Source organism: Pantoea sp. GbtcB22 (assembly GCF_019091025.1).
In the GTDB taxonomy this organism is placed as follows: domain Bacteria; phylum Pseudomonadota; class Gammaproteobacteria; order Enterobacterales; family Enterobacteriaceae; genus Pantoea; species Pantoea leporis.
In genome coordinates, this window is record NZ_JAGXKB010000004.1 from 402,715 (window position 1) to 455,918 (window position 53,204).

General features: G+C 47.5%; 42 protein-coding genes and 1 pseudogene (1 of these 43 running past the window's edge). 11 read left to right on the forward strand and 32 right to left on the reverse strand.

The window, feature by feature from the left end:
* The 8 genes from KVT28_RS16155 to KVT28_RS16190 form a co-directional block, all read left to right on the forward strand.
* Positions 1–1,811: the final stretch of an Ig-like domain-containing protein gene (locus KVT28_RS16155; protein WP_217549259.1), read on the forward strand. 6,040 nt of this gene lie to the left of the window's left edge; only the last 1,811 of its 7,851 coding nucleotides appear in the window; the start codon falls outside the window, past its left edge; the stop codon is at positions 1,809–1,811.
* 77 nt (positions 1,812–1,888) lie between these two features.
* On the forward strand, positions 1,889–2,785 hold the full coding sequence (locus KVT28_RS16160; protein ID WP_217549261.1) for an OmpA family protein: 897 nt from the start codon (positions 1,889–1,891) through the stop codon (positions 2,783–2,785).
* 178 nt (positions 2,786–2,963) lie between these two features.
* A complete protein-coding gene (locus KVT28_RS16165) occupies positions 2,964–5,186 on the forward strand; it encodes a type I secretion system permease/ATPase (protein WP_217549263.1) in 2,223 nt (740 codons plus the stop codon).
* A 127-nt stretch (positions 5,187–5,313) separates the two neighbouring features.
* Entirely contained in the window at positions 5,314–6,552 is a 1,239-nt protein-coding gene (locus tag KVT28_RS16170) for an HlyD family type I secretion periplasmic adaptor subunit (protein ID WP_217549265.1), read from the forward strand.
* Between the two features lie 2 nt (positions 6,553–6,554).
* The gene (locus tag KVT28_RS16175; protein WP_217549267.1) at positions 6,555–8,282 is read left to right on the forward strand and encodes a TolC family protein; all 1,728 of its coding nucleotides are present in this window, start codon (positions 6,555–6,557) and stop codon (positions 8,280–8,282) included.
* Positions 8,283–8,320: 38 nt separating this feature from the next.
* Positions 8,321–9,013, forward strand: coding sequence for a response regulator transcription factor (locus tag KVT28_RS16180; RefSeq protein WP_217549269.1), 693 nt, complete (start codon positions 8,321–8,323; stop codon positions 9,011–9,013).
* Between the two features lie 57 nt (positions 9,014–9,070).
* Positions 9,071–12,658, forward strand: coding sequence for a transporter substrate-binding domain-containing protein (locus KVT28_RS16185; protein WP_254633571.1), 3,588 nt, complete (start codon positions 9,071–9,073; stop codon positions 12,656–12,658).
* Between the two features lie 524 nt (positions 12,659–13,182).
* Positions 13,183–15,060, forward strand: a complete 1,878-nt coding sequence (locus KVT28_RS16190) for a hypothetical protein (protein ID WP_217549273.1) — start codon at positions 13,183–13,185, stop codon at positions 15,058–15,060.
* A gap of 164 nt (positions 15,061–15,224) precedes the next feature.
* On the opposite strand, the gene KVT28_RS16195 is transcribed toward KVT28_RS16190, so the two are convergent.
* The 5 genes from KVT28_RS16195 to KVT28_RS16215 form a co-directional block, all read right to left on the reverse strand.
* Positions 15,225–19,277 carry an Ig-like domain-containing protein gene (locus KVT28_RS16195; RefSeq protein ID WP_217549275.1) on the reverse strand — a complete coding sequence of 1,351 codons (4,053 nt, stop codon included), beginning with the start codon at positions 19,275–19,277 and terminating at the stop codon, positions 15,225–15,227.
* Between the two features lie 296 nt (positions 19,278–19,573).
* Complete coding sequence (locus tag KVT28_RS16200) at positions 19,574–20,587, reverse strand: site-specific integrase (RefSeq protein ID WP_217549337.1); 1,014 nt, start codon at positions 20,585–20,587, stop codon at positions 19,574–19,576.
* Positions 20,588–20,663: 76 nt separating this feature from the next.
* A complete protein-coding gene (locus KVT28_RS16205; RefSeq protein ID WP_217549277.1) occupies positions 20,664–22,148 on the reverse strand; it encodes a TraI domain-containing protein in 1,485 nt (494 codons plus the stop codon).
* A 127-nt stretch (positions 22,149–22,275) separates the two neighbouring features.
* The gene (locus KVT28_RS16210) at positions 22,276–23,262 is read right to left on the reverse strand and encodes an ArdC family protein (protein WP_217549279.1); all 987 of its coding nucleotides are present in this window, start codon (positions 23,260–23,262) and stop codon (positions 22,276–22,278) included.
* 78 nt (positions 23,263–23,340) lie between these two features.
* Complete coding sequence (locus KVT28_RS16215) at positions 23,341–23,955, reverse strand: hypothetical protein (RefSeq protein WP_217549281.1); 615 nt, start codon at positions 23,953–23,955, stop codon at positions 23,341–23,343.
* Positions 23,956–24,268: 313 nt separating this feature from the next.
* Here KVT28_RS16215 and KVT28_RS16220 point away from each other — a divergent pair, with 313 nt between their 5' ends.
* Complete coding sequence (locus KVT28_RS16220; protein WP_217549283.1) at positions 24,269–24,841, forward strand: putative phage abortive infection protein; 573 nt, start codon at positions 24,269–24,271, stop codon at positions 24,839–24,841.
* A gap of 12 nt (positions 24,842–24,853) precedes the next feature.
* Here the strand turns inward: KVT28_RS16220 and KVT28_RS16225 are convergent, their stop codons facing one another.
* On the reverse strand, positions 24,854–25,741 hold the full coding sequence (locus tag KVT28_RS16225; protein ID WP_217549285.1) for an integrase domain-containing protein: 888 nt from the start codon (positions 25,739–25,741) through the stop codon (positions 24,854–24,856).
* Between the two features lie 820 nt (positions 25,742–26,561).
* Between KVT28_RS16225 and KVT28_RS16230 the strand changes: the two genes are divergently transcribed.
* Positions 26,562–26,900 carry a hypothetical protein gene (locus KVT28_RS16230; protein ID WP_217549287.1) on the forward strand — a complete coding sequence of 113 codons (339 nt, stop codon included), beginning with the start codon at positions 26,562–26,564 and terminating at the stop codon, positions 26,898–26,900.
* A gap of 18 nt (positions 26,901–26,918) precedes the next feature.
* Here the strand turns inward: KVT28_RS16230 and KVT28_RS16235 are convergent, their stop codons facing one another.
* The 26 genes from KVT28_RS16235 to KVT28_RS16360 form a co-directional block, all read right to left on the reverse strand.
* Positions 26,919–27,662, reverse strand: coding sequence for an HNH endonuclease (locus KVT28_RS16235; protein ID WP_217549289.1), 744 nt, complete (start codon positions 27,660–27,662; stop codon positions 26,919–26,921).
* Positions 27,663–27,740: 78 nt separating this feature from the next.
* Complete coding sequence (locus KVT28_RS16240; RefSeq protein ID WP_217549291.1) at positions 27,741–29,264, reverse strand: conjugal transfer protein TraG N-terminal domain-containing protein; 1,524 nt, start codon at positions 29,262–29,264, stop codon at positions 27,741–27,743.
* Positions 29,264–29,584: a hypothetical protein gene (locus KVT28_RS16245; RefSeq protein ID WP_217549293.1), complete on the reverse strand. Its 321-nt coding sequence runs from the start codon at positions 29,582–29,584 to the stop codon at positions 29,264–29,266. The genes KVT28_RS16240 and KVT28_RS16245 overlap by 1 nt, the downstream gene beginning before the upstream one ends.
* A 1-nt stretch (position 29,585) precedes the next feature.
* Positions 29,586–31,001 (reverse strand): integrating conjugative element protein, encoded by a 1,416-nt coding sequence (locus tag KVT28_RS16250; protein ID WP_217549295.1) that lies wholly within the window; start codon positions 30,999–31,001, stop codon positions 29,586–29,588.
* Positions 30,998–31,960, reverse strand: a complete 963-nt coding sequence (locus KVT28_RS16255) for a TIGR03756 family integrating conjugative element protein (protein ID WP_217549297.1) — start codon at positions 31,958–31,960, stop codon at positions 30,998–31,000. Before KVT28_RS16255 ends, KVT28_RS16250 begins: the two co-directional genes overlap by 4 nt.
* Positions 31,957–32,349 (reverse strand): TIGR03757 family integrating conjugative element protein, encoded by a 393-nt coding sequence (locus KVT28_RS16260; protein ID WP_217549299.1) that lies wholly within the window; start codon positions 32,347–32,349, stop codon positions 31,957–31,959. Before KVT28_RS16260 ends, KVT28_RS16255 begins: the two co-directional genes overlap by 4 nt.
* A gap of 255 nt (positions 32,350–32,604) precedes the next feature.
* A complete protein-coding gene (locus KVT28_RS16265) occupies positions 32,605–32,916 on the reverse strand; it encodes a hypothetical protein (protein ID WP_217549301.1) in 312 nt (103 codons plus the stop codon).
* Positions 32,917–32,986: 70 nt separating this feature from the next.
* Positions 32,987–33,382: a hypothetical protein gene (locus tag KVT28_RS16270; protein WP_217549303.1), complete on the reverse strand. Its 396-nt coding sequence runs from the start codon at positions 33,380–33,382 to the stop codon at positions 32,987–32,989.
* A 12-nt stretch (positions 33,383–33,394) separates the two neighbouring features.
* Positions 33,395–36,109, reverse strand: a complete 2,715-nt coding sequence (locus tag KVT28_RS16275) for a conjugative transfer ATPase (protein WP_254633572.1) — start codon at positions 36,107–36,109, stop codon at positions 33,395–33,397.
* Between the two features lie 89 nt (positions 36,110–36,198).
* Entirely contained in the window at positions 36,199–36,612 is a 414-nt protein-coding gene (locus KVT28_RS16280; RefSeq protein WP_217549307.1) for a TIGR03751 family conjugal transfer lipoprotein, read from the reverse strand.
* Positions 36,613–36,623: 11 nt separating this feature from the next.
* Positions 36,624–38,111 (reverse strand): TIGR03752 family integrating conjugative element protein, encoded by a 1,488-nt coding sequence (locus KVT28_RS16285; RefSeq protein ID WP_217549309.1) that lies wholly within the window; start codon positions 38,109–38,111, stop codon positions 36,624–36,626.
* The gene (locus KVT28_RS16290; RefSeq protein ID WP_217549339.1) at positions 38,101–38,958 is read right to left on the reverse strand and encodes a TIGR03749 family integrating conjugative element protein; all 858 of its coding nucleotides are present in this window, start codon (positions 38,956–38,958) and stop codon (positions 38,101–38,103) included. The genes KVT28_RS16285 and KVT28_RS16290 overlap by 11 nt, the downstream gene beginning before the upstream one ends.
* 2 nt (positions 38,959–38,960) lie before the next feature.
* Complete coding sequence (locus KVT28_RS16295; RefSeq protein ID WP_217549311.1) at positions 38,961–39,620, reverse strand: PFL_4703 family integrating conjugative element protein; 660 nt, start codon at positions 39,618–39,620, stop codon at positions 38,961–38,963.
* The gene (locus KVT28_RS16300; RefSeq protein ID WP_034892368.1) at positions 39,617–39,979 is read right to left on the reverse strand and encodes a TIGR03750 family conjugal transfer protein; all 363 of its coding nucleotides are present in this window, start codon (positions 39,977–39,979) and stop codon (positions 39,617–39,619) included. The genes KVT28_RS16295 and KVT28_RS16300 overlap by 4 nt, the downstream gene beginning before the upstream one ends.
* A gap of 10 nt (positions 39,980–39,989) precedes the next feature.
* The gene (locus KVT28_RS16305; protein ID WP_175501691.1) at positions 39,990–40,367 is read right to left on the reverse strand and encodes a TIGR03745 family integrating conjugative element membrane protein; all 378 of its coding nucleotides are present in this window, start codon (positions 40,365–40,367) and stop codon (positions 39,990–39,992) included.
* 46 nt (positions 40,368–40,413) lie between these two features.
* Positions 40,414–40,656 (reverse strand): TIGR03758 family integrating conjugative element protein, encoded by a 243-nt coding sequence (locus tag KVT28_RS16310; protein ID WP_008107119.1) that lies wholly within the window; start codon positions 40,654–40,656, stop codon positions 40,414–40,416.
* Complete coding sequence (locus KVT28_RS16315) at positions 40,647–40,910, reverse strand: RAQPRD family integrative conjugative element protein (RefSeq protein ID WP_254633560.1); 264 nt, start codon at positions 40,908–40,910, stop codon at positions 40,647–40,649. The genes KVT28_RS16310 and KVT28_RS16315 overlap by 10 nt, the downstream gene beginning before the upstream one ends.
* Before the next feature lie 172 nt (positions 40,911–41,082).
* Positions 41,083–43,299: a hypothetical protein gene (locus tag KVT28_RS16320; protein ID WP_217549315.1), complete on the reverse strand. Its 2,217-nt coding sequence runs from the start codon at positions 43,297–43,299 to the stop codon at positions 41,083–41,085.
* Positions 43,277–44,464 (reverse strand): hypothetical protein, encoded by a 1,188-nt coding sequence (locus tag KVT28_RS16325; RefSeq protein ID WP_217549317.1) that lies wholly within the window; start codon positions 44,462–44,464, stop codon positions 43,277–43,279. The genes KVT28_RS16320 and KVT28_RS16325 overlap by 23 nt, the downstream gene beginning before the upstream one ends.
* A 222-nt stretch (positions 44,465–44,686) precedes the next feature.
* On the reverse strand, positions 44,687–45,448 hold the full coding sequence (locus KVT28_RS16330; protein ID WP_217549341.1) for a TIGR03747 family integrating conjugative element membrane protein: 762 nt from the start codon (positions 45,446–45,448) through the stop codon (positions 44,687–44,689).
* Positions 45,448–47,532: a type IV conjugative transfer system coupling protein TraD gene (gene traD, locus KVT28_RS16335; RefSeq protein ID WP_217549319.1), complete on the reverse strand. Its 2,085-nt coding sequence runs from the start codon at positions 47,530–47,532 to the stop codon at positions 45,448–45,450. Before traD ends, KVT28_RS16330 begins: the two co-directional genes overlap by 1 nt.
* Positions 47,533–47,692: 160 nt before the next feature.
* Positions 47,693–48,199, reverse strand: coding sequence for an integrating conjugative element protein (locus tag KVT28_RS16340; protein ID WP_217549321.1), 507 nt, complete (start codon positions 48,197–48,199; stop codon positions 47,693–47,695).
* Positions 48,196–48,831, reverse strand: coding sequence for a transglycosylase SLT domain-containing protein (locus tag KVT28_RS16345; protein ID WP_217549323.1), 636 nt, complete (start codon positions 48,829–48,831; stop codon positions 48,196–48,198). The genes KVT28_RS16340 and KVT28_RS16345 overlap by 4 nt, the downstream gene beginning before the upstream one ends.
* Positions 48,810–49,520: a TIGR03759 family integrating conjugative element protein gene (locus tag KVT28_RS16350; RefSeq protein ID WP_217549325.1), complete on the reverse strand. Its 711-nt coding sequence runs from the start codon at positions 49,518–49,520 to the stop codon at positions 48,810–48,812. The genes KVT28_RS16345 and KVT28_RS16350 overlap by 22 nt, the downstream gene beginning before the upstream one ends.
* A gap of 129 nt (positions 49,521–49,649) precedes the next feature.
* A complete protein-coding gene (locus KVT28_RS16355; protein ID WP_217549327.1) occupies positions 49,650–52,256 on the reverse strand; it encodes a restriction endonuclease in 2,607 nt (868 codons plus the stop codon).
* A gap of 225 nt (positions 52,257–52,481) precedes the next feature.
* A complete protein-coding gene (locus KVT28_RS16360) occupies positions 52,482–52,973 on the reverse strand; it encodes an STY4534 family ICE replication protein (protein ID WP_217549329.1) in 492 nt (163 codons plus the stop codon).
* Positions 52,974–53,129: 156 nt separating this feature from the next.
* On the opposite strand from KVT28_RS16360, the pseudogene KVT28_RS27825 reads away from it, so the two are divergent.
* Positions 53,130–53,204: pseudogene (locus KVT28_RS27825) on the forward strand (YecA family protein); the annotation flags it as partial.

Sequence of the window (53,204 nt, forward strand, 5' to 3'; positions counted from 1 at the left end):
CAGGTGTAGTGGTAAACATCTATGAAGGCACTACGTTGATGGGGAGCGCTACTGCCAACTCGCAAGGCGTGTGGAGCTTCACCACAAATACGTTGAGCGATGGCAGTCACAGTTTTACCGCAAAAGCCGTGAATGCTGATGGCAGTGAAACCGATGCCACCGCGCCGTTTGTACTGGAAATTGATCAGACCAGTCCGGGTAAACCTGAAATCGTCGATATCAGCGATGATGTCGGCAAAATTCAGGGCACCGTCGCTGATGGCCATAGCACTGATGACAGCACGCCGACTTTGAGTGGCGACAAGCTGAATCCAGGCGACATTGTTACTATTAGCGATAGAAACAATGTGATTGGCTCAGCCATTGTTGGTGACGATGGTCGCTGGAGCTTCACGCCGGTAACTCCATTACTGGACGGCCAGCATGAATTTACGATTATTGCCACTGACCCAGCGGGTAACAGCTCTGTATCCTCTGATCCGTATACAATTATTGTTGATACTGAAGCACCTGTTGCTCCAAAAATTGACTATGCCTACGATAACGCAGGAAGCAGCACTGGCAATGTTTCAAATGGCGGTATAACCGACGACACCACCCCTGAACTGCACGGCACTGCTGAACCGGGTAGCACAGTATTTATTGAATATGGCAGAAGCACAGATCCATGGGCGCCTGGTGGCACTGTAATTGCTGATGAGAATGGCAACTGGTCGTGGACTCCGCCTGCACTTGATAAGAGTACGGTATGGGAATTCCGTGCTTCCTCTGAGGATGAGGCAGGAAACCATAGCAGCAACAGCGGTAAATTCTCACTCACCATTGGTGAAGCGAAAAGCTACTTCTGGGATTTCGCCGGGCATTCAAATCAGGGCTGGACAATTTCATCAACGTATCAGCGTGATTATTTGCACTCTACATATCCAAGTTTATCGACTTTCCGCGATGATGTGCTTGCTTTCGGTACTTACGACGACAGTATTAACTGGGCCGGTACTGTAATGAGCAACAAAATTGAGGTAGTGGCTGGGCAAACCTACAACATTTCATATATGGCCGGGTCTGCTAAGCCGATGCCTGTTGGTGGCGATGGCGCATATCTCGAACTGATTATTGATGGGAAAGTGGTAGCTGAAGGTAAAACTGGTGTTTGGAAATATTTCTACGGTTCCTTCACAGCAACTACTACCGGTGTTGTTGATATTCACTTCAAGAATTTAAGTTCTGTTGGTTTGAATGGAAATGACTTCTTCATCGATGATATTTCTGTGAAGCCGAAAGCTGTCAAATCGATTGCTGATATCGGAAGCGAAGATGTGCAGCATGATACTTCAGATATTACCTCTTACGACGTTAGTGACTTTATCGGGGGTAAACTGGTAGTTGACGATGTGGCGACACTTTATCAACAGCCAGAGCAAATCAAAGGCAGCGACAGCATCGATACTCTGCAACTTCAGGGAGATAATCAAATGCTGGACCTGAGTCGTTTAACTCAACCGATGAAAGGTGTAGAGATTATTGATATTTCCGGTGACGGTAAAAATACGCTAAAACTTTCCATCGAAGATATTTTAAATAACGGTGAGAAAGACCTCTTCATTGAAGATGGTAAAACTCAGATGCTTATTAATGGTGATAGCGACGATACTGTCGAATTAGTTGAATCACTCAGTAATACCGATACCAGCGAGTGGGTGAAACTTGATGGCACGGTAACGTCAGGTGGTAAAACCTATGAAGTTTATCAACATAGCTCGTTAGAGGCTGAATTGTTGGTACAAGAAGGTATTCAAACTAACCAGTCATAATCATCGTTATTTAAACGCAGTTATTATTTAATCAAATTAATAAAACCGGGCTTCCAATGGAAGCCCGTGGAGGAGTTATGAAATTTTATCCATCTAAACTGTTGGCCGTAGTGCTTTCAGGAATGATTATTTTACCGCTATCAACATTTGCTCAGGTAGAAACCAGTGCATTTGGTAACGGCTACACACCAGTAGCTTCTGTATCGGCGCCTCAAGCTCAGATTGTTTATTATCGCAGTGCGGGCTCCAATGAAAAAGCTGCCGCTCATGTTTATGTAGATGGTGAGTACCAGGCGGCTTTATTAAGCGGTGGCTACACTACTTTCTGCGTCGCCGCAGGTAGCCACTCTTTAGGCGCTTGGGTCAATGATGCTCCGGGCTATCAAGGCAAAAATCAGCAGCCTTACCGCGATACGCTGGTCGCTGGAAAAACTTACTTTGTTAAGGTTGATTCCGGTAACAACGGACGACCATTGACTGTTTCGCGCGAGCAAGCTGAGCAGGAATTACAGGGATTAAAGCAGCAAGTACACACCTTGTCGCGAGCATCATCCGTACAGCAATGCCAATACAAGGCCAGCCAGTATAAAGATTACACACTTTCCGGTGATGTATTGTTTGCCTTTGGCAAATCAGCTCGCCGTGATGTCAGCGGGCAAGGTGAAGAAGCTGTTCGCCAACTGGTAAGTCAGATTAAACAAGGTACTGTCAACGTTAATCACATCACTGTTACCGGCCATACCGATGCGATTGGTTCCGCTTCCGCAAATCAGCGTCTTGGCTTGCAACGTGCCCAGACGGTACGCCGTATGATTATTGAAAACGGCATCCCTGCACGCAGCGTTTCGGCTGAGAGTGCGGGCAGCAACGAGCCTGTAAGCCAGCAGTGCAGTGGTAGTCGTGCCGAACGTATTTCATGTATGGCTCCTGACCGCCGAGTAGTGGTTCGTGTGGATGCTAACCGCCTGGAGTAATTCTCTTTTGCTAAATATTACCCACCGCAAACACATTTGTGGTGGGTATTTTCGCTATATCAAGACAAGACACTCCGAGACAAATCTTGTGAATGGTGGCGTCGCGATTACGTCAGAATTTTCCTGCACTGTGAGGAACCCTTTGGTTCCTCTTTTTTAATTCCAAGAGAACCTAATCATGACATCTGAGCCTAATCAGAACTCTTTCACGGATGATGTTGCAGGAGCACAAAGCTATGCCAAAATTGACGACACATTACTGAAAAGCGTGGGATGGATCTGTCAGCATTATGGCGCACAAAAAAGCGAATCAGCACTGCTCGCAGGACTACCTCGAGCCGCTAGACTTTCGCCTTCATTAGCACTCCAGGCGCTTCAAAATGCAGGGATGACTGGAGGATTGGTTAAACGCCATCCTCACGAATTACCCGTTCAGGTTATGCCTATCATTCTTACGCGCCATGAAAGTGGTGGCTGTCTGCTGCTTGATCGCGTCAAAGCCAAGGATGAAAACGGTAAGTTGTTCTGGCAGTACCACGTCTTATTGCCTGAAGTCAGCAATGAAGCTGTATTGATGACACACGAAGAACTTAATCAAATCTATGCGGGCTATGCCATTCTGGTCAAACCAAAGGCTGAATTAAATCCCACCGAAAATGACGAATTGCTTCCTGCTAAAGGGCATTGGTTTTTCAGTACTCTATGGCGCTATCGTAGCTACTATCGCAGTGCTGCAATTGCGGCGGTATTAGTTAACGTTCTAGCTCTGGCCAGCATCTTTTTTACTATGAATGTTTACGACCGGGTAATCCCAAACCAGGCATTTACTACGATGTGGTCACTGGCGATAGGCGTTACAGTTGCGATGATATTTGAAGCTGTATCTCGTTATGTGCGCGCACATTTAATTGATATTGCAGGTAAGAAAGCTGACCTTGTTTTAGGCAGTGTGCTATTTCGTCAGGCGCTCTCGGTACGTATGGAACATAAACCCGCCTCATCAGGTGCATTTGCCAACCAGTTGCGAGAATTCGAGTCATTACGCGAATTTATGGCCTCGGCCACTCTTGCAGCATTAACTGATCTACCGTTTGTATTGCTATTTATCGGCATTATCTTTTTTGTATCTGGGCCGATGGGCTTTATACCATTATTGATGATACCGGTAATTATCACGCTGAGCGTAATTATACAGTGGCCTTTGGCTAGAGCTATGAAAGAGAACCTGAAAGAGTCCTCTCTTAAACAGGGAATTTTGATTGAGTCTATCGAAGGCGTCGAGGTACTGAAAGCAACTCAAGGTGAGGCTTGGATGCAACGCAGATGGCAAAACTTCAGTGCATTGCAGTCGGCAACCTCGATGAAAACGCGCCATTATTCTTCAGTAGCAACTGGTGTTGTTGCGCTATTGCAACAGTTGCAGACCGTAATCCTCATTGTTGCAGGGGTCTACATGATTGATGCTGGAGCACTTACCATGGGTGCACTCATTGCTACCGTGATGCTAAGCAGCAGAGCAACTGCACCGCTCAGCCAGATCATGGGTCTTGCTGTGCGTTTCCAGCAAGCAAAAACCGCGTTGACTTCACTTAACTCGCTAATGGACCAACCTGTGGATCGCGATCAATCTCGTGATTACTTACCATCGCCAAAGCTTAGCGGTACTTTGCATCTAAAAGACGTGACATTTTCTTATCCTGCACCGCCAATGCAACCAAATCCCCAAATTCTTAATGGTATCAATATCAGCATCAAACCTGGCGAGCGAATTGCCATACTTGGTAAAATCGGCAGTGGAAAATCTACCCTCTTGCGCGTGATTTCCCAGTTATATCAACCAACTGGCGGGCAGATTTTTGCGGATGGTTTAGACGTCAACCAGATTGATCCTGCTGATTGGCGTAAAGTTACCGCATACGTTGGGCAGGGAAGCCGACTGTTTAGCGGTACGTTGCGCGATAATATTATGATTGGTTGCCCTGATGCAGCACCTGGGGCCTTATTACGTGTACTTCAGTTAACAGGGCTGGACAACGTGGCCGCCCGTCACCCGGCAGGAATCAACCTACAGGTTGGTGAGGGAGGAGATGCGCTTTCCGGCGGTCAGCGTCAACTGGTAGCTTTAGCTCGAAGCCTTCTGGCCGAACCTCGCATCATTTTGTTAGATGAACCAACAAGTGCGATGGATGTTCAGACCGAGCTGCAGTTCATGCGCCAACTTGATAAATCTATCAATGGCCAGGCGCTCATTATTGTCACCCATCGCCACTCTCTTTTGCAGTTGGTGGACCGCATTGTGGTTATCGATGAAGGGAAAATCATGCTGGATGGCCCAAAAGAGGCTGTATTAGCACGTCTACATCCAACCAAACCTCAGGAAGTTAAAATAAAAGCTAGCTAACCTTCGACCGTGTTTTTTTGTCTACAAGACAAATCTCGGAAGGGTATTTTTTCTGTTGTGTCAGAATTTTCCTGTCTTCGGCGTAATACAACTCTTACGCCAAAATTTAAAACAGGTAAATTATTCAATGAATAGGTTTTGGCAAAAGAAAACATCCTCAGCGATTTCTTCCTCTGACGCCGAATTTATGCAGGACGTACAGGCTTCGTTATTATCTCAGACAACACCTGGTTCAAAACTGGTAATTTATCTGATGTTGGTAGTGCTGGCAGGTGGGCTGTTGTGGGCTAAGTTTGCCAGAGTTGAAGAAATAACTCAGGGCGAATCAAAAATTATATCAAAAAGTCGTGAGCAAGTTATTCAAAGTCTGGAAGGTGGTATTCTTGCAGAAATGAATATTCATGAAGGCGATATTGTAGAACGCGGTCAAGTATTGTTAAAAATCGACCCAACGCGCGCTAAATCTAGTTATCGAGAAGCGCTTTCGAAAGTTATTGGATTAAAGGCTACCATCGCCCGCCTTCGTGCAGAGGCATACGACTTGCCACTGCAATTTGACGATATGGTTAAGCAGGACCCAGCTGTTGTTGAACAAGAAACTCGAGCATACGATTCTCGTAAACGTGCGTTGGTAGAGAGTGTGAGTGCACTAGAAAGAAGCTACTCACTATCTAACCGTGAAATTCAACTTGCTCAGCCACTAGCCGCGAGGGGGCTACTCTCCGAAGTAGAGTTACTGCGTATGCGTCGACAGGCAAATGATATTCTCTCTCAGATAACAGAGCGAAAAAACAAGTATCAGGCAGAAGCTAATGGTGAGCTCATCAAGCTAGAGCTTGAGTTGTCGCAAACATCGGAGAATCTAATTGGCCGTGCTGATATTGTCGAGCGTACAACAATTAATGCTCCAGTCAGAGGCACAGTAAAAAATATCCGAGTCAATACAATAGGTGGAGTTATTCAACCTGGTGAACATATTCTCGAAATAGTGCCGCTTGAAGACCAATTGTTAGTTGAAGGAAAAATAAAGCCTTCTGACGTTGCATTTTTACGCCCAGGTTTACCCGCCACTGTGAAGATCACTGCATATGACTACAGTATCTACGGTGGTTTAACGGGAAGGGTCGAGCTTATTAGTCCAGATACACTAAAGGATGACCAAAAAGCTGCTGCGGGTCGACCGGATGATACTTATTATCGAGTCATGGTGTTAACGGATAAAAGCTATCTTGAGGCAGGCGGAAAACAATTGCCGATTATTCCGGGCATGGTTGCTACGGTTGAAATAAAAACGGGAGAAAAAACCATCCTGGATTATTTATTGAAACCTGTATTCAAGGCCCGTGAAGCATTTCGTGAGCGTTAATAATGAACTGTCATTTTAAAATTAAACAAAGAAATTTTGTTTCTCTAGCTATTTCTGCGGCGCTTGCCACTTTGAGTATTTTTAGTGCTGTTGCTAATGAGGATGACGAACTGCTGAGTTTTGTCGCCCACTCATCATTAGAACCGGCACCTGCAATAGTAACTAAGAATACGACGGCAGCGCTGCCGATCAATGTACCTGCGGCTAAATCAGTTATCGCCCCTGTACCAGTTGCAGCGCCAGTATTGGAGAGTGTACCGGCATCAGTACCTAAACTTGCTACAGCACCAATCATTGAGGCTGCAGCGGTAATGGTAACTAAATCTGAGGTGGCACCAGCTGTAACGTCCGTGCCACATGAAGTGCCGGTAGTATCAGCAGTTACCCCTCCGGTACGCAATTTAGCCGACACGACTAAGCATACGTCGCTTTTATCTGCGGAGGCGCCAGGGACACAGGCAGAATCTTGGCGGCCATCTAAGGCGCAGCCGAGTATCCCGGTTCAAGAAGGTCAGATTACTGCCGAGCGCCAGATTAAGGAGATCATTTACGGAGCAGTATCACTCGCTAACCGGATGAGCCCAACGTTGAATCGTTCTCGAGCGGAATTTCAGGCTGCTCAAGAGAATGTCTCCGAAGCGAAAGGTCAACGATGGCCGCAGGTGGATGTATCCACTAACAGTAAAAGTATTAATTTTGGCGGTGGCGCGCGCACTCATCAAAGTGATATCCCAGCGGTCACAGTTAACATGGTCACTACCGTTTACGATTTTGGGAGATTGTCAAATACCATCGAAAGCCGTGAATCAAGTGCAAAAGCGGCTAACAGTGGCGTAGCGGCAGAATCTGAAAATACAGCGTGGGAAGTCAGCAGCCAGCTTATTGAGTTGAGTAAAGAACGATTAATCATTTCAATAAGTGAGCAGTATGTGGCGCGCATGAATCAACTCACCACTATGCTGAGCGGGATTGTTGCTGCCGATCCAGGACGCAGAAGTGAGCTGACTCAGGCTAGGGGCCAGTTTTTGAAGGCGAAAACTTCATTGGACGCGGCTGTTTCTCGCGCTCGCGAAATAGAGATTAATCTGTATAAATATATTGGTGATGCAGAAATTACTTTACCACGCACGACGCAATGGCAGATTACTGCCCCTAATCTGGACCTGCAGTTGAGGGCGATCAGTGATAATCCCCTCATTGCTAAAGCCCGTGCCGAAACAGAAGCTACGCTTAAGGAGGCTGCGGCAGTAAAAGCGTCAGGATTACCTGCGCTGAACTGGGTGGTCAGCAAGAATACTGGAGAAGATGAGATTGGCCGTCGTGAGCCATTTAAAACCGGTTTACAGCTAAGCTGGGGTATTTTCCGTGGCGGCTCAACCAACGCATCAGAGCGAGCAGCTTTGATGCGGGCAGAAGCCAGCCGCCAGCAGATCGAAGAAACAACACGCGACCTTGAACATAAAATTCGTACAGCTGATCAAGATGCCATTTCGCTTAGAGAGCGTGCCGCAATGTATCAGAATTTATCTCGAGAAACTGACCGTATCCGGGTGGATTTCTTCGACCAATGGTATCACTTAGGCAAGCGAACGTTGTTGGATGTCCTTAGTGCCGAATCAGAATTTTACGGCAACCGTGTCGGAGAAGTTACAAGCCGGTTTGACAGCTATAGTGCCGTTTTCCAGGGATACGCCAGTGCCGGGATCTTAACGAAGTGGCTCAGCCAATAAATTGAATGATGACAACAACATTTTTACCAGGAGACAAGATGATTGAACCTACAGTTGACCCTATCCGCGTAATGGTATTGGATGATCATCCTCTTATACGCAATGCCTATGAATTTACCATGAAGGCATCATCACGTATTGAATTGGTTGCTGTTTGTTCAAGCCGAAAAGAGATGCTTGAGATTCTCAAGAAGCAAAGTATTGACGTATTGATTCTCGACTATATTTTAGGTGATGACGGCGTTGATGGGCTCGTAATGGTGCAACAAGTCAGAAGCCACTACCCCGATCTCAGTATTTTAGTGTCATCTTCAGTTGAAAGCCCTGCAATAGTTCAGCTGATTTTGCAGGCGGGAGTTAAAGGATTTATAGGAAAAAGCAAAGATTTCAATGAAATCATTCGTAGCATTGAATATGTAGCGAGTGGAAAAATCTATCTATCTCAGGATATGCAGTACAAAATTCAATTAGTGGCCGAAGGCGACCGCGAAATGCTGGCTTATATTCCTAAAGAAGGCCCTTCAGATGAATTACGCATCAAATTACGCGCACTGAGCCCGAGAGAAATGGAAGTCTTGCGTTGCTTTCTCGATGGTATGAGCATCAAGCAGATTGCTGAAAAATACTCCCGCCATCGTAAAACAGTAAGCGGACATAAACAGGTTGCATTACGTAAGCTTGGGCTGCGTTCTGATGCCGAATTGTTCAAGTATAAAGACTACTTTAAATAGAAAATTAATCATACATTACAGGTATTTCAGGTCAGATAAGGTAACACTATTTTGAAAATGATTTTTTTGATTCTGTTGTGCTGTCTTTCCTGGAGTGCCTTGGCTGTTGATGGAAAAAATCAGCCCTTAACATTATATACTCGACAGGTTCCCGCAGAATTTTCATTCCAATTAAAAGATGAAGATTGGCGATGGTTGGGTTTGAAAAAAACTCTGAATGTCGCCACATGGAATCCACAAAACCCACCCATTGATATTATTTTAAAGCCTAATATTTATGAGGGGATTTCTGCTGATTATCTATCAATTGTAAGCGCTCAGTTAGGATTAAAAATAAATGTTTATCGTTACTCAAATCGAGATGAGGCTTTCAATGCGTTGGCGGCCGGTGAAGTTGACACAGTTATGGATGACCCCGGTACACCTCCAAGAGATGAACAGTTGTTCACAGAAAGTGACGAGTATATAGAAAACAATCCAGCGCTGGTGATAAAGGATATTCCCAGCAATAGTAGAGTGTCGACAGACAAGGCCTTTACTCTTGGAGTTGCGCAAGATTATTTGACCGATAAACAGATAGAAAACTACTACCCGAGTGCGAAAATAATTCGGTATTCTTCAAATCAGAGCGCCATTTCTGCATTGGTTCTAGATAAAGTGGATGCAATGCTGGGTAATATCACCACGGCGAGCTTTCAGATTGACCGTAATTATAATAACATCCTCTCCCTAAAAGAAGTTTTGCCAGTCACTGGTAGTGGTGCAACTTTCGTTGTACGGAAACAAGATGATGTGCTGTTACATGCGATTAATACCGTATTAAAGGCAGTTCCTCCGCTACAAGATGATGCAATTATTAACTCTTGGTTTCTTGGTCCGGATTTCTCATGGCTTAAAAAACCGATAATATTCACTGAGCAAGAAGAGTCATGGCTCAAAAAGCACCCTGTCATAAATGTACTCGCCAGCCCTTATTTTGCCCCCATAATAATGCAAGGCAGTAACGGAGAATTTCACGGTATAAGCCATGATCTGCTTAATTTAATAGGGCTACGCACTGGATTAAAGTTTCAGTATATTGCTGCTAATGATACTGATGAAATGTTGAAGAAAGTGCAAAGTGATGAAGCGGATATGATTTCTGCGATAAGTTACAGTAAAGAAAGAAGTGAGGATGTTAGCTATACCAGGCCGTTTTTATTTGCACCTTTTGTTTTGGTGGTAAGAAATAATGCAGGTGCGCCTAAGGACCTTATTGGGAAACTAAAAATAGCTACTACGCGTGGCAATACATTGGTCGATAGCTTGACTCGACAGCATCCCGATATAACGTGGGTTTATGCTGCAAATAGTACCTTAGCGATGAGATTAGTCGATGAGGGAAAAGTAGACGGAGCAATTAACAACCAAGTCAGCGCTGACTATATGATTCAACGTTATTTTTCTGGAAAACTCAGAATTGCATCACGCGTAGGAGAGTCTCCTGCTGAAATAAGTTTTGCACTCGGACGTAAAGATCGAGAGCTTGAAAGTATTCTAAATAAAATTCTTGCCGATATTCAGCCTCGCTCCTATGCAAAAATTCTGAACAAATGGCAGGGTATTCCCGATACTCCTCTGCAAACGTGGCGTCTCTATAGTACGCAATATTTTATAATGTTTGCTCTCGCGCTATTGCTGGCTGCTAGTACGCTGATATGGGCATGGTCGTTGCGTAGGACAATGAAAGTGAAGCAACAAGCTCAGGCAGAGTTGCTCGCGCAATTAAACTTCCGGGATACATTGCTAGATGGCTCCCCAACACCAATCTATGTAGTAGATAGCAGCGGTGAAGTCATTAGCCGCAACAAAGCCTGGCTAGCATTTTTTTCTCATGCTAGCCAAGGAGATTTAAATCTTAGCTTGAACGACAGACGGCAACCTCTCTCGGTAATACTTCCATCTTTGCTGTCACTTTTTGAGCATCCGGAACATCCAGAGGGCGAGGTTCATCTCGAAAATATTAACGTCTATAACGGAAAAGAAACACGGCTGATCGCGCACTGGGCCGTCCCGCTGCGTGAGAATAACGACAATGTTCGAGGTGTTATTTGCGGCTGGCAGGATATTACATCCAGAGAACGGCTGTTGGAGGAACTATCAACCGCACGTATTCAAGCAGAACAGGCCAGCAAAGAAAAAAGTCGTTTTTTAGCTACAATGAGCCATGAAATTCGCACTCCAATCAGCGCCATTATTGGCCTTCTTGAATTGGCTCAAAACGTACGAAAATTAGATAATCCAGACGGTGAGGCTATTCGTCTCGCCTATAGTTCATCACAGTCGTTGCTTGAGCTTATAGGTGACGTACTTGATATGGCCAAAATTGAGTCTGGTAATCTTGAATTGACTCCAGAGTGGGTAGATCCTAAAAGATTAATTAATTCGGCTCTAAGGATCTTTGACGGACTTGCAAGGCAAAAAGGTCTCACACTCTTAGCTGAGGCTGAGATTGCGGAAGAGTTAGAAGTGTGGATAGATCCACAGCGACTTAAGCAGATTTTGTTTAATTATTTGAGTAATGCCATAAAGTTCACTCACACTGGCACGGTAGGGATCAGCTTAAAGAGTTCAGTTAAAACTAACGAAAATATTAAACTGCATATATCCGTTTATGATTCCGGTATTGGAATGAGTGAGGAAGATAGACGACAGCTGTTTGTCCCATTCAAGCAACTTGAGGAAGGAAAAAAACAGACAGGCAGTGGACTTGGTTTGGTCATAAGTGCTGAATTGTTACGCCAAATGGACGGAGAATTCAATATTGAGAGCCATCCTGGAGAGGGAACAACTATTACTCTCACTTTTGAGGTGAAATATCGTTCCGTCGAAACCAACAATGTGGGTATAAATGAGCAGTTAACTTTAAGTGAAAATAATACGCAACATAGTGAGAAAATTTCGGTTTTAATTGTAGATGATCATCCAACAAACCGTTTGCTTTTGCGGCGCCAGTTGGAATTGATGGGGCACAAGGTGATCGAAGTTGAAGATGGCAGTATGGCACTGGAAAAATGGCATAAAGAACCCGTTGACTTGATTATTACTGACTGTGAAATGCCGGTCATGAACGGTAAAGAGCTTGCAGCCGCTATTCGCTTAACTGAGGTCCCTGCGGTTATTTGGGGATTGACGGCGAATGCGCAACAGGATGAGAGAAATGCATGCCTTGACGCTGGAATGGATGAATGCATCTTCAAACCAGTTTCAATTGAGCAACTTAGTATGTTGATTAATGATTATTTTTCACAGTTGTCAGGTTATGAAGAGCTAAATGAGCTTTTGGACCTTGAAAATATTAGAAAAATAATGGGTGGTGATGAAAGATTAATCATTGATACCTTGAGAAATACTTGTGCTGAAAATAACAAGGATTTGGCAATGCTGAAACTTGCGCTCGATAAGGCGGATTGGGAGTCGGTTGATAAACATTCACATCGCATAGCAGGTGCAGCTGAAGTGCTAGGTGCAAATGCTATTGTAATGTTGTGTACTGAATTGCAGCATGAAACTAATAGAGACGAAGCATATGAAAGAATGCTGGTGCTTTATCGAAGGCTAGAAAACCAGTTACTTGAATTGCAAGAGGCGGTTGAACTGCTTTGATTATTCCTTATAAATAATTCAGGAAAATCGTTTCAAGTGGAAAATTAAAATGTTTTTGATGATGTTCTGGATGAATGGCTAATGAATTTAATCAGTCATCCAGAGCTTTTAAAATGTAGTAATTATTTTCGCTCATCTCATGGTAAATAAATTCTGAAGCCCCTGTTCTTAATCACTTCCATTTACTGGCCAACAAGAAAAGAAAGAATTCCCCACCCTTGAAATTACTTGAGGGGATCTGATTTATTCTTATACCATTGATTATTTTTTATAATACTAAGTTCATCTTTGCCAACATCCCCCTCTAAATCAACTCCATTAATAGTAACAATTCACCTGAGTTATTTCTGTAAATTTTAACTAGCCTTGTTTTTTAGTTGTTTTAATTCAGATGATTATATTGAACCTCCCATTTCATGAAGAGCTTTTTACTACATTGTAAGTGGCACAGTTCAATATATTAATTTTTAATCGCATATAATCCTAATGGCCAGTTACTTTCTAATCTTTTGATGAGGTTATCCATGGCCAATGCGCCTAGCAATTCTAGTAGCACACTACAAAATTCAGTGGTGAAAACCGCAGCCAGTGTTATACAGTTACGTGATATTGCGGAGCTTAGAGCCACAGAACCAACAGCTGCAGGTGAAGTTGCCTCTGTACTTGAATATACACGTGACACAAAGATGGGTGGTGGCGTGTTTGTTTATGATGCAACAGACACTACTACAGAAGACGACGGTGGGCTGAACTTTGTTACCCCCGGTAAAAAGCGCTGGAAACGAGTACTCTTCGATTACAATGCAGCAACAGTGGTAGATTTTGGCGCAGTGGCCGATGGCAAAACCGATTGTATTGAAGCTGTAAAACGTATGTTCACATGGTCACAGAGAGTGCTTCCCTCTGCAGGAATTCGCTTCACTGCGGGTGAATTTAGCATGTCGACTTTTGACATTTCAAATAAAGAAATACTGCGTTTTAAAGTTACTGGTGCCTCGGTAAACTTTGGCTATTTCCCTACTACTACCTTAGTATTTAATTGGGAAACCAAACCACGCGGCCAGCATTTCTTCTTGGTTAATGCTCGCTATGCAGAAATATCTGGCTTTGTAGTAAAAGGAAAAAGCTTTAATCCTGATGGTACTATGTATGGTAATGGCGATGGTGGAACTGCTGTAAATAATATAGGTTTTTATTCGAATATTATTGAAGGCGGCCAATTCCTTCGTGTCAGCAGTATGGAATTTCGCTATTTGGGAGGTCGCGCTCTAGACCTTGTCGATACGCTGGATTGTAAAATCGACCAGTTTTATGCTCGATGCTGTCAGGATAGTATTATTTACGCACGATGGTCTGATCGTGAAGCTGGCGCATGGGATCACAGTACAGCCATTGAGCTGTCTAATTTCAACTTACAGTTTGGATATACTAAGCCAGTGCTAGATTTACCGCGCTGCACACAATCTTTCATTCGTAATGGATGGATCGAGCATTCAGACTATGCGGGCGACCTTACCAATGGCCAGTGGGTAATTGAAGGCTTAGCTATTGAGTCGACGCAAAAACCACTTAAACTAGGTTATTGTCGAGCAACAATCATTCAAAAAAGCATTCATAACCAGAGTGCAGGTTTTGATTACAGTACGGAAGGAATTGAGCCTTGGGCTTTATTGGCTGAAGGTGACCGTGGAGTATTGGAATTATCTGACTGGGGTGCAGTCATTCAAGGCTCACTCAACTACGATGTCATTACTTCTCAGCACCATATGGATAACCGCAAAGCTGACGATCAATGGTTCTATGTTGGCGAATTCAACTTCTCCGACGCTACGTCACAAATTCATGTTCGTGTGGTTGGCACGGCTCAATATCTTTCTCAAGGGGAAACCCAAACAGGATTCAGTAATCGTACACCTGAAGGTGTAGCCAATATCTATTTGCAGGCTCGCGATGGTGCAGACTCTATTGGTAGCTGGCATGGTGAAGGATCATGCCCTGTGGTGAAAGTTCATATTTCAGGCAATGGAGCCAGAACTAAGCTGTATGTGAAAATTGCTGCATATACGGGTTTTTCAATAGCTTTGGTTGAAACTAACGGGAAAGATCGCTATCAAGCTGGACTGTGTTTTATCTTCCGTAAAAGCTATACCGCATGTAGTGCAGATGAAAGCAAAACTTTGGATGCCGAAAAAGTAGTGGCGTTTGAACAACATTGGAATGGCAATAAAGATGTTGGTTTTGGCTATAACGATAACAAAGAACTTCTGGTGCAAGGCCCATACTTTTTTAAAGATGTTGAATATGAACCAGGAAAATGGAAGCGACGTCATTTCCTTAAGTTAAGAGTTAATGGAACCGAACGTAGCCTTGAGTTGCTTAGCGCGGATGATCCTACTAGCTAATAGATGAACGCTATCATGTAAGTATGTTTATCGTACTATTTCACGATGCCATGATTCATTGCTTTACTTAGTTATCCATAATAATAAAGCCGTGCGTTAATATCGCACGGCTTATTATTAAAGTGGAAATCAACCTAATGCTTTTTCTCTCTTGTTAAATTTTATTACTTGATACAGACGTATGCATTCGGTGGATATCCTGCGACGGGGTGGAAGTCACCCAAGCCAGCATATTCTGAATGTAAATCTACGCTGTTCACTGTCCATTCACCGCCAACATAATAATAAGTATTGGCATATTCACCAGATGTGCTGCGTTGTGCAAAGTCTCCGCCATTACTAATAAAGTTACTCACGTCACTGCGGTTAATTACACGACCACCACCATGAGCCAAACATGCTGCATTTGCACCCGATTCTGTACTCTGGGGGTAGTTCACATTTTGCGTCCAATAGAACTTGCCACCAACCTGGAATACTGTTCTTAAAGTTACGTTCTTATTGCCAGAGCTACCGTTGATGGCGGCAATGACATTTGCTACTCCATTTGAACGACTGGTTATCACGCCGTTTAGACCGATTACTGCATTTCCGTTTACGTCAGTATCTGAAGCACTGGCGCTTAGGTTGCCTAAAGAGGTGCTCCAGCTAACGCTCACTCCCGAAAGTTTATTACCGTTTGCATCTGTTACTGTCGCAGTCAAGCTAGCATCTTCACTACCGTTGGCCGTAATAATCGCTTTATTGCTGGCAACGGTCGCTACTTTCGCTGTTGTTGCATCACCGACTAAGTTTACTACTGCCGCATTCGTTCCGTTCCCGTTCACGTTTGCTGTAACAGATGCAGTGCCCGATTGTGTTCCACTGAGAGTGATAACTGCTTTACCACTCGAGTCTGTCATACTGCTGCTTCCACTCAGGTTTCCGCGATCGGTACTCCAGTTGACCTGATAGTTCACCAGCGGATTGCCATTTGCATCTTTAACTAGTGCAGTGTAAGTCGCCTTATCAACGTTGTTCGCAACCACAGTTGTCTTATCAACATTAAGATCACCGGCACCAATGCTTGCCGTGCCACCGTCAGCAGTAAAGCTTACTGCTGGTGCATTTACACTGCTGCCACTTCCAGGACGTGCTGCCAATACTGCGTTACCAGCCACCAAACTGCTCAGTGTCATTGTTGCTTTACCATTAGCGTCCGTCACACTTGTAGATCCTGCAAGGTCACCAAGGTTGCTACTCCAGCTTACATTCAGACCCACCACAACGTTGCCATTAGCATCTTGAACCAGTGCTGTGTAGGTTACCTGCTCCGTACCATTCGCTACTGCTACTGTCTTATTTGCTGTTAAGTCGCCAGCACCAATTACTGCCGTTGCCTCATCAGGCTTAAGCTGCACAGTAGGGGCATTGACGGAACCACCATTGACTGAAGCTTTTACTTGGGCGACGCCCGCTACCGCACCTGTCAGGGCAATTTTCGCCACACCATTCTGGTCCGTTACGCTAGTTGCACCGCTCAAGTTACCTAAGTCCGTGATCCAATTTACCGTCTGACCCGCCACTAGATTGCCATTCGCATCCTTAACAATCGCCGTATAGGTGGCGGCATCACTTCCGTTGGCTGTGATGGCAGTTTTATTTACTGTCAGATCGCCAGAACCAATAACCGCTGTGCTCCCGTCCGCCGTAAACTGCACTTGTGGTGCGCTGGCTGCTGCTGAACTACCTACTGCTGCTGTAACCTGAGCCACGCCTGCTGCTGTGCTACTAAGAGTAATAGTTGCTTTACCATTTGAATCAGTGACGCTACTACCATTACTCAGACCACCCAGCGTTGTAGTCCAGTTTACCGTTTGGCCATCTAACACATTGCCGTTAGCATCCTTCACCAATGCTGTATACGTCACCAGCTCACTACCATTCGCTAAAGCTGTTGTTTTGTCAGCGGTTAAATCACCGCTGCCAATAACTGCGCTCCCAGCATCCGCACTAAAGTTCACTACTGGCGCGTTCACTACGCCACTATTATTAATGCTGGCCGCAACTTGCACGTTACCTGCCTGCGTACTTCTCAGGCTCACCTGTGCATAACCATTTGCGTCGGTTTTACTCGTCGACCCACTTAGGTTGCCCGCGTTTGAACTCCACTTCACGTCCAGTCCTGCAACTGGGTTACCTTTTGCATCTTTAACCAGGGCACGGAAGGTAGCTGCTTCTTTACCATCTGCCAGTACGCTTACACGGTCTACAGTTAAATCGTTTTTATCAAGTCCCGCAGTGCTGCCGTCCGCTACGAAGTGCGCCTGAGTCTTAGCACTGCCACCATTCGCTGTTGCCGCCGTAACTGTCACTGCTTCTGCCACTACATCGCTGAAAGATAAAGCCGCTAGCCCCTTATCATCACTGACAACTGTTATGTTGCCTTGCGCCTGAGCTGAGCCGCTTAGGCTGAAAGTCACTGCTACGCCTGCTACTGAATTACCGGTCGAGTCTGTCACCTTCGCTTGTGCACGGTTTAACGCAACACCATTTGCCGCCGCACTGTCCGCCGTCATCGTCAGATCGCCGTCTGAAACTACCGCTGTTGCCGTGTCGCTTACTTGAGCCACAGTCACTGCCTTGAGGGCTGCGCCATCTATTGATGGGGTGATACTCACGCTACCAGGACGTGTACCGGCAGTTAGCGTCATCAAATAAATACCGTTGCTCTGTTCGCGAGCTGAACTTAGTGTCGCTGCCTTAACCGGCGCTTGCGCTACGCGGCTTTTTTTACTTAATGATTGTGTCTCTTGCAGCGTTGCAGTCAGAGCACCGGACATTCCTGTAATCGGTTGGCCGTCCGCATCGCGTAATGTAATACGCAGCTCTGAATTATCACTTCCATTTGCAAGAATGGTTGCCGGAGTTGCTGCAATATCACTTTTATCCAAGCTCACCGCTGGGCGGCTAACATTTACTACAGTGGAAGCCACACCAGAAGCATTGTTACGCGTATCGTAAGCCACTGCGCTCAATGGCCAGTTGTTTGCGCTATTCGCAACATACTTCGGAAGTACTATTTGATATTTACCGCCGCCCATGTCTTGCACCTTACCGCCAGCCGCTTTCAGTGCTGCATCGTTCCAAACAATACGCGATAAACCATACTTGCTGTTCAGCCCGTAACTAACTGGAACTATACCGCCACTTACTCCACTGATTTCCTTCGGTAGTGTCAGGCGAATTAACTCTTGCTTGCGATACTCCAGCACGATGTTGTTATTACGCTCTACCAAGTCTAAACCGCTACCTGACAGGGTGCGTGAAGCAGCAACAGCGCTGGCATCGAGTTGTTTAGCCAACGGCTCGCCCAGTTTCCAGCTCAGTTGAAGACCAAAAGCAGTTTCTGACTGACTGCCACCCGCTTTATGATCCGCGCTAAAGCTTACCAGCGGCACCGGCGTGTAACTCACACCCGCAGTTACCGCGTCGGCATCCTTCTGACGTTTCTCTTTACCGAACAGCGCTACTTCGTCGCCATAATATTTTTCATACATCAAGCGCCCGCCCACAGAAGGTAAAGTTGGTAGCCAGGCCTCGGCGCGTACGTCAAATCCATTTGCTGCACGTGCATCATAGTCCTCAAGTGAAGAACGCTTCCAGCCTGACAGGCGAGCGTAGCCGTTAGCCGAAAACTTCAGGTTATCGCGCCATGCTTCTGCGCCCAAGCCCAAGCGTTTATGACCCTCGCTTAGGTTGTGGTCATAAAAAGCGTTGTAACCCAGCATCCACTCGCCGGTGAAGTGTCGCTGCCCAACACCCAGGTTTGCCGTCATCTGACCGTCTTTACTACGTATGCCATTCTGTGTGAACAAAATGCGTGATTCGCTTTTGCTAATAGGAATGAGCACATCCGCCGAGCCACTCTGTGGTTTCAGATGGCGGTCAGTACCGAGCTCAACACGCGCTGTTCCGAACTGTGACATCCAAGCCTGCACTTCCTGAGTCGCCGCAGCACTCGCTTGCTGGCTCACGAAGCCTTCAAAAGCTCCGGGATGGCTCGCCTGTGGTAAGGCGTCAGTCCGCGCTGCAGCATCATCTGCTTCAGGATAGGATGCTGCCTGCACCGTGGTGACATAAAAAGGAGTCAGTGCCATACCGATTTGTACGGCAATTTGAGTCATGACAAGTCGACGAGCCCAGCGGCTAGCGACGGGATGGGTTCTCTTATTCATTACGATAATTCCTGAAGTCAGTGAAGGCCCGCATGGGGTACCAGTGACGACAGCTGGGAGGAAGTTGTGTAGTTCCGGCCGATACTGTCGTTTATGGCGCGGATTTTTGCAGGAATAGTCTTAGAACCGATCCAGGATTTGTCTTGACAATTAAAAGTTGAAAGAAAGAATAAATAAGAATTAATCGGGTAAATCCACAAGGGGTTTTGAGAGAAAGATAAAAAAAAAGCCCAGGGTTTGTAAATACAGCCCGAGGCTTGTCCGATGATATATATCAATAAGAATTAATAGTGTCACTAAGGTGGAAGAGTTTTAGTCAGCCTATTATCAGTATAAAGTCCTAGCTCTTTTTCAAGAGTTTTTCCAGCAATGTCCAAGTTAATATCAATATATTCCATTGTCGTGCTAACACTTCTGTGGCCAAGTAATCCCCGCACCATTTGAAGGTTTCTGCCTGGTGATTTCATCAGTTCGGTGGCTAAAGTATGGCGAAACCTGTGCGGTGAAACAGGAAAACCACATTCTTTAGATAATCGTCTAAAAAAAGACTTTATGGGTTGTAAAAGGGGGATCTCTGGCAATTGACTTCGTTCATGATCACTGCACAAGAAACGATTAACATCAAATAATGCATCATTTAACTCAGCACCATTTTTTATCGCCGAACGAATTAAAATATCCAATTGAATTTTCAAGGGAGCAACAACTGGTACACGCCACTCTCGATGTGTTTTACTGCCATCAAGACGCAGCTCGATCCAATTCTCCTCCAGATTTACGTCCTTGAGCCGTAAATGCATTAACTGATTCACCCGCATGCCGGTATAGCGAAGGGTATCTAACACCGTTATCCAATACCATGCAGGATACAACGCACAACGCTTCATTTCGATGGTTGTAATCTTCTGATCCATATCAGCGTACTGCTGCATTAATAAATAAACACGGGTTAATTGCTGGCGCGATAACGTCTTTTTTCGCTTGTTATCGGCTCGCATTGAAACGTCGTTGAAAGGGTTTTCAATCTGATTAACGAGGTTGGCTTTAATGGCAAAATTAAGCAGCGCGCGTAGATGTGCCACTTTATTATTCCAGGTGTTGGCAGAAGATTTTTCAACGTTAATTACATGACGACGCCATTGCTGAACGTCGCGGCGACTGATGTCGCCCGGCTTCTTTTCCTCACCGTAATATTTACGGAAAACATTAACTACTTTGCGATAGCTCCACTCTGTATCCGGGCGAAGTACTTTCACAAAGAAGTATTCATCGAGTAAAAATTCCCAGCTAGTATCGCTTATCTGACTCATAACATTTCCTTTAATCAGCAAAATAACCGCTGCTCCCATAGCAGCAACTCTCCTCCTTACACCTTCCTGAAAAGCGTCAGGGAACCTCTAAAAACTGGCTATCATCAGGCACATGATTGGCCTGAAACAGCACTGTGGATTTGACCAGATAGCCTTTCACACGTTTATAAGGGCCGTTACGGTCGGCACTGTTGTAGAGAGTGGCAAACGTGAAGCGCTTGCCGTTGTTACGCCGATGTCGGTTAAGTCTTTCAAACCCTGCCTGAACGTTTTCACGTTCGTCTGCAGACTGGCCGGTATGTTTCAGATAACGATAAAAAATGCCCGGTACCAGCAAGAAAACAAAACCTGCGACCAGTTGCACACGTGAATCTGCTTCATTGCATGCTATCGTTCCATTTTCGAGACCCTCACTCAGCCAGTACCAAAAGGCCTCGCCGACCTGTTTCTTTGAAATTTGTGAGATTATCCCAGGTGTTACAAGGGCCGATTCTTGATCAGGTTTTTGCGTTTGATAAGTATTTTTGACGTTTATTTGATCACTTTCGGAAGATCCGTAGGTCATGAAATCAATAACTTGGTGATCGCTGTCTGAATTTATTCCTATTTTTTGGGTTTGATTTTCATCTAAATCAGAACCAACACTCCATTCCTGGTGACGGATTTTAAATTGTTCTTCGAGGTCAAAACTGGCTCCAGCCTGTGACGTCACATTACCTTGATTAAAGTATTGCTCGTAAACATCATCGAGCTCGGGTCGTGGCGGGTTTTTGTGCGTTTTAACGTCCACCGCACGAAGATGTAATTCCTTATCATCGACGTGAGTATTTTCTGCTAAATTTGATGGCTTCCGACTGAGCCGATCTGAAACTCTGTTAATTAAATCGTGGATCTGTTTTTCCGGCGATTCCAATCCAGCTAACTCTAAATAAAAGCAATTTCTTGCATCGGGCTGAGTTTCAATCCACTTGAGAGCTTCTTTCGGCAACATGGCAACAGTAAATGCGAGGCGAGTTACGCCTGCAGCTTCAGAGCCAAAATCAACGTGATTAAGCTGGAAGCGGAACTGTTGTTGCGGCGCAATTGATAGCGGATTCCAGTTATGGCCATCATCCAGTTCGCCCTCAATGTTCAGCAATTCCGGAACATACCAGTAGAGCGCCATCCAAAACACCAGGCAATTCCAATGGCTGCTCTGCGCTGATTGGTCCTCAAGCAAAGCATTGGCAGGCAGGATCATGCCTTTCGCCAGTTGCATCATTACCACGATGTTTTGCAGCGTCAGGTCAAGTAAACCGCCGCTGTAACCCCATTCAGGAAAGCGTCCAGCGGGCAGATTTTGATAGCGTTCTGACAGCGCTTGTAGCGGCTCCAAGCAAAATGAATTGAACAGTGATCGTGACAGCAAGGAACTCTGCCAGATCTTTTTTACCTGCATCTGCCGCGCCGGTGTGCCGAGCAACGTTTGATAGTTTTGCGGTGTGAAGTAGCCTTCGCGTTTAGCCGGAATTGACGGCTGAATAGTGCCGCGTCTTAACTTGTATTGTAATTTTGGGAACATGATTCACCTCCAGATCGGAGGCACTATCGTTCCGGACTGCAAGTAATCACAGCCTAAAATCATTTTTGAAAAATGTGATTAAATTGCCCATTAAAAAGAAACCATCCCCGAAGAGATGGTTTTGGTTTCAGGCGGCGTCTTGTTCAACCTCTGCATTGAGCGGCTTCAAAAGGTATTCAGATGCTTCACGCGCCATGCGGCTTGCGCGGAACAACGCCTTTTTGTCTGACTTCAATATTGTCAACCAGTGATCGATATAGCTATCGTGCTGCACCTCACCGTACACACCTAAGTGAGCACACAGGAATGCGCTACCCAACTCAGCAATCAACTCCTCAAATGCATAGACAGGATCGCCAAACCGACGCGTTGTTGAAGTGATGCCATCACGGTTTAGACGCTTAGCATGCCCGCTGGAATGCACCAGCTCATGTAGCAACGTTGACCAGTAATCCGCGCTGGTAAAAAACTGCGACGTTTTCGGTAAGACGATTCGATCAGAAGCAGAATTGTAATACGCGCGATTTTGCTCGACGGAAGTCACCTGCACGCCAGAAGCGTTAAGCATCTCCAGTATCTTCTCATGCGTATCAGTATCCAGCTCGCCATCATCCTGGCCATCCAGATTTATGACAGATGTTGGTGTAACGGATTCAGGCAGTTCATCGCATTGCTGCACGTTAAACAGTGGAATGCTGCGTAACATGATGCGTTGTTCCATAACCGGATCGCCTTGCGCATTTCTGCGTGTCTGGCCATCTTTGTCAGTGGACTCAACCTCAAACGGTTTGAAGAAAACAGCAATGGTCGATTTCTCACCCTTGCGAACGTGGCCACCTAGAGCTTGCGCCTGTTTCCATGTCAGCCAGCGGTTGGACTGAAAGCCTTGCTCCTCGGCAGCTAACCACAACAACATGATGTTTACGCCGTTGTAGTGGCGGCGGGTCGCAGCGTTGAGTGGTATCGGTGATTCAGCCGAACGCTTGCTGTCTCTCCACGGTTTAAGCCAGGGCAAAACCCCTCGCTCGATCGACGCGACGATTTTGTCCGTGACCTGCTGATAGAGATCAACATTGTTGGTTGATGACTTACGGGATTTGGTTTTGGTCGGCATGGGATACTCCTTACGTGGCGTATCCCTTCCCGTAATGGCGAAGTGATACGCCATTGGGCAGGTTGAAATTGAGGGTGATTACTCGGGGTTATTGAGGATTGCTTCAGGTATTGGCCACTGGCCACCTAAGTGCTTCGTTAGCCACTCCTGAACATCAAGCCATTCTGCAAGCGTGCCATCCGATGAGATGTCATAGCAGCCGATGCAAAATCGATGTGCCAGTAGTAGCGTGGCTTTCACCATGAAGTCATAAGGCCGGTCTGGTGACCAGTTGAACGATGTCTTGCAGAATTCACTGCCAGACGAATGTTGGCCAAGGAAGAAACTTTCATACTCAAGATCTTCCTTCTCTTCGCCGTTAAAAGAGATAGCGGGTTGTCGAATACCGCTTTGTACTATTAGATCAGCGGGCTGCAGTAGTGGATAACGGCCATCACTTGTGCAAAGCACCAGTGGCTGCTTATAGCCGGGAATATGCCGATTTTGTATTATCAAAAACACGTTTGATAGCTGTACGGTGAACAGTAACCACTGATCGTCAGGAACTGATTTCAGTTGGGTGTAGCAATGGCAATAGCCCATGGGTAAATCCTCCAGATGTGAAAAAGGGGATTTATCCGCTAACGGGAGTAAATCCCCGTTAGGGTGGGTAATGCGTGCCGTGTGGCGAGGTGATGAGAGAACCTTAACCATATTGGATGGCACCCGCTCTAAAGGTGTGCGGATATCGGGACCGCCAGTTGGCGCTTCTTTTCAGGTCCGTGAAGCCTATTTATCTCAGCAATTGTAGTTTACCACTTAAAAGAGAGCAAAATGAGAAGTCATTTCAAAAAAAGAGGTTCAATTTACTTATACATATCATTAATGTTGGTGGTATTAGGATATGCAGGAGTAATACTTTACAAAACTAGGCCTATTGACGTTTATTCAATGGAAAAGGCTGGGCTTTTTGGTGATAGTTTTGGTGTGATCACTTGTTTTTTTTACAGCTTTGGGGTTTATTGGTTTGCTAATTAACCTAAAGGAGCAAAGAGCTAATAACAATAGGCAAATTTTTGAAACTAATTTTTTTCAAATGCTAAATCACTTAAACGAAATAACAAAAGATGTTGGTTTCACTAAAACACACATGGAAGACCCTGACTCAATCTACTATGGTAGAGAAGCAATCTTTCATTTAGCAAGCATATTCAAGAATTATTACGGGTATAATTTATTTAATCATGGAAGTGATTATGAAAAAGATAAAATTGAGAATGTAATAATTAACTTTGAATCATTTTGGGATGACCATGGAGGTAAGCTTAGTCATTATTTTAGATGGCTTTACAATATGCTTAACTTCATCGAAAGCAAGAAGGATATTGATAAGGGTTTTTATGTGAAATTGATCTCTGCTCAATTATCTAATCAAGAACTACTCCTGATGTTTTATAGCGCGCTAACACCGCGAGGGTTTAACTTTCAAAAGTTCATCATAAAATATCAAATGATGAGTAACTTTGAATCTTCAGAATTATTGGATGAGTCGCATTCTAAGTTCATGAGTAAAGCAGACTTTTGGAGTAAAGCACGATAGTAAATGCAATTGTTATTTGTTATATACCTTTGCAATATATGTACCTCGACCATCCCCATGCCCCAAATCCATTGAAACCATGGCTTCAGCTTCTTTCCTGCTGAGGCCTTTTCTAACATGCCATTCTGTAGCCTCTCGCGAATACGCATATCTCAAACTGTGTGGTGCTTCTTTCCCTGACAGTCCAGAATCTTTAGCTACATTTCGGTAGCGATCGATCGCACTCCTCAGCCCAGCTTTATCAACCAACTTACCGCCATGTTCTGATGAATAAGCCACTGCTGCATTTAAGCTGTGCACCAGTTCTTCGCGCCTAACGACCGTTGTATATCTCGGCCTACCGCCTTTAGTACCGAACACTACACGCAATCGCTCATCCCCGCGCGCCAGCGCCTGCTGCCAAGTCTTTAGCGATTTTGCCGACTGTACTGCCTCTTCCGTTCTTAGGCCGAGATAACGAGCAAGCTCCATCGCCAACGCGACACCTTCGTCTTTACTGCGTACAAGGGCGAGCGCCTCGTGAAAGCGCTCGTCCGTAATTGCCGTCTTTGATCCGGCTCGACTGGCTCCAGACAGGTTTAGCGCATCGTTACTCAACTTCTCATGCTTTGGATCAGCCAGTTTTGTTCTGCCAGCAGTGGCCAATATTGCGCGCAGCGCCGCCATCTCGTTCTGCAGTGTGCGTTTTGAAATATCTTCCGCCAGGCGGCTACGCACGTAATTCTCGATGTGGTGGGTTTTAATATGATTCACGTCCCTTATCTGGATGTTTAGCTTCAGCATCTGCTCAGCCAGCCGTGCTGCTATGCGCGAACGATCGGCAACAGTTTTAAAACTGCCGCCAGATTGTCTGGCCAACGTCACCAATTGTTTACTGAACTGCTTGTTTCCACGCGACATACATCCTCCAAAACATCTCTACCCCGACGGCACGGTTTCAGGTTGCGCTTCCTGCGTCTCAGCGGATATCTGTGCATCGGGGCGGCGAAATGTTGAGTTGTTGCGAGGTCTCCACAGCTCTCAGAGCTGATCGCGGCTAATGCCGGTTCCTGATTACTCAGGACGCCTCCGTCCGTCAGGTTCGCTGACGTCGCCTTGATATCGCGTTGATTTCCTCCTCAGATAAGTTGCCAACGTTCATAAAATGTTGGGGCAGTTGATGGTTGTAATAACGGACTACGTCTTGGTCAGACGGTAAGCGTCATCGCAGAAGGCCGTATTACGTGGTGTTGACGTATACGCGCTGCGCGCGTCACTTGGTTGTTGCTACGCGCCAACGCAAGTGACGCCGCGCAGCTTCTGCCTGTATTTGCGAGGTCCGTTCGTCGCCAAATGTTCCAAATGGCGGAAACGATCACGCAAACTGGCCATGCGCTGTAGCTGGTATCGATGAGATGAAGTTGATTGAACCGTAGTGAAGTGGTGGAAACCTTGGGCGTTGCTTTTGCCCGCTACTTGCAAAGGTTGAGTAGCTTTGCCGGTTATCCCGGATGCAGCCGCCAAATGGCGTTTCTCACAGGCTGCTGAAACTTTCGCTGATGACCGCCGCTAAGGTGCCCCTTTCAGGTCATAAGGGCTTTGTTGGTTGCGTAAACAACTAAGGCAACGCTTAAAACACTAGCAATATCGCCAGAAATGGTCAAACTTAAATCAAATTGATAGGCTCAAAACTAACCCTTCTTCAGGTCGACTAGCTGGAAATGATGATATGAGAGGTTCAATGAATAAAACCAAAAAATCACATCACGGTCATACGCATGAGATAGCTCGAAGGTTCATGGCTGCTTTAAATTCTCTTATTCTGAATCTTGGAAAAATATTGAGAATTAAACCTAATTTAGCTAAATCATTGTTGCTAGCACTAGTTATTATATTATTCATGTGCATTATTTTTGGAGGAGTGTTCGCCATTGCTGTTTCTTTGGTGATTGGGGCTATGATTTGTGGCGTGAATGTATTTTCTTCTTCCTACATTCCATATAACGAAGAGCGTTCAGAAAGTGAACACAACTATGGTTCCAATGGCTCAAATGGTTCTGACGGCTCCACCGGGTCGTAGCACCACCTTTGATTATAGTTAGTCTTCATACACCTTTTTTATGATTTCCATGCATTCTGCATGTGCCATTTTATGTTCAGAGAATTCTTTAGTTAAAAATAAGAAGAAAGCTTTTTTCACTTGAGGTAGTTCAATGAATATGAACTCATCAACCTTGTGGAAAAAATAAAAAGACTCATTTTTCGTTGAAAATACCAGTAACGAGTTAAATTTTTGTTGCTTCTTTTTAGTGAACAAACTTCTCCTTGACCTTCTTATTATATTGAAAACCTTGAATGGTGTGGTATCAATGTCACCCCAAAACATTGCTATAGGTATTGTTGATAAATAAGGGATGAAATCTTTTCCTTTGTAACGTAAAAAATTCGATCTTAAATCTTTCAGTTGTAGTTTAAAGGCTATGTATTGTAGCCACCAGATAACACAATCTACATCTTTTGTATTAAACTGATCGCCATCCTTTTCTAAAAAAAGTCTTTTTAGATAATCCTCAAATGCCCCTAGTAAATCTGAATTGCAAGTTTTACATGCTAGGACTGTTGTTTTTATATAGCTCGCTGGTTGATTGTTGAGAGTATTAACTAGGAATTTTTCGGGATTGCCATCAAATGACCATTGAGGTAAAACATGTTCTTTTGTTATATCTTCGTTAGTCCCACAGAGAATACAGATCGTAGATTGATGATCCTTAATTATTGCATTCATCACTAAACTCTGGGAGTTCTTTATCTTTTTTCTTAAGATGCTAAATTTTTCATCCATAATTTAAATAAATCCCTTTAATTAATTTGATACCAAAATATAAATTAATACTACGAAATCTTCAATCTTTATTATTACCTATTTCCCAACCCTAGCGGTTGTAGCAGAAGCTGCTTTTTCTCCAGCACTACCAGCTGCACTTTTCACACTAGATGCCCCATCACCTGTCATCCGAGCAATTTCACCAATCCTTATTCCGGCCCATGAAAATGCCGCCATCCACAACGTAGGTAATACAATAAACATCGCCCCCATAACAAAGTTCATGATCAAATCATCAGAGCTATTCTGGAATCCAGCTGCATTCCAGCGGCTATGTGTGTCTGAACTATAAAGGGCTTCCATTAACCAACTGTCGAGCCAGCGCGCCAGTTCCCACCAGAACGTCAGGAAATTAAGCGCGAACACCACAAAGCTGACGGTAATAACGGTTTTGAACTCATAACTACCGAACGCCAATATCAATGGCAGCATCACATATATCGCCATCAACAATAATGCCTGCACCATCGGTAATGCCTGGCGCATTGCATCAAATGCCGGGAACGCAGCCAAACTTCCCAATGACATTCCCGCGATTCCGCCAATGCGGCTGGCGGAGTTATCCAGCGTAAAATCGGCATTGCCACCATAACCGGCATAGGTGCGGCCATTCTGCGACACGGTCAAACTTTCGGGGCTGACCAGGCGACGAACAATGCTTTCTTTATATTCAGCGTTGTCCTTGCCCATCATTTTCAATGCGGCAGACATACGCAACCACATGCCAGGTGATGCTTGCTCAACGACTCGCGCCTCAAGACCAGTATCGGCACTGGACCACCATTCGCGGCAGGTTGGATAACCACCGCGCCCGGTGTCCGGTCTGCCGCTGTCGCGGCTTTCGTTCCATGGGAACGATGCGCGTGGCGTCTTGGATTGCAGTTGATCGTAATAACCGCTGCCGTTCAAAAAGGTGTTGCTGCCCAGCCACTCAACATCGCGCAGCGCATCCTCCTCTTTCGTTTGTCCCTGATCCTGCTGCTTCCATAGGTAGAGCGCCAGCGCGTAGCAGTCGTTGGTGAAATCCTGCAGCTCGGCGGCGAGCGCCGGATTGCTGATGCGGGTATGCTGCACTTCAAAGCGCAGCTGACGTAAGTCCGGACGGCAGGGAATTGTGGCCACAGCTGCCTGAGTGACGCCTTTGGATAGTTTGTGCATCAGGACCCACCAAATTGGCGCTGCTGCCGTTTGCCCGTCCATGCTGCTGATAATCGTCGAATAGCCGCTTTCATCCGGCGCTTTTGGCGTCCAGGTGCCGCAGCTCTTGGACCGGGATTCATCGTATTGAATACTGTCGAGGCTGACATTGATGATAGGCAGGCAGCAAACCAGCATAACGAAGAACGCACTATAGAGCGCGTTCTCGATGCGCGGCAGTGACAGCTTACCTTTGTTCCCCTCGTCGTCGCCTTCCTCGCGCACCTTAAGCCAGATCCCCACCACCTTGAATATCAGCGGCACGGCAAACAGGCCCGTGGATATCAGCAGACTCCAGATGCCGTTATTGATGATCCAACCCAGCAGGGTAAGAAAGAACTCCAGATAGCTGTTTGTGCTCATCAGTGGCCTCCGGTTGTGGAGTACAGCGCCCATTCCATGACGACGATATAGAGCATACCAATGCTGCAGATGCGCAGAATCATGCGACGCCAGGCGGGATCTGATTTCTTCAATTGCCAGCATTGATAGGTGAAGTAAGCAGTTACCGCATAAATCACTAGCCGCCATATCAGCCATACAACCCATGTTCTATCGAACCAGCGCATGAGATGCGTCAGTGCTTCAGGTGATTTACTCGCAGACCAGAACAAAGCGAGGGCGATGCAGACTATTGCGGTGAACGTTAATAGCCATGCGAAAAGCTTCAGAAATTTACGCATCTCACTCCTCCCCGGATGGCGCGGAAAGCTGATTGAAACGCGAATCAGTATTTTCATGCGGCTGGCGCTGCGGGTTAGACGTGGCGCGATTGTTCTCGCGGTCGATGATGGTCAGCACGGAATTGCGCGCCAGTTCGCGCTTCAGTTCCATTTCATTCTTGAGTGCGTTGATTTCCCGATCGAGCGATTCAACGCGACGATCGCCCTCCTGCAACGCTTCAGGCATGGCGGCTGCATTCGGTTCAGACTGGCCGGTCACAATCATGCGGCGCATCAGCAGCGCGGTTTCAACCGTGTCAGCCATCGCCAGCTCTCCCGCCAGGCGGCCAACCAGTGCCGCGTTATCCGGGTCACGCTGCAGCGCTTTAATTACGCCGCTGGTAATCGCCAGGCTGCCGGTGCGCAGCTTCGCCAGATTCTCGGCAGTGGGTTTCTCAGCGCCATTAACCAGTTTCACAAGTTGCTCGCCGTTGATGCGTGTAGCTTCTTCCAGCATGGGAGAAAATCCGGTTCCCGCGACGCTGGCGCCCGGTTGCTGATCAACATCACCATCAGTGCATTGCGCGGCATCTTTGCAGGTGCGAATCGAGCGGTCGCCCAGTACTTTCACTACGGCTGCGGCGGCTTCTTCAGAATTGGCAAATTTGCCACAGCTGCCCCCCGTGCAACTCTCACCCGTCACGCTGCCGGTGCTAGTAACCGCCAGGTTGTTCATCATGTTGTAGCCAGCAGCAGTGAGATCATGTGTAGGTCGGATCGCACGCTGGCCACGTCCGCCGCGCTTTTCACCACCGACCCAATTGCTGCCTGACTCGCCTGTAACTTTCTCACCGGCATCGTTTACGCGTATGGCGTCTGCGTCACCGCTGTTAACCAGCTTCTTGTACTCATCCATCGCGGCCTGCTGAGTCCATTTGCTGGAGTCTGAAAAATCCACCATGCGTTTGGCCATGTTCTGACAGTTGAGCTGCGCCTTATCGAACGCCACGTTGGCCTGCAGCACGCCATTGGTCAGCATTTCATACAGGCCGGGATTGGCACGCTGGATCACCATTGCGGGAAGACTGGCCACCGCGCCAGTTGCACCCTGAACCACATCGCCCATCAGATTTTTGAAGCCGTTAGTCATACCGTTGAGCTGGTTGCCCACGGTGGTCTTCAGATCGAAGTTGCCGCACTGCAGGTCAGAGCTCCAGCCCACATCCAGCCCTAGTTTCTGCATGCTGCTGCGCGTGGCGGGCTGCGAGATCACTGAGCCGCCGCCAAGGGTATAAAACAGCTTGTCGGACACCGCGCCGTTGGCGCTTTTGCCGTAGCCCATGCTGCTGTCCTGCACCTGTGGTAATGAAACATCAAACGCCTGCGCGCTGGTAGCTATCAGCAATGCAGAAGCAGCGAATGAAAAACGAGAGATCATGATTCACCTCCAAAGTCGGTGCTGTAGAGGAAGGTCTGGCCGCGCCGCTGGCAACAGCTATAAGGCTGCCAGAGTGCAAAGGCTTCATTACCATCAACTGCTGGCGTGAAATTGCCGTCTGGGAAGACCGCGCAGGTTTCGCTGAGCTGCGGTGACAGCCGCTGCCATTTGTGATTTTTGAATCCGGTATTTTCTTCAACCGGCCCCGGAGGCCAGTAGCCGGGGGATGGATTGCCTTTGAGGGTTTGATAAACGTGCGGCTGACCAGTACGGGTGATGATGTCAGCCACTCGTTGAGCCACCACAGCCGCCGCTTTATCGTCATCGGTCTGCGTGACGAAGCCCGATCGCGGATAGACGTTGCTCCACATGTTGGCCATTGCCTGGCTGCCGATTTCGCGCATGCCTGGCACCAGCGCTTCCGGGTAGAGCGATTCAGGTATGCCGCTACGCCATGCCAGCGTATCGAGCGCGCTGAGAAAATAGGGGTTGAGTGGCGTTGCGGCGCTTTTGCAGGAATAGCCAGAGATGCTGCCGCCAATCAGCGACGTCGCTGGATGTCCAATCGCATCGGCATATTTGAAGTGCAGATTGGTTTTGCGTTTACCCGGTGCTTTCAGCTCCTCATTGCCGCCACCGGCTGACACGCCGTACATGCCATTTTCCAGCCCGCCTGCGGTCTGGCTGACGAATGCCATTTCGCTCCACGGATTCGCGCCAGGTTGGGCATACGCCGACACTACGGCTTCAGGTATGAAGTGCGTCACTTTCACCGACGTGCGCACCTTGCAGCCAAACGGCGTGCAGAACAGCCAGTAGCAAATCCCACTAACGCGCCAACTGATGCATGAAGGAGAAACCGCACTCGCGATTATCTGGGCGCTGGTGAACGCCGCTTCAGTTGCTGGCTGCACTGCAGCGAAAAGCAACGCAGCGCCAGCCAGTTTTGCGCGCGTCATTGGTGGCCACCTTGCGTGCGAATGTTGCTGGCAAGATCTACATCAGTGGTGCCATACACCACATCAACGTCGTCAAATACCACAGCGGGATACTTATTGATGCCCAGCTTCCACGCGGCAATTACGCCTCGCCAGGCTTCAACTATCTGCTGCTGTTGCTCGGCACCCATTTTCTGCAGGCCGCTTTTCGCCTCCTGAGCAGCGCGAGCGGGATCACCGTTGAATTGGCCAAATATTGCATCCTGTTGTCGATTAGGCGCATCAAGAAAAATGACACGAGTAGTGGCATCAGCATTGATGGCAGGATGATTCGCAGTGGTAAATACGGTAATCGAAGCAAAGGTAGGCGATGCCAGAAGCATCAGTACAAGCGGAAGCAGCGCTTTCATCAGACTTACTCCACAAAGTGAGTGAAGCCATTACGTTGCGCTGGAAAACTGAGCAACACAGTAAACAACTCTGTGCCGGATTGCGGAATTAAATAAATCCCCAGCCCAAAGGAGTGCAGAACAACTTACCAGTGGGAAGATGTAACCTTTGGACTGGAGACTGGCACACTATGCTGATTTCAGGACCAGTACACAATTAAGTGAGGTCTGAATTGTGCGTCATTTCGTGTTGATTGATTACCTAGCCATCAGGATTTAAAGCGAGGTAATTGTCTTAACTTCATGCTGGAAAACGTAGGGATCAGATAACAAGCTGAACTTCTCATCTTCGGGGTAAGTCACAGCGACATGATAATCTTCACCAGCAAACGCTTTGATTGATTCGATATCAGTCCAATAGGTAGCCAGGAAAAAATGTTCCCAATTTTGTTGTGTGACTCGTTTTACCTCAGCACCAAGATTGCCTTCAATTCCCTGAGAATGTTTTACGCCAGTCAGTTGAAGGTGAGTTGCAAAACCTTCTGCATGCTCAAGCGGTACACAACCATGCCATGTTCTAACAATCATGTTCTTCCTCCTTAAGTAATGAGAGAGTTAAATTAACTCAATGAATCCGATAGAGAAAGAAGCCATGAAACTACTTTTTTGTAAGTTGGTGGGCTAGATATAACTGCAAATAAAGCAGGTCCGCTGCATCCACCACCGTCATGTACCAACGTGGGTGATGGTAGTCATCTTCCGTAGGCCAACTCAGGTGACTATTCACTGTAATCAGTAAATCAATCGAGCTGCAGAGCTTGCCTTTGAAGTTCAGCGCAAGGCATGAATGACTGCCAACACGTTGCGGATGGCTGGTGATCTGCACGGGAGGATTCACGCGCGTACGGATTTCATCGCAAAGCCTGTCCAGTAAAGCCAGATCGCTGCTCAGGATTTCAGGTTCACCCTGCGGCATCAAAGTAAAAAGCGTGCGCGCAGCCTGGCGGGAAATCGTCGTGGTGATGCGGGGTACGGGATATTTTAGTTTTAACATACGGTTCCCTGGTTATGCAGTGGCAGACTTGAGGCCGCGCGCCGCATCAAGCTGGCGCGCAACGATCACTGCAGCTTCCAGCTCACTACAGTTATGCAACTTCATCAGCTTGCGGCGTTCGGCTTTCTCCTCTTTCTCGGTCATACCGAGAGCGAGGTAAAGGCTGGGTGGCACGGCCCGAAACAGAGCTTCAGTTTTCTTCGACAGCACCACACCTTCGGTGTAGCAGCGCGGCAGCTTGCTGGCGGAAAGCAGCACCGATTTTTGCTCATCGCTCAGCTTCTTAAAGCGCGCAATTTGCTCTACCTCATCAGGCGGCATCGTCAGACACAGCCACCATTCAGCCATGTTCAGCATCTTCTCGGCGATGTCCGGGTAATCCGCCAGGTTCTGCGTCGCCATCCACAGCCAGGCACCGAGCTTACGCCACATCTTGACCACTTTGGTCATGTACGGCGACAGCAGCGGGTTGGTGGTGGTGATGTGTGCTTCATCGATGGCAAAGACGATTTCGCGGTCGAGATACTGATCGCGCTCGGCGATGTTGTTGATGGTGTTCACCAGGGAAACCATCGCCAGCGCCATCTGCGCGCCATAGTTCTCGCGCGCCAGCGTGCCTAAATCGATAAGCGTGACATCGGCTTCAGGCCAAGGTGTGCCAGGACGGTTGAACAGCTCGCCTTCAAAGCCGCTGGTAAACATCGACATCGCACCGGCCATCTCATCGGCGCGCGCGCGACGGCGTTCGGTTAGCAAAGGCTGGCCGCTGCTGTCCACGCTGTTATCACGCGCGATAGCAAACAGCGCGGTCTGCAGATCTTCAGCAATCATCTGGCGCGACTCGTCGTAGCTGGTCTGTGCCGCCATCATAATGGCCTCGCGGATTAGGCCACGGTCAGAGCGCGTTAACCGTTCCTCTTCGCGCTTTTCGCCGCCGGTGATCATCATGCGCGCGGCGATTTCCATCTCGCCGAGGATGTCGCGCTGTTCATCACCATCATCTTCATCGGCATCCGGGATATCGGCTTCGTTGAGCTGCAGCTGTTCCGGTTTGAGGTCGAGCAACTGATGCGCGTCGGCGAACAGCGCCAGACTGACGCCGCAGCCGGGACGAATACTGATTTTATTCACCGTCAGGCCAAGGCTTTCGCAATAGTCAGCGTACAGGCCAAACGAGTTACCGGCTTCTGCAATAAATAAACGTGGGCGGTGAATGGCCATCAACTGGGAAAGCGTCGCGCAAAGCGTGGCCGACTTGCCCGCGCCGGTTGGCCCGAAATACAGCATATGTGCGTTCTGCGTGCGGTCCTGCTTATTCATCGGGTCGAAGGTCAGCGGTTCACCGCCGCGATTGAAGAAGCTGAAGCCGGGATGACCGCTGCCGGTGGCGCGGCCAGTGACCGGCAGTAAGCCCGCCAGATGCTGCACCCACGTCAGGCGCGTATACCAGTGGCGGCGATCTTTCTGCGGGTTGAAACACATCGGCAGCGCGCGCAGCCAGGTGTTAAGTGGGGAAACGTTGTATTCGGGTCGCACCGGCTGCAGGCCAGCGGTAAGTAGCACCGCCGACATGTTTTGCTGACGTCTGTTGAGGTCGGCCAGATCGTTGCCGCGCAGCATGAAAGTCAGCGCGCCGCGATACAGCTTGTGGCGGCGGCCAAGATACTCTTTCACTTCACGCACATCCTCGCGCACGCGCCCGGATTCGGTATTTTCACCCACGGCGTTTTTGGCCAGTTTAATAAAGTCGTTTTCCAGCACGTCTTGCGGTTGGGAAACGATAGTCAGTGAAACCACCGTGCCTTCGGGCAGCAGATCCATCAGCGCGTTGATGTGCTCGCCGCGCGCCATTTCGCCGGTCAGCATGCCGGGTTCGGGCGGGCGGCGCAGACGTTCAATAGCTATCGCTCGATGCGGTTTATTGTCGAACCACCACACGCCGTTTTCCATGTCGGAACGAGGCGGCGTGTACCACAGCGTTTCGGCAAAATCGTTGGTCATCGGCAGCTCGCCAGCTTCTACATCGTGATGCTTAGCAGCGGCGTAAAACGCTTCTTTGCTCAGCCCGTGCTGCGGATCGGGATTAAACAGGCGCAGCAGCCATTCATGAATCTGCGCACCGGTTTGCCGCTGACAGGCAACGCCAGATGCGCCGAGTGAGGCCGACAGCCGATCGCAAACCTGATTCAGCATGGCGACGGGCGGCAGCGCGTGAACATCTTTCACACCCTTGGCAGCGCCAGGCACCCAGCGATAAATCACCATACGCGTGCGGCGCTGCTGTCCGCGCCACGGTTGGCCAGTGACCAGCGTGTCGCGAAACAAACCCGTTGGAATGGCGATGTCCCTCAAGTGGCGCTCGGTTTCACCCAGCCAGGCATTGGTGAATTCCGTACCGTGCGCCCATGGTTTTACGTACTCTTTGACCGTGTGCAGATAGGCGGCGGGATCGTCTTCATCCTGACAAAAGAACTGCACCACCCAGGGCGATATGTCGTCTTCTTCCAGACTATCCTGCAGCGCGTCTTCCACTTGATCGCGGATTTCCTCCAGGCGCGCGGCGGTGCGCCCCTCAGATGAAATCGGCGTGATGGTATAAACCGCGCCGACTGAAACGCCGTCATCAAGCAGTAGGCATTTATCTTCCGGCAGATATTCGGCCCACGGCAGGTAATCAATGATGGAAGGTTTGGCGTGATACAGCGCCGCTTCATCCTGCACCGTCATTTTGCCGGGGCGCGGCAGTGGCTGCGGCTGGCTACTTGCAGGAATCGGGTCAGCTACTGAGGCAGGCTTTTTAAACAAGGAAAACATCATTACAGATCCTCCGTGCGCTCACCCGGCAAGGCGTATTGCACCTGGCTGTAAAACGGGAATACCGTGCTGTAACCGGGAACCGGAGAGTTGCCACCGGCAAGATGCGGAAAGACGTACATCACCATGTCGGGATTAGGCAGGCGCGGGAACTGCTGTGTGATCTCACTTTCCTGCGTGCGGCTGTATGAATGGTCGAGTTTATCGGCACGCTGATCTTCTGTTTCACTCAGCGGACGGCGCAGCGCTTTACGTCCCTCTGCGCCGCGCTGAACTGAACCGCTCGCGCCTTTGCCTTGCCACAACTCCAGCATGTTGCTGTCGCCCGCTGGCAGCATCTCTTCTTTCGAGGTGCTGCAGCCTGAAATGACTGAAACCAGCGCGGCGAGCGCGACCGGCATAAATGCTTTGTTCATTCGCAATCCCCTTAGTCCAGCCCGATGCGCGCGGCATTACCCGGTACGCTGAAGTCGTAACGCACCTTGCGACCTTTATCTTCGTAATCGATCGCCAGCTGCTGCGTGATATGAACGGCCAGATTCGCACCGGGTGGCACATAAACCGCATCGAAGGTTTGCCCGTAACGTTGCTTCACCCATTCGGAGACATCACCGACGCCACCGGCAATCGCTTTGCCCATCGCCGCTTGTCCGGCATCGCCAGTTAGCGTGGAGGTCACACCGCCGTAAGCGTTGGTTTGCCCGGTACGCTGATTTTCGTTGAGCGCTTCACCGGCAGCGGCTGCGCCGGAAAGCGCGAAGAGGGTCGGCAGGTAAGTTGATGCGTTGGATTTGCGCGTGCCGCTGATGCAGGGAATACCGGCTTCATCCGAGATCCAGCCAATGCCGCTGTCCTGCTTTTTGCCGCCATCCTGGCCGTTGCTCTTGCCGTTGGTATCCGGGCGCGGCAGCGTGCGTACCCGGCCATCGCTGAAGACGAAGGTGATTGAATTCACCTGGCCACGCACGCAGGAAAGGGTCCAGTCGCCAGATGCCGTGCCGGAAACAATCGCACCTTCAACATCGGGTAAATCGATGCCGTTGGCTGTCAGGTTGTCGCGGCCAATCAGCACTTTGAACGGATAAGGATCGGTGACTGTGCCATTAATCGGCACACGGCCCAGCAGCGCGGTCATGCCTTTGCTGCCAATCAGCGTGGAGTTTTCTGGCAGTGTATAAACCGGCTCGGTGCTTTCCTCTTCTTGCTGGCTGTTGGAGTAGCCTTTTACCTTTTGCTCGTAGTTGCTTTTGCTCTTACTCAATGCGTTATCGCCTAGGAACGAGGTCGGGAATCCGCCGATTGCTGATTTGCCATCGCTGGATGTTGTGCCCGCTTCCGTGCCGCTGCGCTGATCGCTGGGTGAAACCCACATCACGCCATCGTTGCTGTTGCCACTGGCAACATCATCCAGACCGAGCCCCAGCGGAATATCGCTGTTGTTCTGATCCTGCTTATCGGAAGCCATGCGTTTGGCCAGTTGGTTGCTCAGCTCCTGCACTTTGCTGGTCAGCGATTGCTGCTCCTGCTGTAACTGCTGGCGGCGGTCTTCGGCAATTTTTTGATAGTTCGATACCGCTTCGTTTACCTGTCCGGCAACGTTCTGATTACGCGTACGCAGTCGCTCGTTCTCTTTAACCAGGTCGAGATTCTGGCGGTCGAGCGTTTCTTGTTTGCCGCGAATGGTTTTCAGCGTGCCGACCAGCGTACGCAGCGTATCTTCTGGCGTATCACCTTCAACGCCCAGCGCCTTGAGTTCGGCAGGCGTCAAATCGGCCAGCGCTTTGGGCTTTTCTGGCGTGGCGCTGGTTTTCTCCGTCTCACTTTTGATGCTGCAACTTTTCATGCCCACCGCAACGCCCGCGAGTAGAAAGACCGGCACCAGCACTTTGACCAGCGTGTTCGATTTAATCTGCATGCTGTTTACCTCGCGCTTTGCGGCTTACCTTCGCTTCAGGAATCAATGCGTTTTCGGGGCGCGAATCCATTACCAGATAGAGCATGGTGGTGTCTTCAGGCGTGCCGACTAAACCGAGGAAACGGTGCTGGAAAGTAGCGGAGACAAATTTTCCCTGCAGCGAGCGCGGATCGAGAATGATTTTGCGGCTGGTCATGTTGCGAACACGGAACGCCACCACATTTTGACTTTGTACCGCCCACGCCGCGATGGGCTGGATCTCTAACGGTTCGGCGGGATAGAGCGTAGTAATGCGGCTGGGTAAATGCAGCGGCAGCGAACGTACACCGGGAACCGGCTCTACCGTGCGCAACGGCGCATACAATCGCTGCGATGCGTAACGCGTGAGCAGCACCGGCAGCGGCGCGGAGTAGCTGACTTTCTTCTCTTCTTTGGCTGTGTCGGCTTGCTCTGGATTAGCTGAGGCTTCGCTGTCGCCACCTTCATAAACCAGCTTTACCGGCTCGGCTGAACCTTTCGCACCAGCGGTGACATCGAGCATGATGATCTCTCCGTTCTCCACATCCTGCAGCTGGACGCGGGTCTGGGAAAACGCTTCGTTCGCTTTCAGGTAAACTGCGCCGCCTGTGCTTTGCACACGCAGCTTGCCCTTCAGCGCTGGCGAGATACCTACGCGCACGTTTTTATCGACGAATACCACGCGCTCCTGGCCAACCTTTAACGTAACCTGCAGCGGTATGCGCTCCCATTTCATCAATTCAACCGCCTGGACCGGATTCGGCACAAGTGTTGCCACTGGCAACACCGCCAACATCAGCCTGCAGGCAACATGCAATCTGGTGAGCATCATCATTCAAACATCCCCTTATGCTCAGGCTTTGGCTGTGGTGGTGCGGCTTCGAGCCGTTGTGGCACGCCGTCATAACAATCCAGCGCAAGACCAAACTGATTGGTTTCGGGATCGCCATTCCAGCGCGTGACTTTCATTGGGTAACGCACCATTGCGCGCTTAACCGGTTCGGTATGGAAATACTCATCGGCTACCAGATCCAGCCGTGCCACCCAGTTATCACGGTCACGCACCGAGACGCTTTTGCTGCTGTAACCGCGCTCGGGGATTTCATACACCACACGCACGCGGTCAATCAGCTCGTTGCGGTTAGTGCGCTCGGTGGCATCTCTTTCCAGGAAGTCTTTGCAGGCCGGGGTCAGGTAAGCAGATAACGCACGAATCTTAGCTGGATAATCAGTTTCACCATTTTTCGGCCAGGCGTTGAGCTGCTGGAAGATATAGAAGGCAAAAGCGTAAACCGATGATGGCGGCACTTCCCACCAGGGGCGCGTGCTACCGGTGCGTAAATCTGGCGGGTTATGAATGGTCATGCTACGCGGCGCGAGCATCCAGCCAGATGAGGTAATCAGAACTAACAGCACAAGGAAAGCGCAGGCGATACGCAGCGATTTGATGTGTTGATCGCTGCGTTGAATAGCATTGCGGAACTGGCTCATTTTCCGGCTCCCTTCGGTGTACGGCGCAGAGACCAGCTATGTGAGCTGATGATGAGAGAACGGTCGCCATAGCCCATCCGGCGCTTCTTCTCCTCCAGCCGCTGCCAGATGTAGTTTTCTGGCTTGCCGCGTTTAAGGCGGGCCATCCAGCGCCCGCCAAACGCAATGAGTAGCAGCGGCATGAGCAGCATCCCGGTTGGAATGATGACCCAGCCAACCAGTGGAAAAAACGGCAGACACACCACGCCGCCAACCGCTAATCCAATCAATGCAGCCAGCCCTAATTCCGGCGTGGTGAAACCGCGAAACACGACAGGTTCAGCATTCAGTCGATCGGGTAGGAAACGGATGGTCTGCATGCTTATCCCCTTACAGAATGATTTCGGCAGACTGACCGAGCAGCCAGATAGTCGCGACCAGTAACACGACGCCGGTTGCGACGATGGAGCCAAACTTGGTCCAGGTGGCGCGCTCGTTACGCACTTCAACGAACGTATGCACCGCGCTGGTTGCGACGTTGATAAACGCCACGGCACAGACCAGCAAACCGGCGAACACGATGAAGTCCTGCGCGTAGCCTTTAATCTGGCCCATCAGCCCAGTGCCGCCGCTGGATTCCGGTGCTTCAACGGATGGCAGATCGGCCAGTGCCGGTTTGCAGGACAGCCAGGCCAGAATCAACCCGGAACCCAGACGCATGACCTGACGGTCTTTAAAGCGAGACAAGCGAACAAACTTTGATTTCATGAAACATTCCTCTTTGACGGGTAAAGGCACTTCGAAAATGTCTGCGTTAACTGGCGAACATCCAGATGCAGACGATCAGTAAAGCCACAGAACGGATAACAAATCGGGCAAGAGCGGCATCCCTGACTTTGGTATTTGCCCAGCCATGCCAGACATCTACCGCCGCCCATGCTGCCCAGAGAAACAGCACGCACAGTAGTAGCCCAACGGATACCAGATACAGAACGCTAATATCGATGTTGCCGGATGCCGTTTTAAACGCGTTGATCTGCGCGGCGGTCATCGCCATAGCGGACGGCCTCGCGTGTAATCACCGCTGACCTTGCCGTAATCCAGCGGCTGCGCACGCGAAGGCTGCGTGTAGCGGTCAATGCCAGCACGCATGGTGTTGAGGTCTTCGTTGGCTTTTTTATAATCGAACAGGTAACGGCGGCGGTTATTGGGATCTGACTGCGCAGAGACGGTGCGGGCGCGGTCGAGGGAGAGTTGAACCTGATCTAAAAGGCGTTGAGTGGTGGAGAGTTCATCGAGTTCAGATGCCAAACATGATGAAGATAAAAAAATCGTAAATAGAATATAATTTCTCATATGTCTTACCTCAATTTATAGCATTTAGGTAATCATATTCACCAATACATATTGGTCATGAGAAAAATAGTTTTCCAATCCCAAGTATTAATAATTTGGTCGCAACCATTAAGCTGCGACCAAAAAATCAATGCAGATTTTGCTCGTTTCTTATTGCAAGCATAAATCCTGCTAGTGCCCCTTTATTCGATGAATTCTCATCAAGAACACTTGATATTAGATCAGTTAAATGCTCCTTTCTCAACTTTAATTTTCCAATAGCTAAGGCCGCAGCAAACTCTAATGCGGAAAATCCGAATGAATGATTGTATCTTGCGAAGACTTTATAGAGAAATTCAGACATTAAGTTACTAAGATCAGCATTTGATGAATAATCAAGCTCTGATGGCAAACTTGCTCTTAAAAGGCATGCCTGAAGAATGTCATCGTTAAACCTTAAAAAGTTTTCTGGAGACAATACTACAGACTGATAATTACTAGGGCTTAAGCAAATATCTTTATTGCTATGCTCCCTGGCTGCTTGCAGTACACTTGAAATTGTCATCATCACTACGCTTTGCTCTAAGTTATCAAGGTCATTTTCGAAAAGACCATTAAAAAAAACGAAGCCAGCAGTTAATTCTAAAGAGTCCCCTAGATTATTTGGAAGGAGGCTGTTAGAAGACCGTTGGATAACGTTAGCTAACGCATCAAGTAACAATTCAATCTCAGTATCTTTCAAGTTAGGGTGCACAACATCAGACATGACCTCGACACGTGCTGAAAAAACAGACAAGTCAGTCCAAGAGCTAGATATAACATCAGGGCCCAGAGGCAATACTTTCCATACTGAAAACTCATACAGACGCTTAGTAGAATTTCTTACAAGAAACATGCGCAATTTATCCCATGCACTCATACTCTGGGGTATTCCGACACCTATAAGAAAATGACGTGGTATTATGGTTTCTTCAAATTCACGCAGGTCTCTACTTATCTGCCTTAGCTCACCACCATCACCACAAAATGCAGAAACTATTAAAACGCCCGTACAATTCCGGAGCTTATCACTGTTAAGTGTACTGGCCTCAATAATTGAAACTTCATTTCCAATCCCTCTAATTTGTAATATTTTTGATTTGACTCTTTCTGCGAGCTTCAGAGAAGCACCATCATCTTTATATATAATTGTTTTAATTGATGATGGCAATGTCCAGGTGATTTCCTCATCCAACCACTTATTGAAATTATCACATTCCAATAAATTATCCGCCTTCAAGCTAATTAATGGGGATTTATTTATTGATATTAAACTTTCATTTAGCCTATTTACACCATTCAGTCCGAATGTCTTAAGTATGTCATTTAAATCTGATGGGCGATGTTGAATGCCTATAGTAATTTGCTTTGGAGGCTTGGCTTTGAAAGTAAATTGTTCACCGACTAATTCAATTTCGGTCTCGTGAGTGTGATTCTCACTATCTTTTTTACTAGGTATTAAGCTCTTATCCAGAACTAATAGTGTTTTAGTTATCGTTGTTCTGATGCTCGTATCAATAAGTGTGAGTATTTTTTCAGGCTTAAAGCCTTTTTCAATGAGTTTTCCTGCCATGCTTCCGGATGTCGAAGCGGAAATTATTACCACCTCACTTTCAGAAGGAATGGTTAGCATAGGAAGCCCATCATAAGAATGAAAGTTTTCAATCATGGCTGATGAGCCTGAAAAAGAAACGGCTTCTTTCACTAAGGAGTATATCCCCATTGAATCAATAAACACTTTTTGAATGTTCTTCCAGTCAAAATCGCTTTCTAATAAGCAGATACCTCTGCCAACATATTGCAACTCGGCTTCGTTGTATGCAATTTCTTTCGCCTGTATAAATAATTTAAGTATCGTTCCAGAGGGGTGCCTGAAGTTATGCCCTGCAGGAGCATAATGAATAACATCATTTTTTTTGGCGAGACTTTCAATGCCTGATAGGTAGAGGTCTTTAATATCTTTTAATGTGGGCTTGAATAATCCATTGGCAAATGACAACTCCTGATTAATTACAAACCCAAGAGGAGTCATCTTTACAAAATAAAACATCTTTGTGTAGAGCGTATCAAGCCTTGTAAGCCTGTTAAAAATTTTGTTTTTTTCCTGATGATTCTCCCAAGCCTTCATTAACTCAGGATTTAATTGTTCACCATGAAAAATAATAATTCCGTCAGGAAGAGTGTCACATTTCGGAATTACATATTCGAGTGCGGAGTAGAATTCATCTTCATTTTTTACATATGAATCAGGTAAGTAGACACACAGCAGATCAACATTGTGGGGTTTGTGTCCCTGTTGCACATTAAAATAAACTAGATTGTCCACTTTCATTCCTCAGAGGCACTAAAATAGAGACAACTGTTCCGGCTGCCAAACCAAGATTATCACTCGTCCAGTCATCAAAATTCATAAGTTCATCGTCATCAATTCTAATATTATTTTTAACTTGAGAGTCATTGTCTTTCTCAAAGCAATTGAAGATGCAGTGCCTACCAGTTCTGATTCTTATTAGCCCACCAATTTTTTTTAATTGTGTAAGGATGGTAAGGTATCCATTTCCGGCCCCAGTTTGATTCTTCGACGTGAAGTTTTTCTTAAGACAACTAAGAAGAGCAGTTTTCTCTTCGCCTCGATCTCCTTCATAATATTTATTACCAAACGCTCGGCCTGTTATTCCTGGGCCGGTGTCGAAAAAACTAATCTGAATACAACGAAGTTTATCAACACCAGGACTTTCATCAGCTCTAGAAATTAAATACTCCCTCAATCTAGGGTGTGATGAAAAATCTTCCTCGAACATATTAGCTTCTAAATTAATAAAAGATGCTATTATTCCTTCGACATGACCAGGCAATGGAGAACCATTTACATCAGTTCGAGCATGTTCTTGGGTATTTTTAAATAGTTCGCAAGTAAAAAACCCAAAATCTCTTATTAAATCTCCATCCAGATTGTTGAAATCACCCTTGCCAATCTCCTTAAATATTTCGGTTAAGGACTGGCTCATGGCCGGCGCACTTTTAACAGCTGAATGCTCACGAGTTGTGAATAATGGTGATAAATATTGCCTTTCAGCACCACTTATACAGCAAAGGTCTATTGTTCTTCCCTTTATAACCTCAGAGTATTTCTGCATATCCGTGTTGATGATTTTATTTTTAGCATAAATAAGCGACTTCCTCCGACTGGATCTATTTAAACCGAGTGAGATTTCTTTATTTAGCCTGATCGCAGTTAATGCTGGCGCGTAACTGCATAGCCCCTCCAATACGTTTTCTAAATTATTAGATCCGTAAAGATGGAGAGTTTTATCTTCAGATTTCCTGGCCATTGTAACCAGAGCTTGAAGCCTTGAGGCGTCCCTTATTGCTCCATGACGTTTATTAATTTCATCAATCGATATTCTTTGCAATATTCCACTATTCGCTGCTTTTATAGCATCTTCAATATCTTGAAGAGTGAGAAGCGATATATCGCGAGTCCTGTTCATTAGACAGTTCCATTCATTATTTTCAGTTAAAGGCTACTCATAGCCTCGTTCACCCAGCGTTTTAACGGAAATTATCGATGTTGAATCCAATATACATTCCGGGTGTTTGTCATTCAACTACGCTCAATCTCGAAGCAAGGGAAATCCTACTGCCGCGCCGCTCTCGCGGCTTGCCTGCTGACGACAGCGCACAAAGTCGAGCTTTGCACGCTGTCGTCCAGCTTACAAATACTTCTTGAATGAAGCTGTCAGCACCGCCAATGCCATTCCTAGCATAAGCGCAGCAGGTAACAACAACAGATTTGGGTACACAGCCGATGGCCACGAAAGATACACCATGCAGGGCACATAGAACGCGGGTTTAACGAAGCGTTTAGCATGGTGATAAACAAAGCTGGATTCATATGCCGCGCCGTAACGCCGCAGATCTCGCCGTCCCAAACCATCAACAACCGCGACCAGCACCACCATCAAAAACAGCGGTATTGAAAGCACCAGAATCGTCACACGAATCAGCGTCACCACAGCGACATAAACCGTAGCCAACAAGTATTCCTGCAGTGTAGTTGCCAGCCATCGGCTACCGGCACTCAATCCGGCAGCAACCGCATTACCGCCGCTTTCCATTGCCTGATTTTGCTGTGCGATCCATCCCTGCAGACCGCTATCGACAACCAGCCACTGATAAACCTGAGTCAACCATGCAGTGACCGTCACCGTAGGCTGTGACAGCATCAGGCTGCGCGTAAACTCAGTAGAGAGATAGCCGCTCTCGATCTGCATTACCTGCTGACTGTGCGCCGCGCCTTGTTCTGGCCAAAAGAAAGCAATGCCGATGTATTCCATTACCAGGCTGAAAAACAGCGATGCCAGCAGCATGCCGACTAGCTTCCACGGCCATCCCCATAACAGATTAAACAGAAAGCCATGCTCTTTAGGCTGCTGAACACGCGCTGGCGATGCCGTTGTGTTTGTTGGTGGCATCATTCACCTCCTGGCGGTTCTGCGCGAGCAGCACCAGACCACCAGGCTTCACTGGTGCGGTAATTGCGGCGCATTTCAGCGGCAATCTTCTGTAGGCTTTCCGGCATCAAATCGGTTTTATCAGCAGCGGGCAGCGGCATGCGAATCTTCCAAAGCTGACCGCCTTCCAGTAGCGCGAAAGCCTGGCCTTTGGGCAGGTTGATGATGTCAGCCGGAGTGAGCATTGGCGTTTTCACCATGCTCACACGGTCCTGCGTGTTGGAGGTGAAATCGGTGCCTTGCTCCTGGTTGGTGATATCGGTGTAACCCGAAACCAGCGTTTTGGAATACACATCCACTTCAGGCAACTGGCTGGTTAACAGCTCGGCGGTACGATTCTCACGCACGCGTAGCATGATCAGCGTGTTGAAGTTACCCGTGACCTGCGCAGCTTTGGCGCTGCTGCCGATACGCGCCTCGATATCTGAAATCGTTTGGGTGTACGCCGTCACCTCGATGCCCGCGCCGCCGCCTTTGTTAATCAGCGGAATAAACTCATCGCCCATCAGTTCATTGAACTCGTCGCAGTGCAGGCTGATCGGCAGCTTACCGTCACCATTCTCAGGCAGGCCGTCATTGATGCCATGCTTGTAGATATGCCCCGCGATACTCACCAAATCAGCGAACATGCTGTTTCCAACGGCAGCGCCGACTTCACTATCAGAGAGTGCATCCAGCCCGACATAAACAATGCCGCGCTGGCGAATCACCTGTTGCCAGTCAAATATCGGGCGCGGATCGTCGAGGTCTTCATAGTCAGGCGATAGCAGCGCCGCCGTTTTACCGGTGGTGAGTTTCTCCAGTAACGGCAGCAATGAGGCGACGATTTTATCGAAGTAGGTACGATCATAACGAACTGCCGAGCGCAGTCCTTCAAGGATGGGATCATAAAGCTTTTTACCGGCTTCATAACTTAACGCCAACTCCATTGCCCAGATGCGCGTGGCGTTTGATTGCCCCTGCATATTACGCGGCAGATCCTTCTCCTTCAGCACATTGCTGCCATTCTCAATTTTGCTGCGCAGCTCCGGCAGATGCTTATCAACCAGATGTTCCACGTAGCGCTGATAGAGCTCGCCAATGTTGGTGACGTAGCGAAGGATCAGCGAGTAGTCGGGGCGCTGGCCAAGCGCAACCAGCGCGCGCGTCACGATGTTGACGAACCGCCAGGCGAACTCGCGAAACGCTGCGCTATTACCTTCAGCGCCTAATTGACCAGCGATGCGCGAAGCCACTTCCGACACACGCCCGAAGCGGCCAACCGCGTTGTAACGCGCCGAGATCTCTGGCCAGCCAAGATGGAAAACGTGGAAGTCATCCTGACGACCTGCGCGGTGCGCTTCAGCCCACATGCGTTTTAGCAAATCGGCATCGCCTTTAGGGTCGAAGACGATGGTGATATTGCCGCGTCGAATATCCTGCGTAACCAGCAACTCTTCCAGCCGCGTTTTGCCCACGCGCGTGGTACCAACCACTAAGGTATGCCCAACGCGCTCGCGGAGATCCATCGATACATCGCGCTCATTCGGTTCAATGCCGTGCAGCGCCGGATTGCCGCCAACCGGAGGCAGCGGGCGAACCGGGTTCAGTGGCGTATCAGCTGAAATCAGCGATGACAGCCAGGGCAGAGAATGCTCGTATGCACGCTCAAGCCTGCGCGCGTACTGATAAATCTTCGCTGGCTGCACATACTTTTCGACTTCAGGCCGACGCGTATCGAGAAGGCGCTGAGTGTGTTTTTGCTGCCACAGAAAACCTTTCCCCAGGAACAGCCGGTGATTGCTTACTGGAACATGGCGGCTAGTCATCACATAGCGCGGCAAGCGGCGCAGATTCCTGCGATACCTGATCACCTGGCATCCCTGACGGGCACGAACGGCAGCCAGCACCGCGAAGCCGGTGGCTGTGACATAACTGACCGATGGTGACAGTGCGACAGCCCAGGGCGCTGCTACGCAAACATAGCTGGCGGTGGCTGCTACCAGCGTGGTGTTAAACTCAACTGCGGGACGTAGTAGCGCTTCAATAACATAGCGATCGCTCATAGCAGTGACTCACTTTTGGCAGGATTCAGACTTGCTGCGTGCCGAGTGATGCAGATTGTGCCAACACCAGTAACCGCGCAGCAGAGCTTAAAAAGGATGAAGAACAGAGGAAGGAGCATCAGCGCTGCATGGGGCATTCCATGCAATCTGGCAAATCCCATCACTGGGCTGAAACCTGCTGGCTCAGTGAATGTTCAGTGATCAGTACCGGGTAATGTTCCAATTTGAGGCGGCGCGCCAGATCGCTACCTGATACTGGTGCAAGCTGGAGATCGGGCGCAATCCTTCGCAGCTGCTGCAAGGATGCCGAGCTGCTTACGTTTACCACCATCCCAACCGCACCACGACGGCTGAGCAGCTCAGCATTACGTGATAACCACTCCTGCGATTGAGCATCATCGCCAACCAGAAACAGCGCACCAATTCCTGGCAGTTTCAGCGCACGCGGCTCAATGATGCCGGGAGTGAGTTCAGGTGTTGCCACTGGCAACACTGAACCTTCACTGTAGTCAGGAAGATTTGATTGCTGTTGCGGCTGAGGCTCTGCGTTAATTCCTTCATAGAACGGCGCAGCCGACTTACCGCCGAGGTCGGCGATAACGTTGAATTCAGCATGCGAGAGAAATGGCCACGCGACGATCGCGCCAGCCAGCATCAATTTATTCATTGTTGCCTCCGGGGTTCTGTCCAGATGATTTCGGTTGAAGGTGTTTGGTTACTCGCGATGTTGGCGGGTGTCTGCGTTGCAATTGGACGAGGTTGAGCAGGCGAGAGTGAGGCCAGCTTTTGGCTTACAATCTGCCGATAGCGCGCTGCAGGTTTGCCGCCAGCCGGATGGTGATAGCAGCCAGCCGCTTTTAACCAACTGCCGGGGCTGCGTTCCCAGCACTCGCGAAGAATGCGCGCCGCTGCATTCAAGCTGATATACGGATCAAACGCATCCCACGTTGAATTGAAGCGATGGCCATTCCAGCCGAGATTGACCTGCGCGATGCCAACATCGATTCTCTTAAGCGGATGGCTTTTCATAAACTGCTGCAGCGCCTGCCAGGCAGCTTGTCGGCTTTCATAGCGGTAGCCCTTACCCGCGACATTGATTGTCCAGGGCCACGGGCGCGTGCCGTGTGGCAGCTGGCGCGATGATTCAGCTAACGCCAGCGAGTAAAGCGACTCAGCTGGAACGCCATGCTGCAGAGCGACTTTCTGATAACCCGGCGGCACACTTTGCATGCTGGTTGACGCTACAGAGCTGAGGGCACTCAACAACAAAGCGACGGTTAGAACGCTGCGATATGCCATCCGTTTTCCCCCTGCTGGAGAAGAACCGGCATGATGCCGTTGCCGTACCGCAGCCAGCGGCCTGCATCGTGGTTCAGGGTGATACGGCGCTCGCGAACTTGTTCTGCGGGGATGCGGTGCTGCTGCGCCCAGTTGCGGAGTTTCTGATCGCTGCCTTCGCTATCGACAAGATAGATATCCACGGGACGTTTATCAGCGAGAACGGCGGAGAGTCGGGCATCGCAGCGCTGGCAATCAGCTTCGCGCACGAACAGCGCGAGGCGTCCACCGGAGTCATGTGCGATGCCTGCGGCGTTGCCCATATTTACAGGCAGCATGTTTGGCATTAGGCGTTTCCAGGCTGCATCCACTTCGCGCTGAAATTTAAGCTCTTTTTCGGTGCGCTCGTATTCCTGTTTTACCCAGAGTTCGGCGTAATGACGACGTTCGGCGTTATTGCGGGCTTCAATGCCGAGGGTACTTGTAGAGTCCAAATTAGGTGAAAGTTCCCCTCTAATACCTTTCATTATTTCAATATATCTACGATTTTCAGTATTCGTTATTGAACTTTTTGATTCAATCTCTAATGATTTTTGGGAGTTTGTATGACTGATACCGTTTTCTGAATTTGAATCTTCATTATTAACGCTCGCCATCGAATTAAATGAAATTGATGTAATCAGAAAAAATGAGGGGATTTTGCATTTCATGTACATAGCACCTCCAACCTGTTTTTCCACAAGATTGGACTGCTTGAGCTTTAGAACGAAGAATAAATAAGAATGTGGTTTTAAAGTTTAAACTTGAGGAGATGGCTGGAAGCATCTCCTCACAATTAATTACTTAGCTTTCTTTCTGGATTCAAAATCATCTATCCATTGAATCAATTCTCTTAAATCCTTTTCAATTATTTCCATGTCAGGTAATGAATCAGGTAATTCATCTGGCTGAGAGTGTTCAAAAACTGAGTATCGCGACATTAAGTCTTCAATGTACAGGCAATCTGAATTATTGATATGAGTCAATGATGTGAGTTTGTTACCGGTCATCACACTCCTACGAAATCTTAGGACGACCTCTGACAAAAGTATAACTTCTACACAGCGCTCAACCATTATTCTAAAATTGCTGCATATGCTTTTTATCTCTATATCGAAGTTTCCGATATCCGCGTTTGCGTGTGCCCTTTTTACTCTGGGTAAAGAGTCATTCAAGAGCATGTTAAGTGCCTTTTTAGGAGGCTGATTTCTTATGTTCCCAGGAGCCTGTATTCCGACTCTTCCAGCGAAACTATGTAATGTTAAAACATCACTAGTTATAGGTTTACCTAATCCGCCAGACTTACGCTTTCTTATTTCATCCTCTACTAATGAAACTAGTGACAATCTATGCGTAAAGATTATAACTTGGCGACTCTCAGCAAGCTCTATGAGCCTTTTAATAACACGCTCTTCGTAATCCTGATCAAGGGACGATATAGGATCATCAAATACAAATGGTGCTACATATTGTTCCCCTGTCATATCTGCTAAAAATGCTGCCAATGCTACTACTCTTGACTCACCCTCACTTAGAATTTGTGATGGAGAGACTGAATGAACGGCATCAATTAATTCTATATCAAAAGTCGTTTCACCTTTTCCTTTCTTGTTTTCTCTTGGTCTAACCCTTAATCTTTTCCCACCTAATTTATCCAGTTCACCTGCAAATCTTTGTCTATATCCATTACTTATAAGCTCTTCGGAGAGACCATTGCTTTTGGTTGATAATTGATTTGTCTTTGTTAGAGTTATTGCTTTAGTTAATATGCCAACTCTATTAAGTCGAACAACCTCATCCATTATTGCTTTTTTATTTTGGCTTAGCCATTGAGCTGCATTTAACTCATTGACTCTGTTGGCTAATATTTGCCGACCTTGATCTGTCTGTAGCTGCTGCAATGAATTTTCTTCAATATCTATAGCTTTATGCATTTCAACGATAGATTTATCGATGGTTTCCCAATCAATTTTTGGTAAGTTTTCTATGCGATCTACAGTTAAAGCTTGTTCCTTTCTCGTTCTAAGTGAATTAAGCGTATTTAGATTTATATCATCAGGTATTTTTAACGTGTGAAGCCTCGAATTCCAGTCGCTATCCTCGGGTAATTGTATAAGCTTTGAGCATAAAGACTTTAGGAGTTGTTCAGCTTGAGTTGCACTTTTTTCGAGACTGTCTTTTATAAATGACTCAAATGTGATTAGCCGAGATTTAGCTTCTTCACCTAGCTCCTGCTGGCAAAGCACACAAAGAGATTTTTCTTGTGTATGGGGGAAGCTGAATCCTTTATATGCAACACTATTCGAATACTTCCTAGCTTGTTCCCATAATTCTATCCATGTTTCCATACCAACTCCATCCAATGGAGCATTGCTAAAAAGTTTCTGGGCAGCGTCTTGAGCCGCCTTTCTTTTTTTTGATGCATCCAGATTACACGTAATGATGGATGAGAGAGTGTCGTCACTATAGGCACTCTTTATACTTTCTGTAAATGCTGCTATTTGCTTCAGTGATTGACGCGTAGCTAATATCGCTTTCAGTCTTTCTGGAATGTTAGTTTGAAGTAAAGACGCTTCCCCAGCAATTCTCTCCTCGTTCATTTCTGAACTGTAATTACAGTTCTCGTCAATTTCCTTTTGACTGGTTTTATACGAAATACTACTATTCCATCGTGCTAGGGATGAATTTGAAAGTAAATCTGGAATTTTAGGTCGTTTGTCAACTAATTCATTTTTTTGAGTTGTTATTATTTTTGACACCTCATCGCAGAGGTCTATAAGATTTCGTAAAAACCTTATCTTTCCAGGCTCATATGTAGCAGGGTTTTTACTCGACATATAAACTGAGGCTGTACTTGAATCAAAAATCTGGATGTTTTTTAGCGATCTACAAGGGCCGGTTTCTGGCGTCCAGGTTGTTTCAATAACGTTCCCCTCATCAATACTATAATGGGCGGATGCTGTCATTACAGACGCTTGATCTGAATACACATTGCCGAGTAGTCTTTCGAAATTTCTAGCTCCACAAATGTTTTTCAAAAGACGTGCGTAGCCTGATTTTCCAGCACCATTTGAACCATACACTACAGTTAATTGATTATTCCCAAAGTCAAGAGCGCCAGGAGAACTTAGTGCATTAATTCCTTGCACATCGGCTAATTTTATTAATCGCAATGATCTTTGAATGGTGGCTTGGGACAATAATCCAGGCGTGTATAATTGGAAAGCATCTTGCTCTTCTTTCAGTACTTCTGAAATACAGAGTTGAGCCATTTCATTAACTTCAACACTATCTAACTTGGCTTTTTTATTAATTATTTTAACTATGGCTGTTTGAAGCCACTTGGGTCGTTCTAATAACCAGTTGTCGAATTCAGAAATTTTTTCCAATGTTTCATTGTCAGACATGATATTTCCTTTTCATCATTGAATGGACTTAACACTAAAATTTAATTCAACTACTTATATGTCGGGGCATTAAATTCATTAGGGTTTTATCAAGCATTAGTGTTAAAAACAAGGTGTACTGCACTTTCACCAAAAAAAATCTTACATATGTCAAATTAGTGAAATAATATATCCATTAACGTTAAAATTACTAATAATAAAGGCCCCAAAGTTGGGGCCCTAAGATTAAAAGGAATTTTTAGCATAGCTTGATTGTTGAGAATTATGCTGTGGAGGAGCAGACTCGCTTTTCTCCGCTTTGTAAACCATCGCCTGACCAATCTTGATCCAATCGACCTTAATCAATCTGGCTTTCAAGCTAACCCGTTGTTCGCCTGCATGATCACCTTTGTTGAGCGTGAAAATGTCAGACATCAGGTTGCTGAGAGTAAATCCAAGCAGCACTTTCTGATCCTCGTCTACAGCTTTCTGGCAGCGGCTTATAAGGTCCGTTGCTTCCTTACCGGCGACAGTGGCATCAAAGCGCACATAGGTTGGGCTGTCAGTGGGACCGCTTAGCGCATTAATTACCACGCTAATAAAGCCGCCATTGAGGGTTTCAATTCTGCGAATATTGCTCAGATAACCCAGGCCCTTGATGTTGAGGTTGAAGTATTCAGCTTTGGTAGAAGTGGTGTTGGCGTTGTTTGCAGCGTTGTTAGTAGTGGTAGCAGTCATGATGTTTACTCCAGGAGTGGGAAATTGTGACGGAGAAACACTCATCCCTGACGGATAAATGCTTTCCGTCAGGAAGCGCGGATAGCTATGCCGCGCTGGCTGGTTAGTGCAAAGAACCTCATCACACAGGTGATATCCGCATTAAGAGGTTGAGCGCTGACCTTCCAGCATCTGAACGACATCGCCGAGCGCCTGGCCGAATTCCCGGAGCAGTTCGATCCGCTGTTTGGC

What these genes read in the sequence shown, in the direction of transcription:
- KVT28_RS16190 (WP_217549273.1), top strand. Translation starts at nt 13,183, where the DNA reads ATGGCCAATGCGCCTAGCAATTCTAGTAGCACACTACAAAATTCAGTG.
- KVT28_RS16180 (WP_217549269.1), top strand. Translation starts at nt 8,321, where the DNA reads ATGATTGAACCTACAGTTGACCCTATCCGCGTAATGGTATTGGATGAT.
- KVT28_RS16350 (WP_217549325.1), bottom strand. Translation starts at nt 49,520, where the DNA reads ATGAAATGCAAAATCCCCTCATTTTTTCTGATTACATCAATTTCATTT.
- KVT28_RS16345 (WP_217549323.1), bottom strand. Translation starts at nt 48,831, where the DNA reads ATGGCATATCGCAGCGTTCTAACCGTCGCTTTGTTGTTGAGTGCCCTC.
- KVT28_RS16235 (WP_217549289.1), bottom strand. Translation starts at nt 27,662, where the DNA reads ATGGATGAAAAATTTAGCATCTTAAGAAAAAAGATAAAGAACTCCCAG.
- KVT28_RS16200 (WP_217549337.1), bottom strand. Translation starts at nt 20,587, where the DNA reads ATGAGTCAGATAAGCGATACTAGCTGGGAATTTTTACTCGATGAATAC.
- KVT28_RS16340 (WP_217549321.1), bottom strand. Translation starts at nt 48,199, where the DNA reads ATGAATAAATTGATGCTGGCTGGCGCGATCGTCGCGTGGCCATTTCTC.
- KVT28_RS16195 (WP_217549275.1), bottom strand. Translation starts at nt 19,277, where the DNA reads ATGAATAAGAGAACCCATCCCGTCGCTAGCCGCTGGGCTCGTCGACTT.
- KVT28_RS16305 (WP_175501691.1), bottom strand. Translation starts at nt 40,367, where the DNA reads ATGAAATCAAAGTTTGTTCGCTTGTCTCGCTTTAAAGACCGTCAGGTC.
- KVT28_RS16310 (WP_008107119.1), bottom strand. Translation starts at nt 40,656, where the DNA reads ATGGCGATGACCGCCGCGCAGATCAACGCGTTTAAAACGGCATCCGGC.
- KVT28_RS16290 (WP_217549339.1), bottom strand. Translation starts at nt 38,958, where the DNA reads ATGCTCACCAGATTGCATGTTGCCTGCAGGCTGATGTTGGCGGTGTTG.
- KVT28_RS16160 (WP_217549261.1), top strand. Translation starts at nt 1,889, where the DNA reads ATGAAATTTTATCCATCTAAACTGTTGGCCGTAGTGCTTTCAGGAATG.
- KVT28_RS16255 (WP_217549297.1), bottom strand. Translation starts at nt 31,960, where the DNA reads ATGACGCGCGCAAAACTGGCTGGCGCTGCGTTGCTTTTCGCTGCAGTG.
- KVT28_RS16170 (WP_217549265.1), top strand. Translation starts at nt 5,314, where the DNA reads ATGAATAGGTTTTGGCAAAAGAAAACATCCTCAGCGATTTCTTCCTCT.
- KVT28_RS16215 (WP_217549281.1), bottom strand. Translation starts at nt 23,955, where the DNA reads ATGGTTAAGGTTCTCTCATCACCTCGCCACACGGCACGCATTACCCAC.
- KVT28_RS16355 (WP_217549327.1), bottom strand. Translation starts at nt 52,256, where the DNA reads ATGTCTGACAATGAAACATTGGAAAAAATTTCTGAATTCGACAACTGG.
- KVT28_RS16250 (WP_217549295.1), bottom strand. Translation starts at nt 31,001, where the DNA reads ATGATCTCTCGTTTTTCATTCGCTGCTTCTGCATTGCTGATAGCTACC.
- KVT28_RS16260 (WP_217549299.1), bottom strand. Translation starts at nt 32,349, where the DNA reads ATGAAAGCGCTGCTTCCGCTTGTACTGATGCTTCTGGCATCGCCTACC.
- KVT28_RS16225 (WP_217549285.1), bottom strand. Translation starts at nt 25,741, where the DNA reads ATGTCGCGTGGAAACAAGCAGTTCAGTAAACAATTGGTGACGTTGGCC.
- KVT28_RS16165 (WP_217549263.1), top strand. Translation starts at nt 2,964, where the DNA reads ATGACATCTGAGCCTAATCAGAACTCTTTCACGGATGATGTTGCAGGA.
- KVT28_RS16265 (WP_217549301.1), bottom strand. Translation starts at nt 32,916, where the DNA reads ATGATTGTTAGAACATGGCATGGTTGTGTACCGCTTGAGCATGCAGAA.
- KVT28_RS16300 (WP_034892368.1), bottom strand. Translation starts at nt 39,979, where the DNA reads ATGCAGACCATCCGTTTCCTACCCGATCGACTGAATGCTGAACCTGTC.
- KVT28_RS16240 (WP_217549291.1), bottom strand. Translation starts at nt 29,264, where the DNA reads ATGAGCACAAACAGCTATCTGGAGTTCTTTCTTACCCTGCTGGGTTGG.
- KVT28_RS16245 (WP_217549293.1), bottom strand. Translation starts at nt 29,584, where the DNA reads ATGCGTAAATTTCTGAAGCTTTTCGCATGGCTATTAACGTTCACCGCA.
- KVT28_RS16360 (WP_217549329.1), bottom strand. Translation starts at nt 52,973, where the DNA reads ATGACTGCTACCACTACTAACAACGCTGCAAACAACGCCAACACCACT.
- KVT28_RS16185 (WP_254633571.1), top strand. Translation starts at nt 9,071, where the DNA reads ATGATTTTTTTGATTCTGTTGTGCTGTCTTTCCTGGAGTGCCTTGGCT.
- KVT28_RS16205 (WP_217549277.1), bottom strand. Translation starts at nt 22,148, where the DNA reads ATGTTCCCAAAATTACAATACAAGTTAAGACGCGGCACTATTCAGCCG.
- KVT28_RS16280 (WP_217549307.1), bottom strand. Translation starts at nt 36,612, where the DNA reads ATGAACAAAGCATTTATGCCGGTCGCGCTCGCCGCGCTGGTTTCAGTC.
- KVT28_RS16175 (WP_217549267.1), top strand. Translation starts at nt 6,555, where the DNA reads ATGAACTGTCATTTTAAAATTAAACAAAGAAATTTTGTTTCTCTAGCT.
- KVT28_RS16210 (WP_217549279.1), bottom strand. Translation starts at nt 23,262, where the DNA reads ATGCCGACCAAAACCAAATCCCGTAAGTCATCAACCAACAATGTTGAT.
- KVT28_RS16270 (WP_217549303.1), bottom strand. Translation starts at nt 33,382, where the DNA reads ATGTTAAAACTAAAATATCCCGTACCCCGCATCACCACGACGATTTCC.
- KVT28_RS16285 (WP_217549309.1), bottom strand. Translation starts at nt 38,111, where the DNA reads ATGCAGATTAAATCGAACACGCTGGTCAAAGTGCTGGTGCCGGTCTTT.
- traD (WP_217549319.1), bottom strand. Translation starts at nt 47,532, where the DNA reads ATGAGCGATCGCTATGTTATTGAAGCGCTACTACGTCCCGCAGTTGAG.
- KVT28_RS16275 (WP_254633572.1), bottom strand. Translation starts at nt 36,109, where the DNA reads ATGACGGTGCAGGATGAAGCGGCGCTGTATCACGCCAAACCTTCCATC.
- KVT28_RS16325 (WP_217549317.1), bottom strand. Translation starts at nt 44,464, where the DNA reads ATGAACAGGACTCGCGATATATCGCTTCTCACTCTTCAAGATATTGAA.
- KVT28_RS16330 (WP_217549341.1), bottom strand. Translation starts at nt 45,448, where the DNA reads ATGCCACCAACAAACACAACGGCATCGCCAGCGCGTGTTCAGCAGCCT.
- KVT28_RS16230 (WP_217549287.1), top strand. Translation starts at nt 26,562, where the DNA reads ATGAATAAAACCAAAAAATCACATCACGGTCATACGCATGAGATAGCT.
- KVT28_RS16295 (WP_217549311.1), bottom strand. Translation starts at nt 39,620, where the DNA reads ATGAGCCAGTTCCGCAATGCTATTCAACGCAGCGATCAACACATCAAA.